General features: G+C 56.4%; 53 protein-coding genes and 8 pseudogenes. 26 read left to right on the top strand and 35 right to left on the bottom strand.

Annotated elements, in window-relative coordinates:
* Positions 1 to 25: 25 nt before the first annotated feature.
* Positions 26 to 712 (top strand): annotated as a pseudogene (locus ACR0AM_RS15425) (IS6 family transposase); the annotation flags it as partial.
* Positions 713 to 740: 28 nt separating this feature from the next.
* On the opposite strand, the gene ACR0AM_RS15420 reads toward ACR0AM_RS15425, so the two are convergent.
* The 14 genes from ACR0AM_RS15420 to ACR0AM_RS15355 all read right to left on the bottom strand — a co-directional run bounded on the left by ACR0AM_RS15420 (position 741) and on the right by ACR0AM_RS15355 (position 15,128).
* Entirely contained in the window at positions 741 to 1,757 is a 1,017-nt protein-coding gene (locus tag ACR0AM_RS15420) for a proline racemase family protein (protein WP_480477852.1), read from the bottom strand.
* Between the two features lie 20 nt (positions 1,758 to 1,777).
* Complete coding sequence (locus tag ACR0AM_RS15415; RefSeq protein ID WP_480477854.1) at positions 1,778 to 2,533, bottom strand: SDR family NAD(P)-dependent oxidoreductase; 756 nt, start codon at positions 2,531 to 2,533, stop codon at positions 1,778 to 1,780.
* On the bottom strand, positions 2,533 to 3,294 hold the full coding sequence (locus ACR0AM_RS15410; RefSeq protein ID WP_480623386.1) for an SDR family NAD(P)-dependent oxidoreductase: 762 nt from the start codon (positions 3,292 to 3,294) through the stop codon (positions 2,533 to 2,535). The genes ACR0AM_RS15415 and ACR0AM_RS15410 overlap by 1 nt, the downstream gene beginning before the upstream one ends.
* Positions 3,291 to 4,088, bottom strand: a complete 798-nt coding sequence (locus ACR0AM_RS15405; RefSeq protein WP_480623385.1) for a pyrroline-5-carboxylate reductase — start codon at positions 4,086 to 4,088, stop codon at positions 3,291 to 3,293. The genes ACR0AM_RS15410 and ACR0AM_RS15405 overlap by 4 nt, the downstream gene beginning before the upstream one ends.
* Before the next feature lie 2 nt (positions 4,089 to 4,090).
* On the bottom strand, positions 4,091 to 5,569 hold the full coding sequence (locus ACR0AM_RS15400; protein ID WP_480623384.1) for an aldehyde dehydrogenase family protein: 1,479 nt from the start codon (positions 5,567 to 5,569) through the stop codon (positions 4,091 to 4,093).
* A 10-nt stretch (positions 5,570 to 5,579) separates the two neighbouring features.
* Positions 5,580 to 6,281: an SDR family oxidoreductase gene (locus ACR0AM_RS15395; RefSeq protein ID WP_480623383.1), complete on the bottom strand. Its 702-nt coding sequence runs from the start codon at positions 6,279 to 6,281 to the stop codon at positions 5,580 to 5,582.
* 20 nt (positions 6,282 to 6,301) lie between these two features.
* Positions 6,302 to 7,555 carry an NAD(P)/FAD-dependent oxidoreductase gene (locus tag ACR0AM_RS15390; protein WP_480623382.1) on the bottom strand — a complete coding sequence of 418 codons (1,254 nt, stop codon included), beginning with the start codon at positions 7,553 to 7,555 and terminating at the stop codon, positions 6,302 to 6,304.
* A 67-nt stretch (positions 7,556 to 7,622) separates the two neighbouring features.
* Positions 7,623 to 8,513, bottom strand: coding sequence for a dihydrodipicolinate synthase family protein (locus tag ACR0AM_RS15385; RefSeq protein ID WP_480623381.1), 891 nt, complete (start codon positions 8,511 to 8,513; stop codon positions 7,623 to 7,625).
* Complete coding sequence (gene betC, locus ACR0AM_RS15380) at positions 8,510 to 10,054, bottom strand: choline-sulfatase (protein WP_480623380.1); 1,545 nt, start codon at positions 10,052 to 10,054, stop codon at positions 8,510 to 8,512. The genes ACR0AM_RS15385 and betC overlap by 4 nt, the downstream gene beginning before the upstream one ends.
* Positions 10,051 to 11,004, bottom strand: coding sequence for an aminotransferase class IV (locus tag ACR0AM_RS15375; RefSeq protein ID WP_480623431.1), 954 nt, complete (start codon positions 11,002 to 11,004; stop codon positions 10,051 to 10,053). Before ACR0AM_RS15375 ends, betC begins: the two co-directional genes overlap by 4 nt.
* Before the next feature lie 8 nt (positions 11,005 to 11,012).
* Entirely contained in the window at positions 11,013 to 11,753 is a 741-nt protein-coding gene (locus ACR0AM_RS15370) for an amino acid ABC transporter ATP-binding protein (RefSeq protein ID WP_480623379.1), read from the bottom strand.
* A 12-nt stretch (positions 11,754 to 11,765) separates the two neighbouring features.
* On the bottom strand, positions 11,766 to 12,839 hold the full coding sequence (locus tag ACR0AM_RS15365) for an amino acid ABC transporter permease (protein WP_480623378.1): 1,074 nt from the start codon (positions 12,837 to 12,839) through the stop codon (positions 11,766 to 11,768).
* A 3-nt stretch (positions 12,840 to 12,842) separates the two neighbouring features.
* The gene (locus ACR0AM_RS15360) at positions 12,843 to 14,009 is read right to left on the bottom strand and encodes an amino acid ABC transporter permease (RefSeq protein ID WP_480477874.1); all 1,167 of its coding nucleotides are present in this window, start codon (positions 14,007 to 14,009) and stop codon (positions 12,843 to 12,845) included.
* 75 nt (positions 14,010 to 14,084) lie between these two features.
* Positions 14,085 to 15,128: a transporter substrate-binding domain-containing protein gene (locus ACR0AM_RS15355; protein ID WP_480623377.1), complete on the bottom strand. Its 1,044-nt coding sequence runs from the start codon at positions 15,126 to 15,128 to the stop codon at positions 14,085 to 14,087.
* A gap of 124 nt (positions 15,129 to 15,252) precedes the next feature.
* On the opposite strand from ACR0AM_RS15355, the gene ACR0AM_RS15350 reads away from it, so the two are divergent.
* Positions 15,253 to 15,996, top strand: coding sequence for a GntR family transcriptional regulator (locus tag ACR0AM_RS15350; RefSeq protein WP_480623376.1), 744 nt, complete (start codon positions 15,253 to 15,255; stop codon positions 15,994 to 15,996).
* A 419-nt stretch (positions 15,997 to 16,415) separates the two neighbouring features.
* Here ACR0AM_RS15350 and ACR0AM_RS15345 read toward each other — a convergent pair whose 3' ends face one another.
* The 6 genes from ACR0AM_RS15345 to ACR0AM_RS15320 all read right to left on the bottom strand — a co-directional run bounded on the left by ACR0AM_RS15345 (position 16,416) and on the right by ACR0AM_RS15320 (position 21,751).
* Positions 16,416 to 17,093 carry an aspartate/glutamate racemase family protein gene (locus tag ACR0AM_RS15345; protein ID WP_480477880.1) on the bottom strand — a complete coding sequence of 226 codons (678 nt, stop codon included), beginning with the start codon at positions 17,091 to 17,093 and terminating at the stop codon, positions 16,416 to 16,418.
* Between the two features lie 7 nt (positions 17,094 to 17,100).
* Entirely contained in the window at positions 17,101 to 17,823 is a 723-nt protein-coding gene (locus ACR0AM_RS15340) for an ABC transporter ATP-binding protein (RefSeq protein ID WP_480623375.1), read from the bottom strand.
* A 3-nt stretch (positions 17,824 to 17,826) separates the two neighbouring features.
* Positions 17,827 to 18,609, bottom strand: a complete 783-nt coding sequence (locus ACR0AM_RS15335) for an ABC transporter ATP-binding protein (RefSeq protein WP_480623374.1) — start codon at positions 18,607 to 18,609, stop codon at positions 17,827 to 17,829.
* On the bottom strand, positions 18,606 to 19,577 hold the full coding sequence (locus ACR0AM_RS15330; RefSeq protein WP_480546035.1) for a branched-chain amino acid ABC transporter permease: 972 nt from the start codon (positions 19,575 to 19,577) through the stop codon (positions 18,606 to 18,608). Before ACR0AM_RS15330 ends, ACR0AM_RS15335 begins: the two co-directional genes overlap by 4 nt.
* 19 nt (positions 19,578 to 19,596) lie before the next feature.
* The gene (locus ACR0AM_RS15325; protein ID WP_480483595.1) at positions 19,597 to 20,466 is read right to left on the bottom strand and encodes a branched-chain amino acid ABC transporter permease; all 870 of its coding nucleotides are present in this window, start codon (positions 20,464 to 20,466) and stop codon (positions 19,597 to 19,599) included.
* 97 nt (positions 20,467 to 20,563) lie between these two features.
* Positions 20,564 to 21,751 carry an ABC transporter substrate-binding protein gene (locus ACR0AM_RS15320; protein WP_480623373.1) on the bottom strand — a complete coding sequence of 396 codons (1,188 nt, stop codon included), beginning with the start codon at positions 21,749 to 21,751 and terminating at the stop codon, positions 20,564 to 20,566.
* A gap of 229 nt (positions 21,752 to 21,980) precedes the next feature.
* Between ACR0AM_RS15320 and ACR0AM_RS15315 the strand changes: the two genes are divergently transcribed.
* Both ACR0AM_RS15315 and ACR0AM_RS15310 read left to right on the top strand, forming a co-directional pair.
* Complete coding sequence (locus ACR0AM_RS15315) at positions 21,981 to 22,691, top strand: GntR family transcriptional regulator (RefSeq protein ID WP_480623372.1); 711 nt, start codon at positions 21,981 to 21,983, stop codon at positions 22,689 to 22,691.
* Positions 22,692 to 22,770: 79 nt separating this feature from the next.
* A pseudogene (locus tag ACR0AM_RS15310) lies at positions 22,771 to 23,796 on the top strand (IS110 family RNA-guided transposase).
* Positions 23,797 to 24,288: 492 nt separating this feature from the next.
* On the opposite strand, the gene ACR0AM_RS15305 reads toward ACR0AM_RS15310, so the two are convergent.
* The gene (locus ACR0AM_RS15305) at positions 24,289 to 25,014 is read right to left on the bottom strand and encodes an SDR family NAD(P)-dependent oxidoreductase (RefSeq protein WP_480623371.1); all 726 of its coding nucleotides are present in this window, start codon (positions 25,012 to 25,014) and stop codon (positions 24,289 to 24,291) included.
* Positions 25,011 to 25,781, bottom strand: coding sequence for a DUF1365 domain-containing protein (locus tag ACR0AM_RS15300; RefSeq protein WP_480520755.1), 771 nt, complete (start codon positions 25,779 to 25,781; stop codon positions 25,011 to 25,013). Before ACR0AM_RS15300 ends, ACR0AM_RS15305 begins: the two co-directional genes overlap by 4 nt.
* A gap of 127 nt (positions 25,782 to 25,908) precedes the next feature.
* Here ACR0AM_RS15300 and ACR0AM_RS15295 point away from each other — a divergent pair, with 127 nt between their 5' ends.
* From ACR0AM_RS15295 to ACR0AM_RS15275, 5 genes and pseudogenes are all read left to right on the top strand, one after another.
* Entirely contained in the window at positions 25,909 to 27,252 is a 1,344-nt protein-coding gene (locus ACR0AM_RS15295) for an NAD(P)/FAD-dependent oxidoreductase (protein ID WP_480623370.1), read from the top strand.
* A gap of 28 nt (positions 27,253 to 27,280) precedes the next feature.
* Positions 27,281 to 27,697 (top strand): annotated as a pseudogene (locus tag ACR0AM_RS15290) (class I SAM-dependent methyltransferase); the annotation flags it as partial.
* On the top strand, positions 27,690 to 28,184 hold the full coding sequence (locus ACR0AM_RS15285) for a hypothetical protein (protein WP_480520759.1): 495 nt from the start codon (positions 27,690 to 27,692) through the stop codon (positions 28,182 to 28,184). The pseudogene ACR0AM_RS15290 and the gene ACR0AM_RS15285, both read left to right, overlap by 8 nt.
* Positions 28,184 to 29,410 carry an MFS transporter gene (locus ACR0AM_RS15280; RefSeq protein ID WP_480623369.1) on the top strand — a complete coding sequence of 409 codons (1,227 nt, stop codon included), beginning with the start codon at positions 28,184 to 28,186 and terminating at the stop codon, positions 29,408 to 29,410. Before ACR0AM_RS15285 ends, ACR0AM_RS15280 begins: the two co-directional genes overlap by 1 nt.
* Positions 29,407 to 29,967 (top strand): DUF3833 domain-containing protein, encoded by a 561-nt coding sequence (locus ACR0AM_RS15275; RefSeq protein WP_480623368.1) that lies wholly within the window; start codon positions 29,407 to 29,409, stop codon positions 29,965 to 29,967. Before ACR0AM_RS15280 ends, ACR0AM_RS15275 begins: the two co-directional genes overlap by 4 nt.
* A 441-nt stretch (positions 29,968 to 30,408) precedes the next feature.
* Here the strand turns inward: ACR0AM_RS15275 and ACR0AM_RS15270 are convergent, their stop codons facing one another.
* The 6 genes from ACR0AM_RS15270 to ACR0AM_RS15245 all read right to left on the bottom strand — a co-directional run bounded on the left by ACR0AM_RS15270 (position 30,409) and on the right by ACR0AM_RS15245 (position 34,876).
* On the bottom strand, positions 30,409 to 30,585 hold the full coding sequence (locus tag ACR0AM_RS15270) for a MerR family transcriptional regulator (protein ID WP_480555809.1): 177 nt from the start codon (positions 30,583 to 30,585) through the stop codon (positions 30,409 to 30,411).
* Between the two features lie 238 nt (positions 30,586 to 30,823).
* Positions 30,824 to 31,018 carry a hypothetical protein gene (locus tag ACR0AM_RS15265; RefSeq protein ID WP_480623367.1) on the bottom strand — a complete coding sequence of 65 codons (195 nt, stop codon included), beginning with the start codon at positions 31,016 to 31,018 and terminating at the stop codon, positions 30,824 to 30,826.
* Between the two features lie 668 nt (positions 31,019 to 31,686).
* Positions 31,687 to 31,887, bottom strand: a complete 201-nt coding sequence (locus ACR0AM_RS15260) for a YgaP family membrane protein (protein ID WP_480520765.1) — start codon at positions 31,885 to 31,887, stop codon at positions 31,687 to 31,689.
* 65 nt (positions 31,888 to 31,952) lie between these two features.
* The gene (locus tag ACR0AM_RS15255) at positions 31,953 to 32,594 is read right to left on the bottom strand and encodes a Crp/Fnr family transcriptional regulator (RefSeq protein WP_480520767.1); all 642 of its coding nucleotides are present in this window, start codon (positions 32,592 to 32,594) and stop codon (positions 31,953 to 31,955) included.
* A 399-nt stretch (positions 32,595 to 32,993) separates the two neighbouring features.
* Entirely contained in the window at positions 32,994 to 33,878 is an 885-nt protein-coding gene (locus ACR0AM_RS15250) for an amidohydrolase family protein (protein WP_480623366.1), read from the bottom strand.
* Positions 33,875 to 34,876 (bottom strand): nuclear transport factor 2 family protein, encoded by a 1,002-nt coding sequence (locus ACR0AM_RS15245; RefSeq protein WP_480623365.1) that lies wholly within the window; start codon positions 34,874 to 34,876, stop codon positions 33,875 to 33,877. Before ACR0AM_RS15245 ends, ACR0AM_RS15250 begins: the two co-directional genes overlap by 4 nt.
* A gap of 160 nt (positions 34,877 to 35,036) precedes the next feature.
* Between ACR0AM_RS15245 and ACR0AM_RS15240 the strand changes: the two genes are divergently transcribed.
* The 15 genes from ACR0AM_RS15240 (at position 35,037) to ACR0AM_RS15170 (ending at position 50,213) form a co-directional block, all read left to right on the top strand.
* Complete coding sequence (locus tag ACR0AM_RS15240) at positions 35,037 to 36,086, top strand: ABC transporter ATP-binding protein (protein ID WP_480484721.1); 1,050 nt, start codon at positions 35,037 to 35,039, stop codon at positions 36,084 to 36,086.
* Between the two features lie 83 nt (positions 36,087 to 36,169).
* Positions 36,170 to 37,396: an ABC transporter substrate-binding protein gene (locus ACR0AM_RS15235; protein WP_480520773.1), complete on the top strand. Its 1,227-nt coding sequence runs from the start codon at positions 36,170 to 36,172 to the stop codon at positions 37,394 to 37,396.
* Between the two features lie 65 nt (positions 37,397 to 37,461).
* Complete coding sequence (locus tag ACR0AM_RS15230; protein WP_480520775.1) at positions 37,462 to 38,490, top strand: carbohydrate ABC transporter permease; 1,029 nt, start codon at positions 37,462 to 37,464, stop codon at positions 38,488 to 38,490.
* A gap of 1 nt (position 38,491) precedes the next feature.
* Positions 38,492 to 39,373, top strand: coding sequence for a carbohydrate ABC transporter permease (locus tag ACR0AM_RS15225; protein WP_480477928.1), 882 nt, complete (start codon positions 38,492 to 38,494; stop codon positions 39,371 to 39,373).
* Between the two features lie 179 nt (positions 39,374 to 39,552).
* Positions 39,553 to 40,581 (top strand): ester cyclase, encoded by a 1,029-nt coding sequence (locus ACR0AM_RS15220; RefSeq protein WP_480623364.1) that lies wholly within the window; start codon positions 39,553 to 39,555, stop codon positions 40,579 to 40,581.
* A 132-nt stretch (positions 40,582 to 40,713) separates the two neighbouring features.
* Entirely contained in the window at positions 40,714 to 41,244 is a 531-nt protein-coding gene (locus ACR0AM_RS15215) for an ester cyclase (RefSeq protein ID WP_480623363.1), read from the top strand.
* Between the two features lie 11 nt (positions 41,245 to 41,255).
* Entirely contained in the window at positions 41,256 to 42,596 is a 1,341-nt protein-coding gene (gene hisD, locus ACR0AM_RS15210) for a histidinol dehydrogenase (RefSeq protein ID WP_480623362.1), read from the top strand.
* 83 nt (positions 42,597 to 42,679) lie between these two features.
* On the top strand, positions 42,680 to 43,729 hold the full coding sequence (locus tag ACR0AM_RS15205) for an ester cyclase (protein ID WP_480623361.1): 1,050 nt from the start codon (positions 42,680 to 42,682) through the stop codon (positions 43,727 to 43,729).
* Position 43,730: 1 nt separating this feature from the next.
* Positions 43,731 to 44,498, top strand: a complete 768-nt coding sequence (locus ACR0AM_RS15200; RefSeq protein ID WP_480623360.1) for an SDR family NAD(P)-dependent oxidoreductase — start codon at positions 43,731 to 43,733, stop codon at positions 44,496 to 44,498.
* Entirely contained in the window at positions 44,498 to 45,517 is a 1,020-nt protein-coding gene (locus tag ACR0AM_RS15195) for a LacI family DNA-binding transcriptional regulator (RefSeq protein ID WP_480623359.1), read from the top strand. Before ACR0AM_RS15200 ends, ACR0AM_RS15195 begins: the two co-directional genes overlap by 1 nt.
* The gene (locus ACR0AM_RS15190; protein WP_480623358.1) at positions 45,514 to 46,488 is read left to right on the top strand and encodes a nuclear transport factor 2 family protein; all 975 of its coding nucleotides are present in this window, start codon (positions 45,514 to 45,516) and stop codon (positions 46,486 to 46,488) included. The genes ACR0AM_RS15195 and ACR0AM_RS15190 overlap by 4 nt, the downstream gene beginning before the upstream one ends.
* Before the next feature lie 151 nt (positions 46,489 to 46,639).
* Positions 46,640 to 47,602, top strand: coding sequence for a cupin domain-containing protein (locus ACR0AM_RS15185; protein WP_480623357.1), 963 nt, complete (start codon positions 46,640 to 46,642; stop codon positions 47,600 to 47,602).
* A gap of 102 nt (positions 47,603 to 47,704) precedes the next feature.
* Positions 47,705 to 48,829, top strand: coding sequence for a cobalamin-independent methionine synthase II family protein (locus ACR0AM_RS15180; RefSeq protein WP_480623356.1), 1,125 nt, complete (start codon positions 47,705 to 47,707; stop codon positions 48,827 to 48,829).
* On the top strand, positions 48,826 to 49,521 hold the full coding sequence (locus ACR0AM_RS15175; RefSeq protein ID WP_480623355.1) for an alpha/beta fold hydrolase: 696 nt from the start codon (positions 48,826 to 48,828) through the stop codon (positions 49,519 to 49,521). Before ACR0AM_RS15180 ends, ACR0AM_RS15175 begins: the two co-directional genes overlap by 4 nt.
* Entirely contained in the window at positions 49,518 to 50,213 is a 696-nt protein-coding gene (locus ACR0AM_RS15170; RefSeq protein WP_480623354.1) for an RraA family protein, read from the top strand. The genes ACR0AM_RS15175 and ACR0AM_RS15170 overlap by 4 nt, the downstream gene beginning before the upstream one ends.
* Before the next feature lie 66 nt (positions 50,214 to 50,279).
* Here ACR0AM_RS15170 and ACR0AM_RS15165 read toward each other — a convergent pair.
* The 5 genes and pseudogenes from ACR0AM_RS15165 to ACR0AM_RS15145 all read right to left on the bottom strand — a co-directional run.
* Positions 50,280 to 50,354, bottom strand: a pseudogene (locus ACR0AM_RS15165) (IS6 family transposase); the annotation flags it as partial.
* A 52-nt stretch (positions 50,355 to 50,406) separates the two neighbouring features.
* A pseudogene (locus ACR0AM_RS15160) lies at positions 50,407 to 51,108 on the bottom strand (IS6 family transposase).
* 95 nt (positions 51,109 to 51,203) lie between these two features.
* Positions 51,204 to 51,827: a class I SAM-dependent methyltransferase gene (locus tag ACR0AM_RS15155; RefSeq protein ID WP_480623353.1), complete on the bottom strand. Its 624-nt coding sequence runs from the start codon at positions 51,825 to 51,827 to the stop codon at positions 51,204 to 51,206.
* 9 nt (positions 51,828 to 51,836) lie between these two features.
* On the bottom strand, positions 51,837 to 52,583 hold the full coding sequence (pssA, locus tag ACR0AM_RS15150) for a CDP-diacylglycerol--serine O-phosphatidyltransferase (protein WP_480623352.1): 747 nt from the start codon (positions 52,581 to 52,583) through the stop codon (positions 51,837 to 51,839).
* Between the two features lie 12 nt (positions 52,584 to 52,595).
* Positions 52,596 to 53,270, bottom strand: a complete 675-nt coding sequence (locus ACR0AM_RS15145; RefSeq protein ID WP_480623351.1) for a phosphatidylserine decarboxylase — start codon at positions 53,268 to 53,270, stop codon at positions 52,596 to 52,598.
* A gap of 321 nt (positions 53,271 to 53,591) precedes the next feature.
* Here ACR0AM_RS15145 and ACR0AM_RS15140 point away from each other — a divergent pair.
* Positions 53,592 to 53,911 (top strand): annotated as a pseudogene (locus ACR0AM_RS15140) (transposase); the annotation flags it as partial.
* Positions 53,912 to 54,143: 232 nt separating this feature from the next.
* Here the strand turns inward: ACR0AM_RS15140 and ACR0AM_RS15135 are convergent.
* The gene (locus ACR0AM_RS15135; protein WP_480623350.1) at positions 54,144 to 55,166 is read right to left on the bottom strand and encodes an IS110 family RNA-guided transposase; all 1,023 of its coding nucleotides are present in this window, start codon (positions 55,164 to 55,166) and stop codon (positions 54,144 to 54,146) included.
* Between the two features lie 78 nt (positions 55,167 to 55,244).
* Here ACR0AM_RS15135 and ACR0AM_RS15130 point away from each other — a divergent pair.
* Positions 55,245 to 55,605: pseudogene (locus ACR0AM_RS15130) on the top strand (IS3 family transposase); the annotation flags it as partial.
* A 75-nt stretch (positions 55,606 to 55,680) separates the two neighbouring features.
* Here ACR0AM_RS15130 and ACR0AM_RS15125 read toward each other — a convergent pair.
* Positions 55,681 to 56,129: pseudogene (locus tag ACR0AM_RS15125) on the bottom strand (IS6 family transposase); the annotation flags it as partial.
* Between the last annotated feature and the right edge of the window lie 89 nt (positions 56,130 to 56,218).

Raw genomic sequence — 56,218 nt, 5'->3', positions numbered from 1 at the left:
TAGGTGACGTCGATGAAGTCATCGTCGATCAGTTACAAGCGCCACCAGTTTCCACCTGATATTCGCGCACGCGGTATGGCTGTACGTTCGCTTCAACCTGAGCTTCCGGGAAGTTAAAGCGATGCTGCTGCAGAGCGGAATCAGTGCATCATACGAGACGGTCCTGCATTGGATCATCAAGTTTGGGCCGGCGGTAGCTCGAAACCTGCGGCAGAGACAGAAGCGTTCAGGTGAGATCTGGCATCTGGATGAAGTTGAGGTGAGAATCTCAGATCGCAAGTATCGGCTTTGGCGCGCAGTCGATCAGCATGGCCTCGTGTTGGACGAAGTCCTCCAGCCGAAATAGGGCAATCGGGCGGCCATTCGGATGTTGCGCCGCCTTATTAAGCGTCTTGGTTTCCTTCCCAAGCAGATAATCACTGACAAACTGCGTTCATATGGTACCGCCAAGCGCGAGCTGGCGCAGGAGTTGGATCACTGGTCGCTCAAAGGCTTGAACAATCGAGCCGAGAACAGCCACCTCCCTTTCCGAAAGAGGGAACGGACGATGCAAGCCCATCGCTCTTCAGGAGGTTTACCGAGGTTCATAGCAACCCATTCAGCCATTCGGGATTATTTCTGTATTCCCTCTCGCCGCCGCTCCGCCTTAACAATCCGATGTCACCGCCTCGAGGCACTTGACGTCTGGAATGCTGCCACTCAAGCTGCTTGAAGTCCGAAAGTTCCTTGCAACTTCCAATCTAACCGCCCCAAGTGTCTGATAGACGAAAACCCTGAGGGAAAGGGTCGGTCGGATCCAAGCCGATCTGGGTTAACCCGTAGATCCAGCACTGCCCCGACACTCGGTTCCGGATCGCCGCATATGATCCCACGTTGGTGATGTCCAAAAGCTCGGTGGTGAACTCGCCTCCGATGATCGAACGCGACACCACAATGTCGCCCGGTGATGCCAATCCTGCCGCATGACGCACCGCCATGTTGGCGTTCGATCCAGTGCCGCAAGGCGATCGGTCAGCGCGCCCAGGGCGCAGCGTTGTGCAGGTCCGCACCGCACCATCCGAGTCCGTTGACCGGAACATGACATAGGCCAGACCGTTCAGAGCCGGAGTGGTCGGATGCGGCGCATCTTCGGTTTCGGCGATCATATCACGTAGGGCGACTCCGCGCGTGGCAAGCTCGCGGGCGTTGCCCGGAGTGATCGACAACCCGATCTGGTCCACATCCACCAGTGCATAGAACACTCCTCCAAAACACAGATCATAGCGGATCTTCCCCCAGTCCGGGGTATCGATTTCACTGTCCTTCTTGGCAACAAATGAAGGCGGCATATCCAGCGACACTTTGGTCACCTTCCCGTTGGAACAACGGGCCACCGCGCGCACCAGACCAGCAGCGGTATCCAGCGTCACGGTTGTTTCGGGCTCGACCATAGGGATCATGCCCGTTTCAAGCAGGGCCGTGACCGCACACATTGCATTGGATCCCGACATCGCATGGGCCTGATCAGGTTGCAGCACGATGAACCCAATGTCTGCCGCAGGGTCGCAAGGCGGGACCAGCAAACAAAAAGACCCGGCCGGGGCCGAACGCGGTTCCGAGCACAAGAGCTGGCGCAGGCTGTCATCGACCTTGTTCAAATGATCCAGCTTATCGGCCATGGTTGCCCCGGGAATGTCCAGCACTCCTCCAGTCACGACACGGCCGATTTCGCCGGCGCAATGCACGTCGACCGTTTGTAGAATTCGGGACCAGCGCATGAGTTTGTCCTTTCCGTTTTCTAAGCCACAGCCTGCGCACCGGTGATTTCCACCACCGAGCCACAGAGATATTGCGCCTCGTCCGAGGCCAGAAAAGCGATGAGGGCGGCAATCTCATCTGGCTCTCCAATCCGGCCAAACGGCACAAGTGCATTCAGATCGGCAAGACTGCGTCCTGAGCGTGCCAGATTGCTTTCCAGCATCGGCGTCCGGACTTCGCCCGGGGCTACGCCATTCACGCGAATATTGTCCGGCGCATAGTCGCGAGCAAGGTTCTGGGTGAAAGCAACAACAGCCGCCTTGGCAGTGTTATAGGCGATGTGGCCTGGCGCCGGGTGAATCCCCCATTGCGATGCCGTATTGACGATAGCCCCACCACCCTGACCCTGCATCACCGGGATGACGGCCTGACACACATGAAATAGTGCATCGACATTGACGGCGAAGGTTTGTTGCCAGTCTTCAGCAGACAGTTCCATCAAAGCGCCCCGCCGCATCAGCCCGGCATTGTTGCACAACACGTCTATCCTGCGCCCTGCGCAAGTCCAGTCCCGGACAAAGCCCCGAATCTTTGCAGGATCGGTTAGGTCAAACGCTTGGGCTTCCGCCTGACCTCCAGCCGCCCGTATGTTCCCGGCGACGGTTTCCGCCCTGGTCAAATTTGCATCGGCGACACAAACCAAAGCCCCTTCATCTGCAAACCGCTGACAGATCGCGGTGCCAATACCCCCTGCTCCACCGGTGACGACAACAGATTTTCCTTCAAAACGCTGCATCATGACCTCATCTGACTTGCGCCATTAATATCCAGAACCGCACCTGTAAGCGAAGCCTGCGAGGGCCGAAGAACAAAGGCTACTAGTTCGGCAATTTCCTCCGGCTTGGCCATCTGACCCAGCGGGATGCCCGAAAGGGCAGCAGCTTCGCCATGCGTGTGGATGAAATCCTCGGACATCTCGGACCGCACCCATCCCGGCGCAATAGCCACCGCCGTAATCCCGTCGGCGCCGAAGCCTCGCGCGATGCTTTGGGTCAGGTTGATCAGGGCCGCTTTGGTCGCGCCATAAGACATCGCCTCGGCCCGATATCCGCCCTGCCCTGCGCGCGACGCCATGTTGATGATCCGCCCGCCGCCTTGCGCCCGGAAATGCCGAATGGCCGCGCGGCTCAGATCAGCAATGGCCATCAGATTGACCTGAAGATCACCATGCCAGACCCGATGCCAAGACTCTAAAGGATCATCCACGGAAGAAGCAGTTAGAATGCCCGCGTTATTGATTAGCGCATCTATCCGGCCTGCTTGGGTTTCGGCGGCTTCCCACAGCGCATTTGGCCCCAAAGGGTCGGACAGATCAGCGGCAAGTGCACTCGCCCCTTGCCCAATCTCTGTTGCCAACGCCTCGGCACGGGCCACGTTGCTGTGATAGTGCAGCAAAACACGTGCACCCACTGTTGCCAATTCGCGTGCGATAGCCTGGCCAATGGACCCGGTGGCCCCTGTCAACAGAACGGTTTTATCTTGCAGAGAACGAGTCAATCCGCCACTCCCTCGGTCGCTTGGCGCGCATTGCTCAGCCGTAGCAATACGATGTCGAGCCCCGCTTTCAAAGCCTCGGGGCCACCTGCATTTGCAAAAACCTCGAACAGTTGCGCATTCAGTCCTGCGGGCGTCGAGTGTTCGACCCGCAGCAATTCATAAGGTTTGTCGCGATCTTCCATTGCCGTATGCGCCAATCCGGAAAAAACTCCGCTCAGATAGTGTTGCGCATCCACCCGCCCAATCCCATTGGATTGCATCCAGTCTGAGACAGCACCCAGAAAACCAAAATACGTTCCCATCACAGCGCTTGCAGCGGCGAAGGCATCAAACTCTTCCACTGTTCGGGCGCTGACCACGGCCCCCAGCGGGCCAAACAGCGCTTCGCCAACCGGGTCATGCGGAAACAGAACCGTCACGCCACGATGATGGGCGACCGAGGGCAAAGGAATTGCACGGAACAGGCGCACAGACGTGCCGATCCAGTCTTGCAGAGCCTCGTGGGTCACCGTAGCGATCAGGCTGCAAACATGCTGCCCCTCGGCAAATCGAAAGGACGATAGCACCGCCTGCGCGTCCTGCGGGCGGATAGCTAGAAACACCAGATCGGACCCATCAACAACGGCCTGCGCGTCTGTGCAGACCTGCACCTTTTCACTCACCGCTGCCAACCGCGCCGAGATGGTGCGATTGCGTTCGGTGACGTAGATTGCAGTGACATCAACATCTGACGCCAGCAATCCGGTCACCACCGCTTCGGTTATGACGCCAGTTCCGATGAAGCCAAGTCGCATCCCTACTCCTTGATATACCAACCCCAGGGTTTAGAGCGGTCATAAGACGTGATTTGTTTGGTTTCGAGGTAGTTGTTCAGGCCCCAAACTCCCAGTTCCCGCCCGATGCCCGATTTTTTGTATCCGCCCCAAGGCGCTTCAGTGAAGGTCGGTTGCGAGCAGTTGATCCAGACAATGCCAGCCTGAAAGGCCCGGGCAACACGCTCAGCGCGGTCGGTATCGGCGGACATGACGGCTGCAGCCAGACCAAATTCCGATGCGTTGGCAAGCGCGACCGCTTCTGTTTCTGTGGTGAAGGAGCGGACACAGACCACTGGTCCAAATATCTCTTCGTTCCAGACAAAACCATCCAGCGGTGCATCGGCAAAGATAGTGGGTTCAACATAGCAGCCCTGCTCAAAGCCTTCTGGAACGCCACCGCCACAGACCAGCCGGGCACCCTCGGCCTTGCCCTTCTCGATCGCGGCCAGAATTTTCCCTTGCTGCACCTTGTTGACCTGCGGGCCTAGCAACACGCCATCCTCCAGCCCATGGCCAATCTTGATCTTGCCAGCCTCTTCAACCAGCCGGGACATCACCGCATCATAGATCGGAGCCTCGACCAGCACACGCGAGGTGGCCGAGCACACCTCACCCTGGTTCCAGAAGATACCAAACATGATCCACTCGACGGCTTCTTCGATGGGCGTATCTGCAAACACAACCAAAGGCGATTTGCCGCCCAGTTCCAATGAGATGGTTTTCACATTCTGCGCCGCTGCCGCCATGATGCGCGATCCGGTTGGCACCGATCCGGTAAAAGCAAGCTTGTCCACATCCGGGTGTTCAGCCAGCCGCGCGCCTGCATCCGGGCCGAAACCGGTGACGATGTTCAATGCTCCGGCAGGCAGACCTGCCTTAAGTGCAATATCCCCAAGCTCAAGCGCTGTCAGCGGTGTGATCTCCGAGGGTTTAAGCACAACCGTACACCCTGCGGCCAACGCTGGGGCCACTTTCCACGAGGCCATCAGCATCGGAAAATTCCACGGGATGATCGCACCCGCCACCCCAACAGGTTCCTTCACAGCCTTTGAGGTGAACCCCTCCATGCCCAAAGGAATTTGTTCTTCGGCATTATTGTCCAGACGTTCCGCCAGATCCGCATAGAAGTGAAAGACTCCGGCCGTGTCTTCGATATCCCACACCGCCTCGGGTAGGGGTTTGCCGTTATCCATCACCTCCATCCGGGCCAGCTCATCCGTGCGCGCAGAGATTTCGTCGCCCATCTTGCGCAAAACAGTGGCGCGCTCGGCACCGCAAAGTTTTGGCCAGGGGCCGGTGTCAAAAGCCGCACGGGCCGCTTTGACCGCCGCGTCGACATCGGCTGGATCACCTTTGGCGACTTTGTGCACGACCTCATTGTTCGATGGGTCCACCACGTCGAACACCTCGCCAGAGGCGGCAGCAACCCATTCGTTGTTGATAAACAGTTTGTCCCGCATGGGGTTTCCTTTACATATGCCGGGTGACGCCGCCGTCGACGCGCAGAGATTGACCGGTGATGTAGCTGCTGTCGTCACTCAGCAGAAACGCAGCCGCTTTGGCCTGTTCCTCGGCCCGAGCCAGACGGCCAAGGGCCGACATCTCGGCGAATTTATGCGGCAAGTCGAGGCTGTCGGTGAAACCGGGCAGCAGGCAGTTCATGCGGATATTGGCCGGGCCATACCGGTCCGAGAATTGCTTGGTAAAGCTGGAGACACCAACGCGGTAGACGCTGGAGGTCGGAAAGGTCAGAGATGGCTCAAATGCTGAAAAGGTTGTGATGTTGACGATTGAGCCACCACCCTGCGCCTCCATCACCGGCGCCAGCAGCTTCGCCATGCGGATGACCGGTTTCAGAACCATCTCATGGGCGCGATCCCAGTCCTCTTCCGGGATTTCAAGCAGATCTCCTTTAGGCGGGCCACCCACATGGATCAGGCAAGCGTCGATGCGCCCAAAGGTGGCCATGGCAAGGTCAAAGACCGCCTGCGTATCCTCTGCGTTTTCGGCCTTACCTCGGTGGGCAACGCTGCCCAGCTCCTGAGCCAGTAACTCGCAGGACTCCGATGGTGACATCAGCGCCAGATTGTATCCCCGCGCGTGCATTTCGCGCGCCGTGGCTGCGCCCATTCCGCGCCCACCGCCAATGATAAGACATATCTTTTCGGTCATGGTCCGCTCCTGTTTTCAAATTAAAATCGGTCGACCCTATAGGGGTGCAGATCGACATCGGGTATCTCTCCGGAAATGAGCTGCCCCATCAACCGGGCCGCAGTCGCAGCATAGGTCAGACCCAGATGTCCATGTCCCGTGGAATAGAACACCCCCGGCATCTTGCCTGAGGTTGACATCACCGGGATCGTATCCGGCAAGGCCGGCCGGTGTCCCATCCATTCGGATGTTTCATCAAGAGATAGCCCCGGTAGCGCCAGACGTGCCCGCGCGACAGTGATCCTGGCGCGGCTATAATTGGGCGCGGCCTCAAGACCCGCCATCTCGACGGTTCCGCCAATACGAATTCCACCGGCAGTCGGGCTCACCATGAACGCCTTGGCAGGCCAGATGATCGAATGGCCCAGTGTGACCCCCGGAGACATGATCTGCGTGTGATAGCCACGCTCTGTCTCCAATGGCAGCGGTTCACCCAGCATTTTGGACAGACGGGCCGAAAAAGCCCCAGCACAGATGACCACATGTTTCGCACGCAAACGAGCGCCGTCACCAAGACACACGGTCTTTTCTTCGCCCGTTGCCTCAAACCCGATGACATCGCCCCGAACGATCTGTCCGCCCCTGGCTGCAATAATCTCAGCAAGCCGGGACACGATGTCGAACGGATTTCGAACAGTCCGGTTATCCGGCAACAGGACCGCTTTTTGAATGACCGGAGCAATGTCTGGCTCCAGTTCGCGCAACCGATTGCCGCCGATCACTTCATAATCGAAGCCGTACCGGTCGAGCATGTCCAGCCGCTCGCGATCCGCCTCGAACTCCTGATCGTTGGCATAAAGCGACAAGCACCCCGTTTCGCTGACATCATCCGCAAGGCCTATCTCAGCCATCAGGGCCTGCATGTCCGGCAATGCACGTTCACACAGCGCCGCTCCGTTCGCCTCCAACTGCCGCAGCCGCGATGGCAAACCAGCCCTGAAGAACCGTAGGAACCACGGGACAAGACGTGGAGCATAAGCCGGAGCCACGCGTATGGGTCCTTCGGGGTCCAATAGCCAACGCGGCGTTTGCATCCAGACAGAAGGGCGCGACACCGGCATAAATTCGGTCACGGCGATCGAGGCCATATTGCCGAAAGACGCACCGTTTCCGGGCGTCCCACGATCAATGAGGGCCACCCTGAGTCCCCGTTTCTGAAGCTCATGGCCAAGCGCAGCACCGATGATACCGGCGCCGATTATGGCTGTGTCAAACTGATGTTCGGTCTGGGGCATCGCAGTTCGCAAACTTGAAGGACGACCGGGCGCGAACGGCATGTAGCCAAGCGTACCCTGGGTGGGACTACCAGTTCAGGATTGGCTCCATCGCCGCGCGCATGTCTGCCTTTTCTTCATCCGTCAGCGGCCCCCACGGTGCGCGACATTCGCCCAACGACAGGCCCTGAAGTTCGCAGCCGTATTTAATTTTTTGAACGAACTTGCCGGATTCCAGGATATTCATGGCGCGATAGAGTTTCTTCATCATCTCGCGCGCCTTGACCAAATCTCCTGCCCGATAGGCACGGTCCAGATCGCAGCAAGCACGGGCCATGCAGTTCGACGGTCCGCAGATCCAGCTGTCCGCGCCCCAGAACATGAAGTCTAGAGCAATGTCGTCCGAACCTGAGATCAGCTGAATTTTGCCCTCATACCGGCTGGCAATGTCGACGGCGCGTTGCAGCACGCCCGAACTCTCCTTGATGCCGATCACGCGTGGATTGTCGGCGAAATGATCCATGAGCTCGAAGCTGATATCAGCGCCATCCTTTGCCGGATAGCTGTAGAGAACCAGATTGACATCCACCTCCTCCAGTACGGTTTCATAATGCCGGATCAGTTCGTCCTGCGTCGGGCGTGTATAGAATGGCGGCGCAAGCAACACGGTGTCATAGCCGATTTCCTTGGCCATCGCCGTTTGCGCGATCACCTCACGCGTTGCAGGGGCATTTGTTCCTGCGATCAGGATTTCGCCGTCGTTGGCAAAGTCTTTGACGAATTGCAGGACGGCTCGGCGTTCTTCATTACTCTGCGAGAAGTACTCACCAGTTGAACCATTTGGGACCCAACCTGTGACGCCAGCCTCGCGGAGATGCGACAGCAGCTTTTCGAACGCGCCGAAATCGATCTTGCTATCGTCGCCAAACGGCGTCACCAGGGCTGGCATGATGCCAGAGAGTTTCACGTTGTAGCTCATTGGTCAGAGTCCTGTGATTTGTTGTAGTAGAGGTATCCACGCCGCTCGACGGTTGGAAACGCGTCGCCCCGACGGACATAGTTGGTGTTCTGGGTCAGGGGACGCGGTGTAAAATCCCAAATTTCCTCACGCCCTGTAGACAGTGCAGTGTCGATCAGCTTGCGGGCCACCTGGCTGGCCACGACGTCGTCCAGCAAAGTGTCCAGCGGCCAGGTCTCCTCGGCCAGTTGGGTTAGGCGTGCCTCGTCAGGATCGCCCTGCCCCGCGATGTTTGTCTGTTCCAGCGGGTCGTTGGACAGGTCATAGAATTGTGGCGGATAGGCGCGCGAGAGTATCAGTTTTTTCTCACTGTCGCGGATGCAGACACGCGGGGCTGACGTGCCGCCGTCGATATGTTCGGAAAAAACCGGACCACACTGGGGCTCTCCGCGCAGCGCTGGCAACAGGCTGCGCCCGTCAAGCGGTGTCCGTATATCCTTGGCGGGCACGCCACTGATATCGAGGAGGGTTGGAAAGATATCCAACAGCGATACCGGGGCAGAAACGCGACCCGGAGCGTGTTCGGGATGGGCAATGATCAACGGTACCTGAATCGCGGGGTTGAACAGGGTTTTCTTAAACCACATCCCGCGCTCGCCGATCATGTCGCCGTGATCCGAGGCGAACATTACAACTGTGTTGTCGGCGTAGCCACTGTCCTCCAGCGCCTGCATCAGCCGACCGAACAGATCATCCACATATGAGATCATGCCGTAATACCCGCGCCGGGCATTGCGATAATCGGCATCGCTCAGTTCGCACTTGTCCTGACCATAGTGGTAGTAGAGCGATTGGCTGTGCGCGTCGCGCTGATCGACTGGGATATGCGGCACGCGTGGCGCGTCGATGTGTGCGTCATCGTACCTGTCCCAATAGTCTCGGGTAATCACATAAGGATCGTGCGGATGAGTCAGTGAAACCGTCATCATGAACGGGCGGTCATCGTCGCTGCGGGCTCGGGTGTAAAGCTCTCGCACCGCGTGGTGAACAACATCCTCGTCATAGTCGATCTGCATCGAACGGGCGACCGGGCCTGCGTCGCGCACTGTGTCGATGGTCGAGACGCCAAAAGTATAGGCGCGTTCTTCATCCTTGTTGAAATCGCGGAAATCCGCATCCGGCGTCCAGGACATGTCGGCTGGGTAAATCTCGGTGGTCAACCGTTCCTCGAACCCGTGATACTGGTCCGGGCCCACGAAATGCATCTTGCCCGAGATGCAGGTATAGTAGCCGTTCAGCCGCAGATAGTGGGCGAAGGTCGGTGTGGACGCGGTGAATTCGGCCCCATTATCATAGGCCCCGATGCGCGACGGCAGCCGTCCGGCCATCATGCCGAAACGCGACGGTGCACATAAGGGATAGGGGCAATAAGCGTTCTCAAAAACCTTGCCGCGCGCGGCAAGCGCGTCGATATTCGGCGTTTTGCAGACCGTTCCCCCATAGGCATTCAGCACGAACGAGGTCAATTGGTCGACCATGAACAGGATGATGTTTGGTTTCATGACGATCGTCCGCGCTGGGATTTCTGGGTTGCCACGTTATTGGCGACTAGATCTTTGTAGAGTTCTCGGATTTGCCGAGTGACCGGACCTGCGCCGCCTTCATCACCAATCGTCTTGCCATCGATTGAGGCTACAGGCGTCTGCGCCCCGAACGTGCCGGTCAGAAACGCCTCATCCGCACCATAGGCCTCGTATAGCGAAAAATTCTTTTCAAAGACCGGAATGTCATTCTGGCGGCACAGCGAGATGACCTTGGCGCGGGTTACACCGTTCATGCAGTAGTCCCCGGTCGATGTCCAAACTTCGCCTCGCCGGACGATAAAGAAATTGCAGGCGTTGGTGGTGTTCACAAACCCATGCGGGTCCAGCATCAGACCCTCATCCGCGCCGGCCTGCTCCGCCTGAAGACAGGCGATCACGCAATTGAGCTTGGAATGGCTATTGAACTTCGGGTCCTGGCTGGTCGGCAACCCCCGGACCTGCGGCACGGTGACCAGCCGGATACCCTGCGATTGCAGACCCTCAGCGGGTCTGGAGTGTTCAATAATCGCAACAATCGTTGGGCCGAACCTGCTGAGGCCCGGGTGCTGAAACGGTTTCGCCTTGCGACCGCGTGTGATCATCAGACGGCAATGGGCGTCGGAGATCATGCCATTGGCCGCTGCCGTCTGATCCAGAATGCCCCGTATGTCCTCGGGGCCCACGCCGATATCGATCGAGACCGATTTGAGCGAATTGAAGAGGCGATCCATATGTTCGTCGAAAAAGGCCCATTCGCCATCATACAATCGCAAACCTTCCCACATACCGTCGCCCAGCATGAAGCCGCTGTCATAAACTGAGACACTGGCCTCTTCCTTGGGCACAAGCTCGCCATTTACGTAGATCAGAAGCGCATCATTGCGTGCGTCCACTTCGGCGTCGTGGGTGGATATGTCGTGAGAATCCATCGCCATGATCAGTGACCGAGGACCTGACCAAGAAAGGTTTTAGTGCGTTCGCTTTTTGGGTTCTCGAAAAACTCGCCAGGCGGGCCCTGTTCGATGATTTCGCCCTCCGCCATGAAGATCACCCGATCCGCCACCTGACGTGCGAATCCCATCTCATGCGTCACGCAGACCATGGTCATGCCCTCCTCGGCCAGTCCGACCATCACATCCAGCACCTCGGAAATCATCTCGGGATCCAGCGCCGAAGTCGGCTCGTCGAACAGCATGATCTCAGGCGCCATGCACAGGGCGCGGGCGATGGCCACGCGCTGCTGCTGGCCACCCGAAAGCTCGCCGGGATATTTGTGCGCCTGTTCTGGAATCTTGACCCGCTCCAGATAGGACATGGCAATTTGCTCGGCCTCTTCGCGGGACTTTTTGCGCACAAGCGTCGGAGCCAGCGTGCAGTTTTCAAGAATGGTCATGTGCGGGAACAGATTGAAGTTCTGAAATACCATTCCCGCCTCGCGCCGGATTTCGTCGATGTTGTCGACATTGTCATCCAACGGAATGCCGTTAACTTCTATGGTTCCAGCCTGATGTTCTTCAAGCCGGTTGATGCAGCGGATCAGGGTGGATTTTCCCGACCCCGACGGGCCGCAAATGACCACTTTCTCACCCCGACCAACGTCAAGATCGATGTCCTTCAGCGCGTGAAAGCCGCCATAGAACTTGTTCATGGCACGGATCGAGATGGCTTGCTCAGACATGTGATTTCCTCCTCAACGGCTGCCAACGCTCATGCGGCGTTCCAGATAGGCGCCATAGCGGGACAGTGAGAACACGAAGACAAAGAAGATGAGGCCGACAAACACGTACATTTCGATCGTCGCAAAGCTCCAGTCGGCGGTACCAGCGGCGGCACGGCCCGAGGCCAAGATATCGAAGAAGCCGATAATGGTGACCAGCGAGGTTTCCTTGAACGTGATGACGAACTGGTTGATCGTCGGCGGCAATGCGTTGCGAAAGGCCTGCGGCAGCACGATGTACCCGATCCGGTGCCAGTAGCCCATGCCAAGCGCCTTGGCGGCCTCTTCCTGACCAGCCGGAATAGCCTGCATGCCGCCACGTATGATCTCGGCTTGATAGCAAGCAAAGAATATCGCGTAGCCAACGATCACGCGGTACAGCTTGTCACCGATCGCCCAGCCCGGCAGCACGAATGGCAAGACGATGGCGAAGGTGAACATGATCGACAGCAGCGGCAAGGACCGGATGACGTCGATCACCAGCGCCATGGTTTTGGCGATCCAAGGCAGTTCAGACCTACGCAGCAGGGCAAAAACAATCGACAACGGCATGCCCATCAAGCAGACGGCGGAAAATATGAACACCGTCAGGGATAGCCCGCCCCAGTCACGCTCGACCACGGGTGTCAGGCCAAAGACACCACCGCGCATCAGAATGTAAAAGGCTCCGAACCCGACGACCCACAAAATCGGCAGGCGCATTGCATTCCAGAACACCGGAACACAGGACAGGATCGCGACTACCAGCATGACGATACAGGCAAGCGCCGAACGCCACTGTTCCTCGAACGGGTAGAGGCCGAACAGCACGATCCGCCAGCGCGTCGCAACAAAGGACCAGCAGGCCCCATGCTCGTGCGCGCGGCACTCCTCGTTCTTGCCATAGCCCCAGATCGCCTCGAGAACCGCCCAGTTGAAAAGGTTCCACAAAACCCAGGCGGTGAATGCTGCAAGAAGAACGGTGATCGCGCTATTCAGTGGGGTCGCAAAATAGTGTTTCTTGATCTTGCCGAACGCAGGCGTGTTTGGAATTGAAAGATCGGTCATCATTCAGATCCTCAGCTGCGTACCCTTGAGCTTGATCGCATCATTCACGCGATTCAAAACCCAGGCCATCGAATAGTTGATGATCAGAAAACCACCCATCAGTATCGCGATCAGTTCCAGCGTCTGCCCCGACTGATTGATCGCAGTGCTGATCACCATGAAGAAGTCGGTGAAGCTGATAGCGATACCAATCGTAGTCGCCTTGAACAGCCAGACATACTGGTTGATCAGCGTTGGCATCACGATGCGGATGGCCAACGGAAGGCGGATGCGGCTGAAAATGTACCACGAGGACAGACCTAGGGCGCGTCCAGCCTCAGACTGACCTTTCGGAATGGCATTGAAGCCGGCCCGAACGATTTCAGCAATGTAGGCTGCGCCGTAAATCGCGATGGCAATGAGACAGGCCATCAGTTCCGGTGAAACGCGGATTCCACCGCGGAAATTCAAACCGGCTGCTTCGGGAACACTTACCAAGGGCGTCTCGGGAATGCGCCCTAGCCACATCGCTGTAATGGCCGCAACCAGAGCCGCAGACCACAGCAGTTTTCTCTCCTTACTGGCTTTTCGCAAATGCAAATCCGGCCAGCGCTTGGCCCCCAGCCACAGCGCTGCCGCAAACGCGGCGACGATGACCAGAACGGAGACAAAAACAGAAGCACCAGTGACATTGAGCCCCGGAATATAGATGCCGCGCCCTGTCAGGGCGATACCGCCCAGCATCGGTTCTGCATTTCGGGGGCTGGGCAGAGACAAAAGCAGCGTGTACCAGAACAACAGCTGCAGGATTAGGGGCGCATTACGGAACAGCTCGACAAATGTGGTGCCGACCAGCTCGGCCATTCCGTTGCCCGATGTCCGCATGACCCCTACCGCGACACCCATGATCGTGGCGATCGGCAGGGCAATAGCGCCAAGGAACAGGGAATTGAGGATTCCGACCAGAATTGCCCGCGCATAGGTCGAGTTCGTGCTGTAGTCGATCAGAGAAAAGCTGATACGCCAGCCTGTGGCCCGTTCAAGAAACCCGAACCCCGAAGTCATTCCCTGCGCCTCGAGATTGGCGCGGCCAACCAGCACCATGACAATCAGCATTGACGCAATTCCGCCTACAAATGCGAATTGCAGTCCGGTATCCCGGAACTTTCTGCTTTTGATGAGTGATTGCATCGGCTTATCCCCCAAGCGGCAACCTGACCTGAGCCGGGCGCAATCCAAAGGCTGCGCCCGGTAGGCATCGACGTATTAGTCGATGATCATCGGATAGAAGACACCGCCCGCGTTATAGAGATTGTTGATCCCACGCGGCAGGTTATAGGGAGAGCCAGATCCGATGTTGCGGTCGTAGATTTCGGCAAAGTTGCCGACCTCTTTGATCATGTTGTACGCCCAGTCATCCGACAGACCCAGGCGCGCACCATATCCCGGGTTTACTCCCAGAAATGTACCAACCGTCGCTGAAGGCGGGTTGGCGCGCATGTCGTCGATGTTCTCCGACGTGATTCCTTCCATTTCGGCGAACCACAGCGAGGACAGCATCCAGTTCTGGACGTCCAGCCAATCCGGGTCGCCTTCCGGGACAATGATGCCTTCCGCCTCCAGTGCGATCACATCCGGCAGGATGACATGAGCATCCGCGCCGTCCGGCGCATCGACACGCCCTGCGGCAAGGCTGGGCGCCCATTCGATAATACTGTCGCAGCGGCCCTCATAATAGGAATTGCGTAGTTCGTCGCCATTCTCGAAAGTCAGCAATTCGGCGTCGATCTGATGCGTGTCGAGATAAGTTGCAGTGGCGCGCTCGGTCGAAGTACCGGCAGCAACACAAATGGACCCTCCGGCCAGATCCGCCATCGTCTTGGCGCCGAGATCCGTGCGCGTCATTGCCTGAAACGCACCAATGAAATACGGGCGGCTATAGGCCAGGTTGAGCTCCGTGTCCCGGCTTTGGGTCCAACCGGACACCTTGATGACAACGTCAATGTCACCGGATTGCAGAGACGGCCAACGCTGGGCCCAGCTTATCGGAACAATCTCAAGGTTACCTTCGGACGTTCCAAACAGACCTGCCGCAAGTGCCTTGCACAAATCGATGTCCACACCGCGCCAGTTCCCCTGATCGTCAACCTCGGCAAATCCAAGAAACGAACCGTTGTGGCCGCTACACAGAAGCGAACCGCGTTCGAGGACTGTGTTCAGACGGCTGTCTTCAGCGACCTGCGCATGCGCCATCTGAGACGCAGCAACAACCGCCACCGCTGATGATGCAATAGCCTTGGCAAATTTCATTTTCACCTCCCTGTGTCGACATTTTGTCTGCATGATTTCTGTCGACACGATGGCGACATGTCAATAAAAACTTAGTCGAAGCCGAACTACTTGACCCAGGCACTTCATTAGGGACTAAGAAAAAATGGTTGATTCACAGCAACTTCCTCAACGGCACGCAAAGGGTCGTGGATCGAAGTTTGTCTATGGCGAACTCAAGAGGGAGATTCTGACACTCGAGCTAAAGCCGGGATCGCCACTGGATGAAACCAGCTTGTCGGAACGATTCGCCATGTCGCGCTCACCCGTGCGCGAAGCGCTGGTTCGGTTGTCCGCCGAAGGTTTGGTAGTGATGCTGTCGAACCGCTCAACCCTGGTTGCACCAATCGACTTTGAAGGCTTTCCCCGCTATGTCGAAGCCCTGGATTTTCTACAGCGGATCAACACGCGTCTGGCGGCGCAAAACCGGACCGAGGACGAAATCCAGAATATGACGAAAAAGGCCCAGGCCTTTGATCGCGCCTGCGCCGAAAACAACTATCTAGAGATGTCGGCGACGAACTACGACTTTCACATGGTGATCGCCACAGCAGGTAGAAACCCTTACCTCGGACGTGCCTATGGTCAGCTTCTTTCGGAAGGACGGCGCATATTGCACATGCATTTTGATTATCTAGCGGAATCGGCGACCGAACATCTTCTGAGCCCGGATCACTACGACATGATTGACGCTATTCGCGACAGGGATGTGCCGGAGGCTGATAGACTGGCTCACGTCCACACGAGGCATTTCCACGACCGGTTTGTTATGTTCATGAGCGCCAATTATAGCGAAGACTTTGACTTTGATCTTTCCACGCGCAAAGGATCGATGGGTTCCGGCACCTAAATTGGGCACTGTCGCAAAGTATTGAGCAAGCCGAACTTTTTCAGCGATCTTACAAGGATTGGTTTGGTGCTTAGTCACGGCATCTTGTGGAGCGGATTCTGCAAATGTGGGCGAAGCTGATCGGGGGTGTTATCCAAAGGCAAGAGTGGTTGCCATTGGAAGACAACGACAATCGCATACTCCCTCAAGATAAAATTGGTTGATGGCATCTTGTCGCTACCGTCTGCCGCTTACTCTAAATCGCGACAGCCTTTGGTTTAAACTCAAGCTCCGAGTTCAGTATTGTGCTGAAAGCCTGCGACCACCGTATTTCTGCTTCGACGGCATGCATGACAAGTCGCTCCAGCGACGACGTGGTCCCAAAGCTCCTATCCGATTCCAAAGAATTTATCACACCATCAAACTCTGGGAACAAGCACCTAGGAATAGGAACAAAGTTTCGAAGTCGTGAGCTTGGCTTTGACCAAAGCTTCGGCAAAGGTAACGGCACAGGCAACGCCATCGACAACGGGTAGTTTGAATTCTTCCGATAGGTGCGCCATGAGGTCGGTCATTCCCGCACAGCCCAAAACAATTGCTTCCGCTCTATCCTCCTCAATTGCGGCGCGAATTTCGACCCTTATTTTGTCGATGGTCGCCGGATCGTTTTCCTCAAGCTTCAGAACCGGTACATCCGATGCCCGAACCCGAACACATCTGCGATCCAAACCGTAGCGCAGCAAATTTGCTTCCAATCCTGCGAGAGACCGGGACAAGGTTGTAATTACACTGAATTTTGGGCTTATCATGGAGGCCGCGTGGTAGGCCGCTTCCCCGACGCCGATGACCGGCGCCGAAGTTATACAGCGCACAGCGTCGACTCCGGTGTCGTCGAAACACGCCACAACAATGGCGTCCACGTCCGGGTGTGCCTTCACCACATCCAGCAGACCCGGAACGCAGGTCGAAACATCCAGATACCCCTGAATACTGGCCGGGCCATCTTGCGAGTTCACTGCTATGATCTCGGTCTCGGGATGTGCACAAGCGTGCGCCGCTTTCGCAATCTTACGGGTCATGGAACTTGTAGTGTTGGGATTGACGACCAGCAGTTTCACAACATACTCACACTTCCCCGCCCAGATAGGCGGCTTTGATACGTGGATCGGTCAAAAGCTCTTTGGAATTGCCGGAGATCACCACACTTCCTGTGGTTAGTGCATAGGCACGGTGCGATATCGACAGCGCCATGCGCGAGTTCTGTTCCACCAGCAGTACAGACACACCTTCGTCCCGGTTGATAGCCACAATAGACCGCGCAATGTCCTGCACCAGTTTGGGCGCAATTCCCAACGACGGTTCATCCAGCAACAGCAGGCGTGGCTTAGCCATCAGAGCGCGCCCGATCACCATCATCTGCTGCTCGCCACCCGACAAGGTTCCTGCCGACTGGCTGTAGCGCTCTTTCAGACGCGGAAACCGTTCCAGAACCGAATCCAGAGTGCGTTGAACATCCGCTTTGTCTGAGCGGGTAAACGCCCCCATCAGAAGATTGTCTTTTACCGACATGTACGGGAAGACGCGCCGCCCTTCTGGAACCATTGCGATGCCTTTCGAGACAATCTCGGCCGGGTTGGTTCCGGCGATATCTTCACCTTCAAACGCCACCGATCCGGATTTGATTTTCGCCAGCCCGGTAATCGCCCGCAGGATCGAGCTTTTGCCTGCCCCATTGGCGCCGATCAGAGCAACTGTTTCGCCTTGCTCAAGATCAATTGATACCCCTTTAAGGGCATAGACGTGATCGTAGTAAAGCTCGACATCCTTGAAATCTAACATCTTGGTCATGGCTCAGATCCCAATCTCGTCGTCGGCGCTGCCCAGATAGGCTTCGATAACTTTTTCGTTGTTCTGGATTTCTACCGGTGTGCCCTCGGCGATCATCTCACCGAAGTTCAGCACGACAATCCGGTCCGAGATATTCATCACCGCCGGCATGTCATGTTCCACCAGCAGAACGGTCACCCCCCGGTCATCGCGCACCTTGCGCACCAGATTGACCATTTTCATGGTCTCGTCGTGGTTCATCCCGGCGAAGGGTTCATCCAGCAGCAACACCTTGGGATCGGTTGCAAGACCAATCGCGATCCCCAACGCCCGCAAGTTTCCCTGCGGCAGGTTTGAGGCCTGTTCGTTGGCGATCTCGGTCATTCCGAGGAAATCGATTAGATCGTCGGCATATTGCCCGAAACTGTCGACATCCTCATGCGCCGTTTTTGTGCCCCAGAAATACCCGGCCAGCGAGGCACGGGCCCGTAAGTGCTGCGCGACGATGATGCTTTCGCGCACTGTCATGGATTTGAAGATCGTCGTTTCTTGAAACGTACGGACAACGCCTTTGCGCGCCACTGCGTGTGGTTTCAGGTTTGAAATCCTCTCACCCTTGAACAGCACCTCTCCGGTCGTGGTCGGCAGAAAGGACGAAATCATCTTGAACAGCGTGCTTTTACCCGCACCGTTCGGTCCGATCACCGACAGGATCTCGTTCTCATTGACGTTGAACGAAATGTTGCTGTTCGCGGTTAGGCCACCAAATTTCTTGGTGACGTGGCGGATTTCCAGAAGATGGCTCATTTGTCCTCTCCTTTCTTGCCGGGCAGACGCAGGCTGAGCAGCCCGTTGGGCAGGAACAGCATCAGGATGATCAGCAAGCTGGAATAGGCCAGCAGTTGGAAGCGACCCAATTCGAACAACAGGTCCCAGCCAAAATACAGAACCAGCGTGCCCAGCATTGGGCCAAACACATATCCCAGACCACCGAGGAAGCAGTTCAGCATGAAGTTCACACTGTCGGCGACCTGAAAGCTGGACGGATAAACCGATTGCGCAATCGATCCGAACATCGCGCCGCCAATGCCGCCCAGAAAGGACGAGATGGCAAAGACGATGACCCGGATATACGAGATGTTCACACCGATGGAGCTGGCCAGTTCCTCATTCTGCTGCATCGAGCGACAAAGGTGGCCAAGGCGCGAATTCACCAGCCGGTACATGGCGGCAAAGGTCAGGACCATCAGAACGCAGGCCGTGTAGTAGAAGGCCAGCCTTGGGTTCTCCAGCGTTCCGAAATCGGGTATCAGAGGGATACCAAGGATCGACACCCCACCCGGAAGAGGGATCGAGGTGATGCCCTTGGCACCATTGGTGACGGGCAGGGCCAGCGCAGTCAAGGTGACGACCTGTGTCAGCACCAGTGAGATCATTGCAAAATACACACCCCGCAGCCGCAGGATCGGCAGACCGATCAGAACCGCCACACCAGCTGCAAAGAGGCCCGCAAGCGGCAGGGACAGCCAGAACGAAATGCCAGCCTTGGTCACCAGAATGGCCGAGACATAAGCTCCGATCAGGGCAAAAGCGCCCTGCCCGATGTTAATGCGGCCGATATAGAAAGTAAGCCAGACACCGGCACTGGCGATCGACAGCAGTGCCACCGATGTCAGCGTGTAGTACAGGTCAGACCGTCCGGACGCGGCGACAAAGCCGGGAACCGCGATGAAGATGGCCAGCAGGAAGACCGCCACACCGGCCCATTGAATCATTGATAGTTTTGGCACTGCGTTATCCCCACGGTTTGCCCATCAGGCCCTGCGGGCGGATGGCCAGGAAAATCATCAGTGAGACGAAGATCAACAGGTAAGTGATATCGCCATATTGAGACAGGACAGCCAGACCGATGGCTTCCATGAAACCAAGGATAATTCCGCCCGCGATTGCACCGGAAATCACGCCTGCACCGCCGATCATCACCATCATGAATGCTTTGATCGAGGTTGGCCCGCCCATGCCTAGATTGACGCCTGTGATGGTCACCAGCAATCCTCCGACCAATCCGGCCAGCATCGCGCCCAAGGCAAACCCAATCATGGAGTACCGGGCAACATTGACGCCCATCAGTTGGGCAGCGGTTCTGTCCTGCGCCAGCGCACGCAGGGCGCGGCCAGTTTTGGAATATTGCATAAACAGGATGAAAGTGACGATCGACAGGATAGCCAGCACGCAGATCAAAATACGGTCATATGGCATGATCAACTTGAAATCCCAGTTGAAGACTCCGTTGACGATCTTGGGCACACCGCGCTGTTTTTCTCCAAAGACCAGCAGAATGACCGCGTCAAACAGAAACGCCAGTCCCGCTGCCAACAGCATTGTGCTTTCTTCGCGCGACGATCGTCGTATGACTGGGGCGAACAGAAACCGTTCTATCAGCGCCCCAAGCACGGCCAGAGTGATACAGGACGCCAGCAGCGCAAGGATGAAAGGCCAGCCAAGTTGTCCGTAGAAGGTGTAGGTCACAAAGCCGCCGAGAACGTACATCTGTCCATGAGCAAAATTCAGTACGTTCATCAGGGCAAAGATCAGCGTCAAACCTAAGGCGATCATCGCATATTGCGCGCCCAGGTAGATGCCGTTTGCTAGTATCTGTTCCATGATAGTCCCGCGTTGGGTTCGGGTTTCCCGGGCCGATCATCAGCCCGGGAGTTTGAGTGGCTCGTTAGGCTTTCGCCTTGTCTTGGGGAGTTCCGCCTCAGTCTACTTCAGCGACAAAGAGTGTTTCAAACTCTCCGTCTTGGTAGACATTCACTACCAGCGGGACCGCAATCTGACGTTTTTGTCCGAAGGAGGTTGTTCCGACATAGCGCATCACGGCGTCACCCTTCATGAAGGGGTTCGGTGCTTCGAACGTGTCCATCGTGGTCTGAAACGCCTTGACGTCGTCAATACCCGCCGGGTTGGCGTTCAAAGTCGCCAGAATATACTCCAGCGCATAGACCTTGGTATTCGATTCATCGTTATATTCGCCGAACATATCGGTGTAACGCTTGACGAATTCCTTCATGTCGTCCGATGCGATTTCAGGTGTAGATGCACCGCCGACCGAGATGAACCCGTTGGCCAGATCGCCCGCACCTTCGCGCAGAACCGTCGCATCCTGCGCAGTCTCGGTCGAGATGATGCCCTGATACCCCAGTTCGCGCGCAGACCGGATCAACTGAGGTGCATTGGCCGGGGAGACGCCGGACAGAACCAGAAGATCAGGCTGCGTGCGCATTACAGGCGTCAGAACCGGGGTAAAATCAGTCGTGTCCACCTGATAGGTTACGTTGTCAGAAACAACTTCCAGACCCAGCGCATTTGCTGCCGCGATACCGCCGTCGCGCTGGCTTAGCGGGTCGGACTCGTTTGCCGCAACAAAGGCCACGGTCTTCACGCCTTTTTCGTCGCGCAGGTATTCGTAAATCGCCGGGTCGGACTGATAGTTCGCGACCATGCCCAGAACCGCGTTTGACGCGGGCGCTGTATAAAGCTCTTTCGGAAAGGCATATGGGAAATACATGATCCCTTGAGCCTCGGCCACAGGGCGCACGGCGGCAGCGCCGTCATCCACATTCGGACCAACCACATAGTGGATGCCTTCCTGTGCCATCTTCTCCATGCCCGCGATTGCGCGCTTGGGGTCTTTCTGGTCATCGAACGAGACGATTTCGATATCGTAAGTGGTATCACCGATCTTGTAGCCGCCGGATTCATTGATCCAGTCAGCGCGTGCTTCCATCGAGCGCTGGTTCGAGATGCCCCAGGCCGCTGCCGGACCTGAAGTCACACCAACAAAGCCAATCTTGAGAACCGGGTTTTCCGCCCAGGCGGTGGAGCCCAGAACGGATATGGCCAGCGCCAGGGCCGCCGATGATTTCATCAGATTTCTGCGTTTCATTTTTTCCTCCCTATTGAGGTTCGGGCGCCTCTTTCGGGCGCTTGCAAAGGTCATTGAGTCACAGGTCGAATCCCGGTGATGCTGCCAAACTCAACATTGTTAACAATCTATGTCAAAATTTTTTAATGAATGGCAGTGTTGATATTGTGAACAAATACTCAATATATTGTCAGTCAGAAGCCGTGCGTCTAAGAAAAACGCACAAGAATTCCAGTCGAATTGAAACCAGATGACAGACGCACAACAAATACTCGACACCGTCCAATCTGATCCGGATGAGCAATTGATCGTTGATCGAATTTATTCCGCCGTAATGAAACAAAAGCTGGCTCCACGAACCAAATTGAGTGAACAAACCTTATGTGAGACCTTTGGCGTTGGTCGCATGCGCGTCCGCCGCGCATTGTTGTTGTTAAGTAGCCAAGGCATTGTTGAACTTCATTCCAACCGCGGTGCATTCATTGCTTGCCCAAGCCCCGAAGAAGCCCGAGACGTGTTTGAGGCCCGCTTGATGATCGAAACCGGTATCGTTCGGGATTTGACGCGAGAAATTAGCAACGCGGGGGTCAAAGCGTTGCGGCTTCATATCAAAAAGGAAGATGAGGCTAGGGCAAGGAACGACCAAACAGAAATTATCAGGCTCTCTGGTGAATTTCATGTCGAGTTAGCTAAATGCCACAACAACGCAGTTCTCACTCGCGTCGTCAGGGAACTGGTGACCCGGTCTTCTCTGATCGTGGCGCTGTTTGGAACCAACAAGGACTCATCTTGCCCCGATGATGAGCACGCGTCGATCATCAATGCGATCGCGAGTGGTGACCCGCAATCTGCGGTAGACAGCATCCAACACCACCTTCTTCACGTTAAAAACAGCCTGGATCTGAAAAAAACCCAAAAGGTTGAACCTGATCTGGCTAAGATACTCACCGGACGCATGTAATTGGTTCTGAAGGTGTAGACGCCCCCGCTGGCCTCGATGTGCAATTGTGGGTTTGCAAACAACCTGAATGGAGGCGTCTATGGGAGAGATTAGCATGATTGGCCTGGATTTGGCGAAGAACGTTTTCCAGGTGCACGGAGCGGATGGATCAGGTTATCCTGTTCTTCGGAAGAAATTGCTCAGGGGTCAGGTCCTTGAGTTCTTCGCAAAGCTGCCGCGTTGCGTGGTTGTAATGGAGGCCTGTGCCAGTGCGCATTATTGGGCGCGCAAGATCAGTCGCTTGAGTCACGAAGTCAAGCTGATCCATCCGGCCTACGTGAATCCATTCGTCAAATGTCAAAAGAACGATACGGCCGATGCGGAAGCGATCTGTGAAGCTGCAAGCCGACCAACGATGCGCTTTGTTGCCGTGAAGAGTGAAGAGACCCAGGCGTCCGCGATGGTTCTTCGGGCTCGCTAGCTGTTGGTTCGGCAGCGCACGCAATTGATCAATGCTGTGCGAGGTCACCTTGGAGAGCTCGGTCAGGTGGCCCTGCAGGGTGCCTGCAACATTCGCAAGCTGATTGCTTTGGTGGATGCTGGTGATAGCGCGATCCCGAATGTGGCCCGGGAGTGCCTTGAAAGGCTGATCAGCATGCTGGGCCAACTGGACGGTCAGATCAAAGAACTGGATGCCGAGATTGCCCGCCGCGCGCGGTCAAACGAGATGGCACGCCGCTTGATGACGGTGCCTGGAATTGGCCCGCTCATCGCAACTGCGCTGGTTGCCTTGGCCCCGCCGCCGGAAACGTTCCGCCGTGGTCGGGATTTCGCCGCCTGGCTCGGGCTGGTTCCAAGACAGCATTCAACAGGGGGAAAACAGCGCCTCGGGACGACAACAAAAATGGGAGAACGTTCGCTCAGGCGATTATTAATCATCGGCGCTAACAGCGTTGTCATGTGGCGTGCTCGAACCAGAATGGGAACGGATCCCTGGCTTGCCCGCATGATCGAACGCAAGCCGCCACTGCTGGTTCGGGTGGCCCTTGCGAACAAGATGGCGAGGATCGTTTGGGCCTTGATGAGCACAGGGGAAGTCTACCGGGCTCCGGCCGCCAACGCGTAAAGCGTCTGCGGCTGCGAGGCGGCGGAAACGGAAGAGGACAATGGACGGTATGGCATAAGGATCGTGAGACCGGGTCGGGAAAACCAGCTTGCGACAGAGTGCTTCGAGCACGTGGTTTTGAATTGGACCGGATCCGCTAACACCATAGGGGCCAGCGGCATGTGCAAAGGCCGCGTAACAGGCCGAACACATGTCAGTACCCGAACCGATGCTAAAGACCGATCAAATTACCTCTTGCGTTTTGGGCGTCTACACGTGTCACAAACTCCGTCCGAACAGGATCGTTGAACTAAAAGGGCATTCTGGCCGGGCCTTTCTGAAAACGTGCCGCCGAAGGAATCCGAGCGATCCGTGCAACACGGTCGCTTCCCGGCACGCGACCAGCCCGTAACTAAGGACAATAACCTGTTCGTCGTGGCAGGGCACCGCCAACAATCTGGGGCTGCTGAAAACTCGGCAGCCCCATCGTTTCGGAACAAGTTGGAAACGGCGTTACTTCCCGCGATAAACCAGCCAGTCCGGCAGAATTGCGAGCGCGCGGATCACCCAGGAAAACGGCGCCGGGAAATCCGTGCGGAAACGGCGCCTTGTCATGGCCTTCAACACACGGGTCGCGGCATCTTCGGGCGTCATCAACATGGGCATGCGGAATTTGTTTTTCAGGGTCAGGCGGGTCTTGATGAAACCGGGATTGACCAGTCGCACCAAAACTCCACTGTTTCTAAGATCAAATCGCATGGTTTCGGCAAGGCTGACCAATGCAGCCTTGCTGGCGCCATATCCGATCGCGGCGGGAAGACCGCGATACCCCGCCAGCGATCCGATCAGGGTAATGTCGCCCCGATCCTGCGCAACCATCCTTGGCACCACTTCGCCCAGGACACGCATCGCCCCGGTGAAATTGACATCCACCATGGTCAACGCGGTTTCGCTGTCCCACTCTGTTGTGCCCATGGGTTCGTAGGCGCCGACATTATAAATCACACCGTCCACATCACCCGCCGCCTGCGCCGCGCGACGCACGGAGTCGCCATCGGTCACGTCCAGCGCAAGCACGGTTGCACTGGTCAACTCGGCATTCAGGGTATTAAGTCGCTCGCGATTACGCGCCGACAAGATCAGGTGCGCACCTTCTGCGTCCAGTCGCTTCGCCAGGGCTCGCCCCAATCCTTCGCTAGCTCCGATGAGCCAATATGTCTTGTTTAGGAAATCGGTCATTTGCCGACGTCACCTAACGGCTGGCTTTCGCTTATAAGAGCCGCGGGCGCAGGGCGTTTCCGAAGAAACGGCGCGCGTTTCAGATACAGGATCGCCGCCTGCCAATGTATCAGCGCCAAAACCCGCACCGCACCCAAGGGTCGGCGGACGGCGGCCCAAAGGAGCGACCTGTTTGTTGCCGCACGCCGCTCTCCGGATAGCGTAGCCAGAACGCCCTGGTCTTCATTTTCAAAGGAAATGCGAATGTCGATCCGTGTGTCACTGAAGCCGAAATTGAACCGGTAGTGACCTGCAATTCTCTGAAACGGAGACACGTGCATGAGTTTCTCGGCAACCAGAGTGTCACTACGTGCGATCGGGCGAAATCCTTCGTGTGCGCAAAAATAGCAATGTCGCTGGCCGAAGGTGCTGTTAACCTCGGCAACAAAGGCCCTCGGGGTGCCATCAACCAGCGCAATCCAAAAGCTGACCGGGTTGAAATGAAACCAAAGGAAGCTTGGCTGGGTCAGAAGCAAAAGTTGTGCGTCCTTGGTTCGAAACCCACGCTCTTGCAGAACCTGCTTGAACCACGCCAACCCGCGCCCGTCACCCCGTGTTCCGCCATGCTGACGATCCCACAGCGACCATAGATTGAACCGGTTTCGCGACAACAGCCAAGGCGCCTTAACACCAAGATCGGTCAACACAAAATCGACGCCGTAGCTGAAGGTGTTCTTCAGCTTTCCGCGTCGGGCATGCAGGGTTTGGGCCTGAATATGTTCCAGCATCATGTGTTCTATACGCGGCCGCGCGGCTCATGGATCAGAACGCGTTGAAAACTATTCTCGTGCTTTTCTGATCCAATTTGACCGGCGCCGCGTAACAGCCTCATAACGTTGTAAAGATGAGGACGGCATGTTCGATCAGATTCACGGCCCAAGAAAGAAAATCGCAATTGTCGGCGGTGGTATATCGGGCCTCTCGTCCGCCTATTATCTGGCGCCCTACCATGACGTCACCCTGTTTGAAGCATCCCCGCGTCTAGGCGGGCATGCCCGAACCGTGATGGCGGGCAAGAACGGCGACCAACCGGTCGACACCGGTTTCATCGTGTTCAACTACGTAACCTATCCCTACCTGACGCGGCTGTTCCGTGATCTCGACGTTCCGGTGATCAAGAGCGTGATGAGTTTCGGCGCCAGCATCAATGATGGCTGGCTGGAATACGGTCTGAACAACGTGGGATCGATCACTGCGCAAAAACGCAACCTGCTGCGACCGCAGTTTTACAAGATGATTGCGGACATCATTCGCTTTGGAAAGCGTGCCGAGGCTGCCGCTACGGATGACAACAAGACCATTGGTGAACTGGTCGAGGAGCTGGGCCTCGGCAATTGGTTCCGCAACAACTACCTGATGCCGATGTGCGGAGCGATCTGGTCAACCCCGGTTGAAGATATAGACCAATTCCCGGCGAAATCGCTGGTACAATTTTTCCGCAACCACGCACTTTTAGCCGGCTCTGGCGAACATCAGTGGTGGACGGTGAAAGGTGGCAGCATCGAATATGTCCGCCGGCTGGAATCCGCGCTTCTGGCTCGCGGCTGCGTCATTCGCACCGATGCACCGGTTCGGCATGTCCAGCGCGACGCGCATGAAGTGCGCATCTTTGCTGACAAGGGCCTATCGGCTTCTTTTGACGAGATCATCATGGCTTGCCATTCGGACCAGGCCCTCCAGATCTTGGGGCAAGACGCGACACACGCCGAAGCCGCCGCTCTTGGCAACATCCGTTATCAACCCAATATGGCTGTTCTGCATTGTGATGAAAATCAGATGCCCCGGCGGCGCGCCTGCTGGTCGAGCTGGGCGTACCGGTCGCAGGATGGCGACATCGGCCTCACTTATTGGATGAACAGGCTGCAGAATATCCCTGAATCCGATCCCCTGTTCGTCACCCTGAACCCGTCGACCGAGATCCCTCAGGACAAAGTTTATGACGTAGCGAACTTCGCCCACCCGATGTTTGACAAGGCAGCGCTCAAGGCACAGCGCGACATTCGGGAAATGCAGGGACGCAACCGGACATGGTTTGCCGGAGCATGGAACCGGCACGGGTTTCACGAGGACGGTATCGCCAGTGCAATGCGCGTCGTGCGCGCCCTGAATGAACGTCACCTAATCACAGGAATGGAAAATGCGCTTAATCAACAAGGCTCTGAAATCGAATTTTCTATCGACCTGCGAGCGACTGCATGACGGGCAGCTGATCCTGCGCACCCCCGAGGGCGAGCGCTACTGGCCCAGCTACTTTGCAACGCTCAAGCGCAGCTTGGCCGAGGGTGGGCGCGTGTTGTTGCAAGCGATCACCGTCAAAGACAGCTTTTTTGACACATACAAGTCCTCGTCCGATTACATCCGCCAATACGTTTTCCCTGGCGGCATGCTGCTGTCGGACCGTGTTATCGAGGCCCAAGCCAGTAACGCTGGATTCACAGCTTGCGACAGCTTTGCTTTCGGGCAGGATTATGCCCGAACCTGTCGGAACTGGGCCAATAACCTTACCGCGCAAAAGCGTCGCGTTTCGGAACTGGGATATGGCGAGAGCTTCTTCCGCAACTGGCAGTACTATCTCGAGATCTGTGCCGCGTCCTTTGCCGTGGGGCATACCAATGTCGTTCAAGTGGAGATGGCCCATGCGTAGTTTTGTCTTTGCTTTTGCCTTGCTCGCGTCGCCCACGGGTACGCAGGCGTCCGCAATCAAATCTGTGCTGCCCGATGCCGAAACGCGCGGCACGGCAACTTTTCGTTATATAGGCCTCCCGCTCTACGAAGCTCAGCTCTTCACCAAGTCCGGAGCACCTCTGGACTGGAGCAAGGATTTCGGGCTCGAGCTGAAATACCTCCGCAACCTGACAGAACTTGATCTGGTCGAAGCCACCATGCGCGAACTGAGCCGTACCGGGGCCACCCTGCCGGCGCGCGGCCAGTTGGAAATGTGTTTCAACGATGTACGCAAGGGTGACCGCTATGTCGCCATCTCCAAGGGGCCAAACCAAATCGGGTTCTGGCACAATGGAAAACGGGTTTGCACGCTAAGCCATCCTAGGATCAAGAACAGGTTCATGTCGATCTTTCTTGGCGAAAACACACGTTCGGAATCCTTCACCCGGAAACTGAAGGGCGAGTGATGCTTTACCCGCGTGTCAGCCTCTATGCGCTGATGCTGGCCGCGGCTGGCATTCCGCTTTACATCCACTTGCCGAGGTTTGCTTCGGTCGAGCTTGGCATCGGGCTGGGGGCAATTGGCACGATCCTGTTGGTCATCCGGCTGGTCGATCTTGTTCAGGACCCACTGATTGGCTGGGCAATCGACCGCTGGCCACGGGCACAAATCCTGTTTGCCAGCGCCGCGGCGCTTGGGCTGGCCATCGGCTTTCCATTGCTATTCACCGCTCAACCGGGGCCAAACGCGATGCCACGTCTGGTGGCAGTCCTTGTTCTGCTCTTCTCGGCCTACAGCCTTGGCATGATCCTGCTCTATGGACGCAGCGCCACTTTGGCAGCCAAACCGACGCCACGCTCTCTGATGACGCTGGCGGCGTTTCGTGAGGGTGGCATGCTGGCTGGCGTGGTGATTGCTGCCATTGCACCGGCTTTCCTTGTCACCCTTGGGGCCACCGGTCAGGGATACGAAGCGTTTGGCCTGTTTCTTGGAGCGCTGGCCCTTGTCGTTGCCGTGATCACCCTGCCGATCTGGCGTCGCGAACCCATCGAAGGCGACCGTATGTCCCTTGGTGGGCTACGCCAAACTGGCGCTCTGAGACTTCTCGTGTTGGCACTGGTCAACAGCCTACCTGTTGCCATTACCTCGACATTGTTTCTTTTTTTCGTGGAAGACCGCTTACAACTGCCGGGCAAAGCCGGCCCCTTGTTGATCCTGTTCTTTCTCAGCGCAGGTTTCAGCGTGCCGCTATGGGCCCGTCTGAGCCAAAGAATGGGCTCGAAAGCCACGCTGTTGGTCGCCATGCCCTTGGCAATCCTCGGCTTTGTCGGGGCCGCGTTCCTAGCACCCGGCAGTCAGGTTGGCTTTGCCGTGATCTGCCTGGCATCCGGCGCCGCCCTGGGGGCCGATATGGTTATCCTTCCGGCTATGTTTTCGGTGGCGCTGACCCGGGCGGGTCTAAAGGCATCGTTAGCTTTTGGCATCTGGTCCTTTGCGGGCAAACTTGGCCTTGCTGTGGCCGCTTTCGCTGTTCTGCCCGTGCTGGAAAGCAGTGGCTTTAGACCCGGCGCGTCAAACAGCACTGAGGCCCTGAATACATTGAACATCTCTTATGCCGTCCTTCCCTGCATCCTGAAACTTGGCGCCTTGGCGCTTGTCCTGGCGCTTCCTACGGAGAACCCAACCCAATGAAACTCCTTACTGCCCTGCTCATTCTTGCCGCTCTGGTCATGGCGGCAAAGTCCATGTTTCTCAGTTTTCGCGCACAAACCCCGTCAGACTATGCCGATACAAGCCCTGCCTTTTCGCTCAAAACCCACCTGAGCGGTGAAATCCTCTCCGAAGGTCTGATTTATGGCCCAACCGGAAAGATGACGAACAGCTTCGTTGCCAGAATGGTCGGTGAATGGGACGGCGACACTGGTACGCTGAGCGAAGAGTTCACCTATTCAAACGGCAAAAAGCAAAGTCGCAAATGGTTCCTGAAGCTCAGCGACGGCAACACGTTCACCGCCACCGCCGACGACATCGTCGGCGAGGCACGTGGCGTCGTTTCTGGGTCAACAATCAAGATGGAGTACCAGATCATTCTGCCGGAAGACGCGGGCGGTCACACGCTGACATCAACCGACTGGCTTTACCTAACTGAAAACGGAGTCATCATGAACAAGTCCGAGATGCGCAAATTCGGCATCAAGGTGGCCGAGTTGATCGCGACCATGCGCCCGGACCACGAAGCACGACGCTGAACCGGGATGGGACCCGAACAGAAGGACCTGCCCTGATGAACAATATCTACCCATTCTTGCGATGACAGTTGCACTGGCGTCTGTTGTGTTTGCGCCGTCTCCGTTGATGACAAGTGAATTCGCAGGCTACCGACCCGAACAGTTTCCTGTCACCATGGACTTCTGGCCGGATCAACCCTCGGGGTGGGGCTTTGGCATCTGGGGTGTGATCTGTATTGTCTGACGTTAGCGCTAATGGGACAGTTTAGGTTGATTTGATAAGAGAGGGTTTCTGGCACATCGTAACCACCAAGGAGTGGAGATGAGACAGACACCCGGAATCAAGCAGAGCCATGGCGAGATGGTCGTCAAGTCGCCGCCTATGCGCCAACAGGACAGCTTTGCGCTCAGGGACCTTGCCGTCGCCAGATGCGTAGAGCTCTGCAAAAGATCGCATTTCCGTCAAAGGCACTCCTGTCGAGCGAAGTGACGCCAATAACTCCAACCAATCGACATCTGTCTTCTTGAACCTGCGTTTGCCATCCGAGCCGCGTTGGATGAAGGGCATAGCCCCGATTTCTCATGGAAGCGAATTGTCGAGATGCTGAGCCCGGTGAGTCCGGCAACTTCTGAAATCATCATACTATCAGACCCTTTCGCCCAGGCTCCTACAGTCCTGAAGCTACTTCAGGTCAAGCGTCTTTTATAGAGCTTCTCAGCAATCGGCTTTCGACGACAGTGCAGCATAGGATAAATAGGACTCTCAACTTCCATTAGATTGGTCGCCGCATGCCCTACTGCCAGATGGTAGCGCTCAGGCAAAAAGGCCAGTTGCAAACAAATCAGGCGTTCGCCAACTGCCCGCAATGGGTTTCTTTCAACGTGCCCTGTCCGGCGTGTCTTCCGGTTCACGTGCAATCAGGGCTTCGATCTGCCGCATGACAGGTTCCGGCAACGCACCGTGCGAGAGAGCTTCCACAAGTCCTTCGATCTGTTCGACGGTGCGAGCGCCTGGAAGCCAGATCGTTTTCATCGGCACGAAGGGCGAATTGGACGGCGAATGGCTGTCCATCACGGCAGTTGGAGCATCATGGCTACCCTTGCCGCGTTTGGTGTGGCGCTGTTCAGCGCGCGCGATTTGCTGGTGGCCACCACGTCACCGTCCTGACCCGCAACCTGCAAAAGGCCGACGCATTGCCCCATCCGGTACGCCTGATCACCTCACTCGAGCAAATTGACAACACAGAGCGCTTTGACGCCATCGTCAATCTGGCAGGTGAGCTGGTGGCAAACGCGCATTGGACGCGTCGGAAACGCGCGCATCCTGCAGTCTCGGGTCGTGATGACGAAAGATTTCGTCGCACTGATCCGCAGGCTGGATCAAAAACCATCTTGCCTAATCACCGGTTCCGCCGTGGGCTGGTATGGGCCGCGGCAAGACGAGATCCTCACCGAAGACGACACCTACCACCCCGTCTTCATCCATGAGGTGTGCGACACATGGGAGCGCGCCGCTGCGCCAATCGTGGGTATGGGCATCCGGGTTGTGCAACTGCGTAGCGGTCTGGTGCTAGGGGTAGAAGGCGACATGCTGGCCCGAATGCTGACACCTTTCGAATTTGGTGCCGGTTGTCAGCTGGGGGATGGACAACAGTGGATGCCCCGAGGAACGCCGCGCCCGCCGCACAACGCCGGAACCCAGACGAATCCCAGTGTTGCGCGAGGCAAGGGTAGGACGTGTTACGGCTTGGCTTGCTTGTTGGTGCACAGACCCAGAAGCGCATAAATCGGGCAGAATTTCATGAAGGCCGTCAGCACAAACACAGCTCCAAGCCAACCCCAGGGGCCGATGGTGCCGGTCAGTGCCAGAAGGATCAGCACGCCACCGAGGATCAGGCGCAGAACCCGGTCGACAGAACCAACATTAGACGTGAATTGCATGGTCGAATCTCCTTGATTATCTGGTCCAAGATTCGCTGTTTTCCAAACCGTGTTATGTGACGAGGTCACACAACTCCCGTTCTGGCATGGTGGTGCAGGGCTGGGCGATCCTGCAGATAAATCACACCTCGCTCAAGCCTGACCCATCCCCGATGTTCAAAATCCTTGAGGATACGGGACATGACTTCGCGTGCGCTGCCCAGTTCGGCCGCAATGCGCTGGTGCGTGGTGCGGATATCGCCCGAATGTGCGCCTTGATCCAAAAGCCACTGCGCCAATTTCAGGTCCATCCGGTTAAGTAGAAGATCATCGATAACCTCGGACAGTTCAACAATGCGTTGTGAAAACGCCATGAAGACCGCACCTCGAAATTCTGCATCTGTGGCCAGCAACGTGTTGAACTTGTCCCGCCCGATGGCCAGCGCCGTCACCGGCCCCTCGGCATAACCGAACCCTGAATAGGGGATGTCCGACAACATGCACGAGGTCGTCATAACGCAACTGTCGTACGGGCCAACCCGATAAAGAACAACGGTCCGCCCTGACGGGCTGGTTTGTTCCACTCGGACGATGCCCGAACGAATGATCAAAAACACCTCACCGTAAGCGCCCGGTGCAAACAGTTGGTATCCGTCTGGTATGGCCAGACGACTTCCTTCGGACTTGAGCCGGTCGAGAATTGCCTGGCTCCAGTTCTGTTGGGTCACTGCTTTACCTCCGTATCACGCTCTCTTCCGGGTTTTTTGCCTTGGGACCCTCGCGGGCAAACCCAATTAATCTGTGACGAACCCATCTGCACAGGATCAATGTTGAAGATTCTGTCAATTCAAGCCTTGAATACCAACACCTCATGGGTCCGAAACGAGCTCCATTATCTTTTGGAAGGCTTCCCCATTCCTACGGGTTCCCCGGAACGACTGTCCCCGTTGCGTTTGAGTGCCGGAACGTCAAAGTCATCGCTGTCAGATGGGCGGAAGTCGAGATGACTCCTGAGAGCCGATTACCGGCCTAACAACTGGCGGGAAAATCGCCTCTCCAGCTCCGTCTGTGCAGTTCTCAAAGAAATCTGCGACAGAACCTTATTGTTTCAAGGATGAATAGCATTCTCAGGGCATCTTGAGATCATAGAAGTGTGCGGCGGTTTCTCTGAACACAGCCGATTGGGCCTCAGCCGGAACCAGATCACGGTAAGCCTGTACCAGCGATGTGTAATTGCCATAGAGTTTGTCGACCGGGAAATTCGAGCCAAACATGACCCTCTTTGGTCCGAATTGTTCAAGGCAAATCTCCACGATCGGGCGAATACTCTCAGGCGCCCAGTTGTGATCGAACATGCCCAGACCTGAGAGCTTGCATGAGACGTGCGGCAGATCGGACAGAGCGCGCAATCTTTGAGCCCAGCTTTTCAGGCCCGCCGGAGTGCGGTCATATGGTGATCCGGCATGGCATAGAGCGACTCGTGTATTCGAGGCTTGCGCGAGAACTCGGGTGGTTTTTCCGATCAAATCAGGAATGAGCTGCAGATCAAAGCTGAGGTCACGCCGTCCAGCCTCATTCAGTCCGTCCAGAAACCGCGGATCGTCCAACAGGAAATTGGTTCCCGTCTGCGCGTCCTCTCCGGGTGCGCGCCCGACGATCTGGCGCACACCGCGTACAGTTGGAAGGGCCTGAAACGTATCAAGCTGGGCGTGTAGGTCAGCCGAGGTCAGGTCACAGAACACAACCTGCGCCATTGGCCAGTCTGGATTGGTTTCGGCGACAGCTTGAACCCACCGGGCTTCGTCCAGACCGTTTTTGGCCCCCACCTGGATATGGATCGAGGCACCGACTCCGCAGGGCGCGGCTTCGGACCGGAACTCGCGCAGTAGATAATTCCGTTGAATCGGCGTCGGGTCGCCAAAGAACCTTTCCACCCCGCGCGCCATCAGCCAGGGGTAGTTTACAGCTTCAAGGTCCCAAAGGTGGTGATGGGCATCGATCCAGCCGGTCATGTTCGCGGTACTTTCGACATGCGCCCCAAAATATCGACACCCTGTTGTTTCCAGAAGTGCAGCAGGTCAATGAAAACCCAGTTCTCGGCCAGCTTGTCACCCGCGCGACGATAGATGTCGATCACACGGAATTCACCGGCCTTGCCTGTGGCGGGCATACCCATGAACCCGCCGGTGGGCCGCGCCGTGAAATTCGGCCAGCCGAAAAAGCCGCCATAGTGACCCTCAGCCAAGCGGCAAATGTGCTTGGTCTTCGAGCGGTCCGTTAAGGATGCGCGGAACGGGCCTGAGTGCTGCTTTGCATAACGCTCAATCGTATAGGTCGCACCGATCCCGGCGGGCCCCCACCAAATCATGTCTTCGCTCCATGTCTGGCGCAATTCTTCCTCAAGGCTCAAGCCGCTGTTCCATTGGCCGAGATCGGAAATCATGGCATTGATCGTGTCGAGAGTTTTCTCGCCTTCTTCGGCAGGCTGCGGGCTGAACATCAACCCGTCATGCGTCATCGGTCCGGGTTGAACCAGATGGGCTGCAGTTTGAGGCGGGAAGGGCTGCAACCCGACCTGCATCATGAAATGCGGGATGTCGAAATACATCGCCGTTTCGGCGATCTTGCCATTCTCGATCTTGTTGAACTCACAATAGCGCAAAAACGCCATCTTGACCGTGGGGGCGATGCCCAGCCACGCATTGTCGAACAGGCCCATCAGATGCCCCATTGAAACAACCCAGACCGAGGTGAATCCGTCCATCTCGTTTTTTCCGGCCATGAACACGTCCATCCGGCGCTGCATTTTCCTTAGACTTTGCTTCAGGGGACGCCAGAATGCCTGTGCTACGTCATGGGTGCCCCGAAGCTCATCAAACGGGTGGAAACCGCGCCACAGGTAGTCTTCTGTGCAGAACTCAGACAACGTGTTGGCGATATCCGATTCTTTTACGCTGCTGAGCGCCGTGTAGTAATCCAAGATGATCGATTTTTGGATTTCATAGGACATTATTATTTTCTTTCAGTTCTTTAGTCGCTGCCAAGGGGCGAATTGCGAGGAAGATGAAGTCGGCTTTTGCACACGCATGCAAAAAAAGCTTGCCAGATGTTTCTTTTGTTGTCTATGGTTTTGCAAGCGTATGCACTACGAGTGCAACAGGGAGGACAGAATGGCCGAAATTCAACTTCGCAATGTTGGAAAGCGTTGGGGATCGTTTGTCGGAGTTGACAATTTCGACCTGACAATAGCCGACAAGGAATTTCTGGTACTTCTTGGGCCGTCAGGTTGCGGAAAGACCACGACAATGCGCATGATTGCTGGCCTCGAGGACGCATCTGAGGGCGATATCCTGATCGATGGTGCCCGAGTAAATGACATGGAGCCCAAAGACCGCGATGTTGCGATGGTGTTCCAGTCATACGCGCTCTATCCGAATATGAATGTATATGAGAACATTCGCTTCCCGCTGAAAGTTCGCGGTATTGACCCTGCTACCCATGACGAAAAAGTGCGGCGCGCTTCGGCCATGGTTGAGTTGGATGACTTCCTGCACCGCAAGCCAGCGGAATTGTCTGGTGGTCAGCGTCAGAGGGTTGCCTTGGCTCGTGCCATAGTGCGCGAGCCGAACGTGTTCCTTATGGACGAGCCACTATCCAACCTTGACGCAAAACTGCGCGTTTCCACCCGCGCACAGATCAAGAACCTCAGCCACGAATTGGCGGTCACCACGATCTATGTCACCCACGACCAGATCGAGGCTATGACACTGGCTGATCGGGTGGTGATCATGAAACAGGGTGTCGTGCAACAGGTCGGTACTCCGGTCGATATATATGACACCCCCGCCAACACCTTTGTCGCCAGCTTTATCGGCAACCCGGCAATGAACCTTGTCGATGGCGAGGTTCAGGGTGGCGTGTTTCGCGCCAAAAGCACTGAGGTACACGGGTTGAACGCGCCCGACGGTCCTATCACGCTGGGGTTTCGCGCCGAGGACGCCAATGTTGTGGAAAGCGGCGGCGAGATCAATGCACCGATCTATACACAAGAGCTGTTGGGCGACAGCACCATGGTCTCGGTTCGGATCGGTGGTGCGCTGGTCTCGGTCAAGGCCGACAAAACCTATCGGGCCGAAATCGACGATCAGGTCTCGATTCATATCCATACCGACCACTGCCATCTGTTTGATGCGCAAACTGGGGCTCGCCTGGAAGGCTGAGAACCGCAAACGACACCCGTTGGGACGGGGTAACCAGGGTGCAGACTTCGAAGATGCACCCATCCATCTAGGGAGGAATATTGATGTTTCTGAAGAATATTGCATTGGCCGGCTCGGTAGCCGCCTTTGCCGCAAGCGCAGGATATGCCTGCGAAATCGGCGCACGTGTCAACATAGTCGGTAATGAATTTGCGGCCATCCAGGCCGTCGCAGCCGGAGCAAAGGAATGCACCGGAGCGCCGGTAGAATCCAACCTGACATCCGAGCACCAGACCATCAACGTGGCTGGCCTGTCAGGCAATCCGTCGGAATACACAACCGCAATCATCGCCAATAGTTCGGTTGTGGCACTGATGAACGAAGACGTTATTCGTCCGCTCAATGATCTGGTGGAAAAATATGGCCAGGACCTGCAGCCTGGGCAGCTGATCAAGATTGGCGACAACATCATGGCCGTCGCCTTTATGGCGAACGCGCAGCATCTGATGTATCGCAAGGATGTTCTGGAACAGGCTGGCGTCGAAGTGCCGACCACCTATGAGGAAATGCTCGAGGTGGCCGAGGCCATTCGTGCGCAGGGCATCATGCAAAACCCGGTTGGTGGAGCCTATGCATCGGGTTGGAACCTGGCGCAGGAATTCAACAATATGTTCCTTGGCTATGGCGGCAGCCATTTTAAACCCGGTACGGCGGAACCCAACGTGAATTCTGAGGCCGGTGTCAACGCCCTGAACATGATGAAGGCTTTGTCGGAATACATGAATCCCGACTTCCTGACGCATGACTCTAATGCCACCAATGCCGAATACCGCGCTGGCAACGTTGCGATCATGAATATGTGGGGCTCGCGCGCATCGCAGCAAACCACTACCGAAGGTGTGCTACAGGAGGTGATCGATGGCCATGCGATTGGCGCTCCGCTGACGGTTGGCGGCGGCACCACACCAGCGACGACCCTGTGGTGGGACGGTTGGACTGTCGGAAAAAACATTCCGGATGAAGAAGCTGAGGCCACGTTCATTGCTATGAAGCACGGCATCCGCCCGGACATGCTGAATGATGAAACTACGCCTCTGGCAGTCTGGCTTATCGAAGGTTACCAGCCTGGTAAAGATGCCCAAGGTGTGTTTGCGGCAGCCAAGATGGGTACACTGCCCTATCCGATGTTGCCTTACATGGGCTTGATGCACACGGCGCTCGGCAACGAACTTGCGGACTTCATGCAAGGTAAGGAATCAGCCGAGCAGGCATTGGCCGATGTCGAGGCTGCTTATCGGGCTGCCGCCATCGAGCAAGGTTACCTTCAATAAGATGTGCCTTGTGCGGGCGTTCTTGAACGGCGTCCGCACAAACACACCGATGAGAGGATTGCAACGTGCGCCATAAGACATTCCTTTGGTTCTTCTTGCCCACAGGTCTTGCGATGTTGTTGTTCATCGCCATGCCTATTGTCTCGGTGGTGACCCAATCGATTTTCGCCCCGCACCCGGCCGTTCTGTTGGAGGTTGAGAACTGCACCCCGCTTATCGGATGCACAACCGAGACCACTGTTGATCAAGCGGCCACTGCGGCCCTTCGCGCCGAGCAACCTCTGGGCCGGTTTGTGGGATTGGACATTTACTTTAATCGAGGCCATCTGGCGACACAGGAGTTTGGTCAAATCTGGGCCTCGAGTGACAATTGGGGCGAGTTTTTCTCGGAGCTTGGGAATTTGCCCTTTTATCGGGCAATGGCGTTTACGCTGACCTTCGTAGCTGTCGTGACACCGCTCACAATTGTATTGGGGCTGTTGATTGCGTTGGCGGTCAACTCCTTGCACCGGCAACTCAAGGGTCTGATGATCTTTTTCTCTCTTCTGCCCATGATTGTGACCCCGCTGATCGGCTCGCTCATCCTGTTTTGGATGATTGACAGTCGCGGGGTGATCGGAAACGCCCTCGTATATCTGGCCGGAGATCCGAATTTCAGCCTAAAAGCCTCAACAGGGCTGATGTGGGTAGCACTGATGGTCTATGGTGTTTGGCACGCCGCTCCTTTTGCCTTTGTCGTGTTCTATGCTGGTCTGCAAACCTTGCCCCAAGACCAGATCGAGGCTGCCCAGATCGACGGGGCTACGCGCTGGCAACAGGTCAAATTTGTGGTTGTTCCCCACCTCATGCCTCTGGTCACATTTGTTGCGCTGATCCAGTTGATGGATAACTTCAAGGTGTTTGAACCTATCATCGGCTTCAGCGCACAAGCGCATGCGCAATCACTCAGCACCTTCATCTTTTACGATCTCGGTGGCGAGACTCGGCAACTGTCTTCCGCTGCCGCTACCTCTGTGATGACGATAATCGGGGTCGCCATTCTTCTGTCGCCCGTGCTTGTCCGCACCTGGCGCGATTTCAAAGGAGCGAGATAATATGGCCAGCCGCGCACAAAGAATGCCTACAAGCCTTCGGATCGCCTCGTCCCTGTTTGTGCTCCTTTGGTTTATCCTGGCCGCCTTTCCGTTCCTTTGGACGGTTTGGGGATCGTTCAAGGTCGAGCTGGATTTCTTCTCGATCGCTGACTGGACCAACGCCCTGACCGGCGCCCGAACCGAAGCGGTTTATGGCTCGCCGTTCACCACCACCGGATATGAGGGCGCATGGATTCAGGAAGAGTTCTGGCGCAATGTTCTGAACACTGGGATCGTGTGTTTCTTTGTAGTTACCATCTCGCTGACCATCGGAACGTTAGGGGGTTACGCCCTTTCGCGGTCAACCTATAACTACACATTTTGGCTTTTGATCACGGCGTTGATTTTCCGTGCAATGCCGCCAATCACTCTGGTCTCAGGATATCTTCTGCCCTTCTTTGAATGGAATGTTTGGGGGATTCTTCCGACCACCATTATCGTGCTGGTGGCAATCAACCAGCCGTTCACCCTGTGGATGCTGCATTCCTTCTTCAAGAACATCCCAAGCGAGTTGGATGAAAGTGCTAAGGTCGACGGATGCAACCAGTTTCAGGCTTTCCGACGCGTGATCATTCCGGTGATGTGGCCGGGTGTCATTACCACCGGGCTGTTCTCCTTCCTGTTGGCCTATAACGATTTTGCTGTGGGCGCGATGCTGCTGTCCGAAAGCAACCGCACAATGGTGCCTGCCATCGCCGCCTTCCTCGGTACAACACAGACTGAGGGCAACGTGATGTTTGCTGTTGCGGCGGTGGTTTCAGCCACAGTTCCACTGTTCCTCCTGGTGATGTTCTTCCAGCGTCAGATCGTGGGCGGCCTGACCGCCGGGGCTGTGAAAGGCTGACACAAATGGGGCGCACTCATCCTCAGTCCGTATCTGCCCACGCGCACGCAGCCAGCCTGAACTTGGCTGCGCGCGGGGCCCGTCGGCCGGGACGAATTCCATTTGCTTTGATGCGCGCAGGTCCTCGTGCCAGCACACCGTCACAGCGAATAGGAACACGTTCTAAAAAGGAAAGCGCCATGAACAATCGCGCAAATCGCCCAGCGATGGGTATTGCTACCGGAACCACGTTTGAAAACAAACAGCTTTATCGTCAGTTTCTCGAAAGCTTTGATAAGGGCCTCGGCGAGACCATGGAGACGGCCGCCAGCGAGATTTTCGCCGCAACGGCCACTACCGAAGCGAGCCATCCGATCAATGCAGCCCCCGATGGCAACGGCTACGTCAGCTCTGTCATCTTTGCGATATCAGAGGCGTTCGAGGGGCTCACCCGTCGGAACTATGTGGTCACGGGTGGCGAATACCTGGGAAGCGAGTGGGTCACCTCAACCGGGTATTTCCATGGTCATTTCACGCGACCGCTTTGTGGTATTCCACCCAGTGGCAAACTGGCATTTCTGCGGTTTGGTGAATTCCACCGAATGGAAGATGGCAAGATCGTCGAATCCTATGTCTTCCTCGGCTTTGCAGAACTGATCATCGCACTCGGCCTCTGGCCTTTGAACCTACAGGGCTATGAAGGTGTCGTGCCGGGTCCGGCAACTCATGACGGCATCGTCATTGGGCCATCAGACCCAGCACAGTCACGCGCCACAGCAGATCTGGTCGAGGACATGCTAATACAGCTGACGACCGAAGACCAAAGCTGGCGACCTTATTGGGATGACCGAATGGTGTGGTACGGTCCCGGCGGGCTAGGCTCTTATGCGACAGTGGATGCGTTTGCCGGCTTCCAGTCCCCTTTCGAAAACACGTTCGAGGGCTGGGGCGACGGCACGGATGCAGGCGTCACCGGCGTTGGTTCGAATTGCAAGGCCGGGGATGGCGACTATGCGTTCCTGTGCGGCTGGCCGCAGATCACCGGCGTCCACGTCAAACCCTTCCTGGACCTGGAGCCAACGGGAAAGCGTGTTTTTATGCGTGACTGCGACTGGTGGCGCTGCGCAGACGGCAAGATCATCGAGAACTGGTGCATGCTCGATATTCCACATCTGCTGTTGCAACTGGGTTACGACCTTTTTGCCGAAATTTCTGAACAGACCCAATGAGCTGTTCTGCCAGACATAACGCCATTGCGCGCCACCCGGCGCTCAACCGGATGCCAAGGGATTTTCTGACAGCAGGCTGACCTTCCCAGTCGACACAGAAAACCCCTTGGTAACCATAAAAGGAAAAAACACATGAAGGGCTCCCGCCCCGAACAGGCCGTGCTGACCAAAGACACGGACATGAGCAAGACAACCGAAACCCGCGCCGTGATCGAGGGCATGGTCGATGGTTTGAATGATCACCGCATCGACGATATCGGCGAATTCTTCGCCGAAGGGTTCCGCTGGATCGGCAACCAGGGCTGCGGCACCAAAACTGGGCTCAAGGAGTTTCAGAACAACTGGCAGCGCCCGTTCCAGGCAGCATTTTCTGATAAGACCTGCATCGACGAGGCCCGACTTTACATGGGCGAGTGGGCTGCCGCTTTTGGCCGACAGGAGGCGACTCATTCGGGCGAGTTCTTGGGCATCGCGCCCACCGGCAAGCGGGTCGAGATCCGATATATGGATTTCTGGAAAGTCGTCGACGGCAAGATCGTTGACAACTGGGTGAACGTCGATTTCGCCCATGTCGCCGCGCAGCTTGGCGTTGATCTGTTCAATGGCGAAGGCTGGGAAGCATTTGACCGGGGAGAAAAAACTCCACCCCGGCCCGAAAACTGAGGATAGAGACAATGGCTATTGAATACCTGAAACGCGGCAAACCAGAAGCTGACCGAGCAGAAGACGATGCCAAAACCCGAGCTGTTGTCGAGGCAACGCTGGCGGATATCGAAACCCGCGGCGATACCGCTGTGCGTGAGCTGTCAGAGAAGTTCGACAATTACTCGCCGGAATGCTTCCGTCTAAGCCAGGATCAGATCGACGAATTGATCAACTCGCTGACTGAACGCGAACTGGCCGATATCAAATTCGCGCAGAAGCAGGTGACGAACTTTGCGCAGGCACAACGCGACTCGATGCTGGATATCGAGGTTGAAACTCTGCCAGGAGTGATTTTGGGTCACAAGAACATCCCTGTGCAGTCGGTTGGCTGCTACGTGCCGGGCGGCAAGTTCCCGATGGTGGCATCGGCGCATATGTCGGTCGCAACAGCAAAGGTTGCGGGTGTTCCGCGCATCATAGCGTGTACCCCGCCGTTTCAGGGCAAACCCAATGCGGCCGTAATCGCAGCGATGCATCTGGGCGGTGCCCACGAGATCTACGTGATGGGTGGGATCCAGGCCATCGGCGCCATGGCGATCGGGACTGAGACCATTGATCCGGTTCACATGCTGGTTGGCCCCGGCAACGCCTTTGTGGCCGAAGCCAAGCGCCAGCTGTTTGGCCGCGTCGGTATCGATCTTTTCGCGGGTCCGACCGAGACGATGGTCATCGCCGATGAAACTGCTGCAGATGCCGAGCTTTGTGCGACCGATTTGCTGGGACAGGCCGAGCATGGCTATAACAGCCCCTGCATTCTCGTCACCAACTCGCACAAGCTGGCCCAAGAAACACTGAGCGAGATCGACCGTATCCTCGGAATCCTGCCCACCGCAGGTACCGCCAAAGTCAGCTGGGAAGAATATGGCGAGGTCATCGTCTGCGACAACTATGACGAGATGCTGCAAATGGCCGAAGACATTGCCTCCGAGCACGTTCAGGTCATGACCGACCGCGACGACTGGTTTCTGGAAAACATGACCTGTTATGGCGCGCTGTTCCTGGGGCCGCGCACCAACGTGGCCAACGGCGACAAGGTGATCGGAACCAATCATACACTGCCGACCAAGAAGGCCGGGCGCTATACTGGCGGGCTCTGGGTCGGCAAATTCATGAAAACCCACAGCTATCAGAAAGTTGTCACTGATGAGGCCGCGGCGATGATCGGCGAATACGGCTCGCGCCTGTGCATGCTGGAAGGCTTTGTCGGCCATGCCGAACAATGCAACATCCGCCTCCGGCGTTACGGGGGCATCAACGTGCCCTATGGTGAAGGCGCACCATATCGCGAGACGGCCGAGGCGTCCTCGTAAGCGGGACGAATCTTGCGCCCGGAATCGACCGTGGCGCTACAGAATTTTTTGGATAAGAAGTTAACACGATGCGAGATTTCGCAATGGATACTCACTCTACCCACAAGGCCCTGATCGCGCCCCTGCGCGAGGCTATGTATAAATTCGACGAAGCTGGGGCACGAGCTGCGCTAGAGGCAGTAATCGCGCCCGATGCTGCCATCCACATGATGTATCCATTCGGAGATCTGACCGGCCCGCAGGAACTCTATGACACCTGTTATACGCCGATACTAAAATCCATACCCGATCTTGAGCGTCGCGACTGGATCGTCATGGGTGGTCGGACAGAACAGGGCAGCGACTGGGTCGGCTGCGGCGGCCACTACTTCGGCACCTTTGTCGCCCCCTGGCTGGACATCCCGCCGACCGGGCATTTGGTCCATATGCGGTTCCACGAATTCTACCGTTTCGAAGAAGGCAAGGTTGTCGAGATCCAGACACTCTGGGATATTCCCGAAGTCATGATGCAGGCGAATGCCTGGCCAATGGCCCCGTCTTTGGGGCTGGAGTTCTGCATCCCCGGCCCGGCGTCTCTGGATGGCGTTGTATCCGGACCGTGGGATGAGGTGAAATCTCTGGCCTCGTGCAATCATATCGTCGACATGCTGAAACATCTTGAGAAACACCCCAGCCAGGGTGGGCCCGAAGTGATGGAGATGGAGCGGTTCTGGCATCCGCGCATGAACTGGTACGGCCCCGCCGGGATCGGGACAGCGCGCGGTATCGCGGGATTCCGCAACTGGCACCAGATTCCCTTCCTCAACGGAATGCCCGATCGTGGCCAGCACGCTGACGAGATTACCTTTCATTTTTTTGGTGATGGCGACTACGCCGCTGTGACCGGCTGGCCGAACATGATCCAGACCGTCACCCATGACGGCTGGATGGGGATTGCGTCTTCGGGCAAACGGATCACTTTGAAGTCACTTGATTTCTGGCGTCTGGAAGGTGGGCTGATCCGCGAGAATTGGGTGTTGGTCGATCTGCTGGACGCGTATCGGCAATTGGGCGTAGATGTTTTTGCCCGACTGCGTGAATTCAATAAGGCGCGTGTACCGGGCACCATCCCATTCCCGGTCGGCGAGGTCTGATATGCCACATTTTCCCAGCACCCCCAGTTTCGACCTGAGCGGCAAGCGAGCTTTGGTCGCCGGAGCCTCGTCGGGCATAGGCATGGCCTGCGCTGTGGCGCTGGCGGAACATGGTGCTGAGGTCACTTTGGCGGCGCGCCGTGCTGGTGCGCTGCAGGATATTGCAAAAGATATGTCGGCGCAGGGATGGTCTGCCGGGGCTCTGGAACTGGATGTTTCGGACGTGGCGGCAACCGCTGAAGCTGTAGCGCAAAATGGGCCGTTCGATATTCTGCTGAACTCAGCCGGGCTTGCCCGACATGGCAAGGCCGTGGAAACACAGCCTGAAGATTTCGATGCGGTGATAGGCGTCAATGTCAAAGGTGCATATTTTCTGACCCAGGCTGTTGCCAAAGGCCTGCTCGACGTCGGTCGTCCCGGCTCACTGATCAATATCTCTAGCCAGATGGGCCATGTTGGTGGTCGCGAACGCGCGGTTTATTGTGCGTCGAAATTCGCGGTTGAAGGCTTCACCAAGGCGATGGCGCTTGAGTTCGGACCGTCAAAGATCCGGGTTAACACGATTTGCCCCACCTTCATTCTGACGGATCTGACAAAGTCGACTTTCGACGATCCGGATAAGCGGACCTGGATTCTGGACAAGATAAAACTGGGTCGCCCGGGAGAGATTGAGGACATCATGGGGGCGGTGGTTTATCTGGCCTCGGACGCGTCGGCGCTGGTGACGGGCACGGCATTGATAGTTGACGGAGGTTGGACGGCAGACTGATGGCGACACAAAAAGTTACATCACTGGAAGTTGCCCGTCTCGCCGGGGTCAGCCAATCTGCGGTCAGCCGTGTGTTCACCCCCGGCGCGTCGGCGTCGAAAAAAACCGTTGAAAAGGTGCGCAAGGCGGCCAAGGAACTGGGCTATCGCCCGAACGTTCTGGCCCGCGCTGTGGTGTCCGGGAAAAGCCGGATCATCGGGCTTGTCGTGGCCTATCTGAACAACCAGTTCTATCCCGAGGCGCTGGAGAAGCTGACAAACACGTTACAGGAACGTGGATACCACGTGCTGATATTCATGGCTTCGCATGAGTCTGGAAACATCGACAATGTGGTCGAAGAAATACTCGACTTTCAGGTCGAAGGGATCATCGCCGCTTCGGTGGCTTTGTCCTCGGATTTGTCCGATCGCTGCCGAACGGCCGGTATACCGATGGTGTTGTTCAATCGGGCACAAGATGACACGGCAATGTCGTCAGTTACATCCGACAACGTTGCCGGTGGTCGAAAGGCGGCTGAGTTCCTGTTGGCAGCTGGGCACCAAAAGATTGGATATATCGCCGGGTGGGAAGGAGCTTCGACCCAGCGTGACCGCGAAACAGGGTTTGTTGCCGCCTTGCAGAAAGCCGGGGTTACGCTGCACGCCCGTGAGGTAGGAAATTTTTCGACGGAAGAAGCCCGGCAAGCCACGCTGAGGATGTTCGAAGCCGATCCGCCTGATGCTGTGTTTGTCGCCAACGATCACATGGCCATTTCCGTGATGGACACGCTGCGGTTCGAATTAGGGCTGAATGTTCCGGGCGACGTTTCGGTCATCGGGTACGACGATGTCACTGTCGCCTCATGGCCAGCCTACAACCTGACCACCATTCGACAGCCTGCCAATCGCATGGTCACCGAAACTGTCGATATTCTGCTTGGCAAGATTGCAGACCCCGATGCCGGCCCGCGTCGGGTCGAGATTGACGGACCGCTGATTGTTCGAGGCTCCGCCCGCATACCTGAAGGATGGAAGACATGAAGGGATTTAATCCTAAATTCAAAGACTTTCCCGATTACATAATAGGAATCACCAAAGAAATCTGGGAAGATCGCGGCATTGCGACGCTGCACGACTACTATGCCCCGGACATCGTCGTGCGTTCGCCTGGGTCGGTGGTTATCGGAAATCAGAATGTCATTGCTGCCACTATGGCGACCCTTGCAGAGTTCCCTGATCGTACACTGTTGGGCGAGGATGTGATCTGGTCGGGAACGCCGGAAGAGGGCATGCTGTCGTCGCATCGCCTTTTGTCCACCGCGAGCCATCTCGGTGACGGTGTTTATGGCAAGGCGACTGGCAAGAAACTGATCTACCGCATTCTTGCCGACTGCCACGCAATAAACAACCAGATCAACGATGAATGGCTCATCCGCGACCAGAGCGCGATCGTGCAGCAGATGGGCTGGGATCCCAAGGAATACGCCCGCGATCTGATCGCGCGCGAGGGTGGGCCAGACGCCTGCGTGCAGCCCCTCACGCCCGCGAACGATAGGCCCGGCCCCTATAAAGGCCGTGGCAATGACAGTGAATGGGGCCAGAAATACGCGGATATCCTGACCCGGATCATGAATGCCGATATGAGGGTGATCGAGGCTGAATACGATCGCGCTGTTCTGTCAGAATATCCCGGCGGCACGACCGGCCACAGTTGGGGGCCGGTTGATAGGCTCTGGATGGGTCTGCGCGCAGCGTTCCCACGTGCCGAATTCAAGATCCACCATCAGATCGGCCGTGACGACCCGATGATGCCGCCGCGCGCCGCGATCCGCTGGTCTTTGCACGGCAAGCATGACGGCTGGGGCGTGTTCGGCGTGCCCACAGGGGCCGAGGTCTTTGTGCTGGGCATCAGCCAGGCCGAGTTCGGTCCGTGGGGTCTGCGCAAAGAATACACCTTGTTTGACGAAACCTCGATCTGGAAACAGATTCTGCTGAAGACCGGTGATCTCTAGAATGTCGAACCGTATCTCAAATCTGGATGCCGGGCAGGCGTTGCGGCGGTACCACGCCCATCGCGCCAGCCTGCGCGCCCGGCGGCTGAACAATCGCCCGCCGGGTGGTTTGGATTGATTTCATCAAACCCAAATCAAAAGGAGAAAAGATATGAGTACCATCGAAAGCCGCATCGTCCGTTATGGCGAACTGAAGCCTTGTAAAACCGCGTTCATCGACGCCCACACGCCAGGTTCAGACCAGAAAGAGAACTTTACAATCATTGGCGGCGGCGTCAGCGAAAGCCCGGATCAGCACGTCCACATCACCGACAAGATCGGGTTCAACATCGGCGCAGCGGGGCAACCGCCGAAATGCCGCAACTCACTGCACAGTCACACTACCGCCGAGGTGTTCTTTGTTGCTAAAGGTCGATGGCGGTTCTTCTGGGGTCGTTATGGCACGGCGGGCGAGTTCATCGCTGAAGAAGGTGACATCTTCAACATCCCGACCGGCATCTTCCGCGGGTTCGAGAATGTCGGCCAGGACTATGGCATGATCATGTCGATGTTGGGGGGCGACGATGCCGGTGGCGGCGTGACCTGGGCGCCTCAGGTGATCGAGGGCGCGCAGGCCCATGGCCTGGTGCTGGGCAACAATGGCGTTCTCTATGACAGCAAGAAGGGCGAGGAACTGCCGCACAATGTGCAGCCCATGCCATTGCTGACCGAGGAAGAACTGAAAGCCTATCCCGAGGTTCCCGTTGAGGCGGTGATCGGCAAATATGTCGCCCGCTACTGGGACCTGATGGCGCTGGCGGCGGACAAGCCTGCGGTTGTGATCGGTGAAAACGGCCTGATCAAGGACAAGCCAGGGTTCGAGGTTGATTTCCTGACCCGTGGCTCGGCCGTGGCCGAACAGATCAAGGCGGACAAACCCGTGGTTCTGATGCCGGCCAGCGGCCATTGGCGCATCAGGATCAATGAGGTCGAGACCACCCTGTCCAACGGCGACACCGCACTGGTTCTGCCCGGCGAAAGCTACAGCGCCGAGCCGTCGATGACCGGAGAAGCGGGGCTGTATCGTATCACCGCAACCGACGATCCGGCAGGCGCGACCTGGACGGGTGCATAAAGCCAAAATTGCGTGTCCCGGTTTCATTCGGGGCGCGCTTAGCGCATCCAGCGCCGGGTTTCCAGCCCGGTGCTGGATCAAGATTTGGAAGGAGATGAGGACATGACCCGCGTATCAACCACCCATGTGGGAAGTCTGCCACGAAATCAGAAGGTTGTTGATTTCATCTTTGCTCGCGAGCGAGAGGAACCGTTCGATCAGGCTGCATTTGACGCCTGCATGACCGCTGCCGTCTCCGAGACCGTGCGGAAACAAGCCAAGGCTGGGGTAGATATCGTCTCGGACGGTGAGACCTCAAAGATTTCTTACGCCACTTACGTCAAGGACCGGTATACCGGTTTTGCAGGTGACAGCCCGCGCAATGCGCCTGCGGACCTCAAAATGTTTCCCGGATATCTGCAACGTCTGGCGGATGATGGCGGCACGCCCCAATATGCGCGGCCCATGTGCGTGGGCGAGGTGCGCTCAATAGGGCAAGTTGAGCTGCAGAAGGACATAGACAATCTCAAGGCGGCGATGACCGAACACGGGGTCGCGCGCGGTTTTATGAACGCCGCCAGCCCAGGGGTAATTTCCCTTTTTCTGCAGAATGACTTCTACCCAACGCGCGAGGCCTATCTGGCCGCGCTGGCCGACGCGATGAAAGAAGAATATGAGACCATCATTGGTGCGGGTCTGGATTTGCAGCTGGATTGCCCGGATCTGGCCCTGTCGCGGCATATGCTGTTCACCGATCTGTCCGACGACGAGTTCGTGAAAATCGCCAACATGCATGTTGAGGCATTGAACCACGCATTGCAAAATGTCCCAGCCCACAAGGTGCGCGTCCATATCTGCTGGGGCAATTACGAGGGGCCACATTGCTGCGACATCGGCATGGACAAGGTGTTTTCGACGCTGATGTCCACCAAATCTCGCTATGTGCTGTTCGAAACCTCGAACCCGCGCCACGCGCATGAATGGACGGTATTCCGTGACCGCAAGGGTGAAATTCCGGATGACAAGGTTCTTGTGCCCGGTGTGGTGGACACCACGACCAATTTTGTCGAACACCCGGAACTGATTGCTCAGCGTATCGAGCGGTTTACGAAAATCGTGGGACTTGAGCGTGTAATCGCCGGATCGGACTGCGGCTTTGGCACCTTTGCCGGCTTTGGTGCGGTAGATCCGGATATCGCCTATGCCAAGTTGGGCGCACTTGCCGAAGGGGCTGCCCTGGTCAAATGACGCCACTTGTCCTCCTGCCCGGAATGATGTGCGATGCGCGGTTGTTCGCTCCGCAGATTGACGCTTTATCAGGCAAATACCCGATCCTGTGCGCACCAATCGGAGGCCATGAAACGATGCAGGCGCTGGCCGCCAATGTGTTGGCCTATGCGCCCGAACGTTTTGCTCTGGCGGGGCTCTCGATGGGCGGCATCGTGGGAATGGAAATCCTGCGTCAGGCACCGGACCGTGTGGCTGGTCTGGCATTGATGGACACGAACCCACTTGCTGAATTGGACGAGGTCAAAGCCACGCGCAGCCCTCAGATTGAGGCCGTCGGACGTGGCAACCTGCGCAAGGTTATGGCCGAAGAGATGAAACCGAACTACCTGACGGACGGTCCGCGCCGCGCCGCCATTCTGGATTTGTGCATGGACATGGCCATGGATCTTGGCCCGGACGTTTTCGTCAATCAATCCAAAGCCCTGCGTGATCGCCCTGACCAGAGCAACACTCTGCGCAACTTCACCGACACAGCACTCATTCTCTGCGGGCGCGACGATGGCCTGTGCCCCGTCTCAAGGCATGAGTTGATGCACGAGCTGATGCCACAAAGCCGGTTGGAGATCATCGAAAACGCCGGCCACCTGCCGACATTGGAACAACCGCAACAAACAACGGCGGCCCTGATCCGCTGGCTGGAGATGATATGAACCAATCCTTGCTGGACCTGCTGAAAAAGGTCGACACTCCGACTGTTTGTAACGCAATCGAAGTGGCGCAGGGCAAGCGCGGATTCAATGAATTCACCCGGGGCACGATGTTATGTTCTGATCCCGATGCGGGCGCGATGGTGGGATATGCCCGTACCGCGAAGATTGCCGCCGTGAACCCGCCGTCAGAACCGCCTGAGGAGATCCGCCAACGTCGGATGAACTATTACAGGCATATGGCAACTGGGAGCGGCCCGGCTGTCACCGTGGTTGAAGATTTGGATTATCCAGATTGCCTCGGCGCCTTTTGGGGTGAGATCAATACGACGGTCCACAAAGGTTTTGGCATAAGTGGTGCGCTGACCAACGGCGTGATGCGGGACCTCGGCGACCTGCCGGATGGATTCCCGGTGGTTGCCGGGTCTGTCGGGCCAAGCCACGGGTTTGTGCACGTAAAAGAGATTGGCACACCGGTGACAGTCTTCGGCCTTGTAGTCAAGGATGGCGATCTCGTGCACGCGGACCGGCATGGCGCGCTGGTGATCCCGCCCGAAGTCGTGGGCAAGCTTGAACGGGCGATCATCAAGTTGCTTGAAACCGAAAAACTGATTCTGGATCCCGCCCGCGCAACCGGGTTCGATTTCGATGCCTTCGAAAAAGCATGGGCGGCGTTTGAAGCCTCTCGGACTTAAACTTGGGACCGTCTGGGTCTTCCGCAAGTTTCTTCGAGAACTGAAAGGATGGAACTAGAGAGGCGATTATCCTACCAGTTGGATAAACTGCTGAAACGGGCGGAGCCCAGGCGTGAATTGACCTTTGTGGATTATGTTGACCGGCATTGCCAAGTCATCAGAAGTGGATTGGAATAAGCGTGAGACCGCGCAATCAAGCCGATAGCCCGGTAGCATAACCTTGCCACAGCTTGAACGCGTCGGCTCTGACATGGCGGTAGGAGAGAGTGGAAAGGCGATAGCGGCGGGGACAAAAGATCGTATTGATTTGGTTATGGGCGACGAGAAATCGTTGCTCTTAGGTTAGTGATTTGAACCGACCCATCATCTTTTCCCGCTTTCGCGTCGGCCGGTGTGACCCATCGATCCGGTTGTTGAGCCCCTTGTGCGCCCGATGGTCGGCGCCCGGCGCGATGACCTTGAACGGCTTGGTATATAGCTACGCAGCTTGTCCGTGATAACGACACGTGGTTCGCCATAGGCAGCAACCAATCGACCGAAAAAACGCTTTGCGGCTTTGGCATTGCGGCGAGGCTGGATCAGAATGTCGAGTACATCTCCATTGCCATCGATTGCACGCCACAGCCAATGTTTCACGCCGTTGATCGGGACGACCACTTCATTTGTCGTGCGGCTGGGGCCGGTCTCGTCGGATACAATCGGCAAACTGAGACCCTAAACGGTTCACCCAAAGGCGAATGGCTTCGCGGCTGACGATCACGCCGCGCTCCCCCAACAAACCCTCCACATCTGCCTAGCTGAGCGCAAACCGATGATATGCCCACGCCGCATAAGCGATGATTTCGCGAGGAAAACGGAAGCCTTTCAGCCGCAGCAATGAAGTCGGTATGGTCATGTTACGCGCTATCCGAAAAGGACAGCGCGATCAACTTGGCAATGCCTGTTGCTCAATTCCTAGTTTGTGGGCCACGAGAATTGTTGACAAGGCCGTTATGAAAATGCTGTTTTCGTCAAAACCAAAAAGGTCATCATCCCCAGCGGTGGCAGGGTTCTTTGCTCTCCGACGGTCAGTGCGTCCTCTTGCAGTACTTTGTCGATTTCGAAATCAGAATGCCAACCAATTGTGTTTGCGAGCGGGGCAAAAAACCGTTCAAGGGACGCAATCAATCCCCGCTTTCGTTGGAAATGGTTGGTGATTACCACTCTGCCGCCTGGTTTGCAGACCCTCGCTATTTCTGCCATCACTTTTTCCGGTTCGGGAACGACGGACAGCACATGCATCGCCGCAACCGTATCGAAGTGGTTGTCCGGAAAATCAAGCGAGCGGGCATCCATTTGCCGCAGCTCCTCGACGTGACTCAGTGATTGGGCTTCCACTTTGTCGCGGGCCTTTTTCAGCATCTCCTCGCTGAAATCGATCCCTGTCACCTGCATCTCGGGCTTGTAGTGTTCCAGTGACAGACCAGTGCCCACGCCGACCTCCAGTACTTTGCCCGGGTGTCTATTGATATAGTCAACCGCGTGCTGCCGCCCGACACAGGTTATGGCTCCAAACGTCTTGTCATAGACAGGTGCCCATCGAGCATAGGAGTTTTGAACGGCTTTGATGTCCATATCAGGTCCTTAACGGTTAGAAGAGACTTCCTTGCCACGCCAGGCCCAGGCAACCGTTCCCACATATCCAATGCAAAGCGCGATCAGCGTGACCCAGGGATAGGTCAGCAGCGCCGCGCCAACAACAGCGACCCCGATGAGAAAGTATTTTGCATTCTCGCGCGAGATCCGCGTCGTCTTGAAAGACCAGGTTGGTATCCGGCTGATGAGCAGCAGACCGATGACCACCATGTAAAGACAAATCAATATGCCGGGCAGCAGCGGGGCATCTGCAAAAGCGAAGGAAACATACATTGGCAGCATCACCAACAGCGCCCCCGCAGGGGCCGGGACCCCTTTGAAATAGGCATCGTTCTGATCACAGGCTTCGGATTTGCTACCCACGTTGAAACGGGCAAGGCGCATCACGCAGCATACCGCATAAAACAGGACGGCAAGCCACGCTGCGTTTTGAATATCCTGCAAGGCCCAAAAATGAAGAACGAGCGGCGGGGCCACTCCGAAGTTCAGAAAATCTGCGAGTGAATCAAGTTCCGCTCCGATTTTGCTGTCACTGCTGAGCAGGCGCGCAATACGCCCGTCCAACCCATCCAGCACGCAAGCAGCAATAATGAGCTGCACCGCAAGCACGTAATTGCCCTGTACACCAAATCTGATCGCCGTCAGGCCCGCGCATATAGCTGTTATGGTCAGCGCGTTGGGCAACAAATGGATCAGCGCGAACCCGGTCTCTTCCTGCTTAGATGGTTTTGCCACAGATCCCACCACCTATTTTTGTTCAGGTGTGCGCAAACTAGCTAGGACGGTTTCGCCCGCAATCATCGTTTGCCCAACACGCACCTGTGGCTCGACACCGTCAGGAAGATAAACATCCAACCGAGATCCGAACCGGATCAATCCAAACCGTTCTCCGGTTTGCAGTTTGTCACCGGGTTTTACGAAGCAGACGATCCGTCTTGCAACTAGGCCCGCAATTTGAACAACAGCCAGATCCCGACCGTTTGCCATACGAATACGCAAGCTGTTGCGTTCGTTGTCGGCACTGGCCTTGTCCAGGGATGCGTTGAAAAACTTGCCGGGGCGATAGGCAACAGCGGCAATCTCACCTTCAACCGGCGTTCGGTTTACATGGCAGTTGAAGACGCTCATGAACACGCTGACACGGGTAAGCGGCGCGTCGGGCATCCCAAGTTCGCTCGGAGGTACCGCCGCTTCGATCAGCGAAACCACCCCGTCCGCCGGGCTGACGATCAAACCCTCTTCCGTCGGCGGCACCCGTTCCGGGTCGCGAAAGAAATAGTAACACCAGATCGTGAGACCGACGCCAATCCAACCCAGAATGTCAGAAAGCAAAAACAGGCCGACAGCTATTGCGGCAAAGATTGCGACAAACCGAATACCTTCAGGGTGCATCGGTTTGATGAACGTATCGCGCATGCGCATCGCAAGCTTTCCCCCGATCAATTTATTGCACTTTCATAGGAGGATTGGTGAGGAACGCAAGTGTGACGAGCGCAGTCAGTTCATCCTTTGACGATATCTGATGCACAAACCTGTTTCGGCCAGTGCCGTCGCTTCTGGCCGACGATGCGTCCCTTATTCCAGGTTGGTCGAAATATGCGGACGGCTGGTAAGTTTGGGGTCGTTTACTCTGATCCACCAATCCGCCATCCTGTTCCAAGTGGCAATCCAATTTTACTGAACGCAGTGAGCCTCCCCTACTGAACTGGTCCACCGTTATGCTTAGGAAACGGAGGACCACGAATGGCAAACAAGCGACCGAAGCCCGAAGAGATTGTCTCGAAGTTACGGCAGGTTGAAGTTCTGATGGGGCAAGGCATGTCCCGTCTCGATGCGATCAGACAGATTGGCGTTGTTGAACAAACCTATTACCGCTGGCGAAAGAAATGAGCCGTTGAACGCGCCATAGGTTCGAGCCCAACGGCGAATGCGGAATGGGTGTAGATCAGTTGAAAGAACTGAAGCGGCTTCAGAAAGTGAACGAGCGGCTGAGACGCGCAGTTTCAGATCTGACGCTGGACAAATTGATCCTGACGGAAGCCGCAAAGGGAAATGTATGGTCCGCCCACGACATGCAATCTCAGATTTCGATGCGCTGAACAGTTGCGTCAATGTATCCGGCCTCCGTGTGGAGCGTTCAGCTCCGGGCCTTGATGGGTATCCGCTGCCGCATATTGCTTGATACTAGCTCGGCCGAAACTGGCCAGTTTCCCTCTTCAGCATCTATGGGTGGCGGATCGTTGCAGCGCCATCTCCTCTCACATCGCACATCATTCTTGGGCCTCAGGCTTACGTTTAAGCCGGAAGCGGTCTGTATTCCGTTTCATTGGCCAGTACAGACCAGGCAATTCTCGCCAGCTTGTTTGCCAATGCTACAGTGGCAACATTCTTGTGGGTTCGTTGTTCGAGGTCATCGAGCCAAGTCCCAATCTGATGCGTCGAACGGTTCCCGTTCATTTTGAAGCTTCGAGCGCCATGGATGAACATTCGGCGCAGGTATGTGTTCCCGCGCTTTGTGATACCGCCCAATCTGGTCTTGCCGCCGGTCGACATCTGCCTGGGCACCAACCCGAGCCAAGCAGCAAAGTCCCGCCCTCTTCCAAAGGCTGATCCGTCTGCGACGGCTGCGACCGTGGCCGTAGCGACCAACGGCCCGACACCCGGTACTGTCATCAGGCGTTGGCACGCCGGATCTTTCTTGGCGAGAGCCTCTAGTTCTTGCGTGAGGTTCCGAACGGCTGCATCTGTTGACTGCCATTCTGCCCAAAGACCCGAGATTAGGGTTCGCATGGCTGGCGACACGGCTGTGTTCTCTTCTTCTAGAAGGTTCTGAACCACACCTCGCAATCCGCCACGCCCTTGGCGCATCGTAATCCCATGTTCGACCAAAAGGCCTCGGATTTGGTTGCTGACAGCAGTGCGACGGCCGACCAGGCGATCCCGCACGCGATGAACGGCCTGCAATTCTAACTGCTCTCGTGTCTTGATCGGAACGAACCGCATTGTTGGTCGTTGGACCGCCTCGCAAATTGCTTCGGCATCAAGGAAGTCATTCTTCTGAGTTCTGAGATATGGCTTCACATACTGCGCTGGCATCAAACGCGCATCATGGCCCATTTCTGTCAGGGTACGACCGATGTAGTGAGCACTGGCACAAGCTTCCATACCAACCAAACACGGTGGCAGGGATCGAAACAGTGCGAACAGCTGTGGCCTTGTATACTTTCGCCGTTTCACGACGCGCCCTTGGACGTCCATCGCCACAACGTGAAACACATTCTTGCCGAGATCGACTCCGACGACTGCAAACTCTGACATGATCCTTTCCTCCTCGTTTGATCTATGGAGAGGATGACTTATCCGGTCGCTCCCCGGAAAGGGCGGACCATCCCAATACTACTGAGCCCCTCTCGTCGTCGTACATGCATCGATCATGTCCGCTGCCAGCTCAAAGTATCTGAGCGACGCGCCTGCCGCGTGCTTGGACAAAACCAGTCTGCGAAACGGTGTGTCCCATTAGGTCGCGCAGACGAAGACCGACTGGTGGCCGACATTATCGAGCTGACCCGTCAATACGGGCGATATGGCTATCGCCGGATCGCTGCGCTGCAGAGAGAGGCTGGATGGTCTATCAGCGATGGGTGGATTGAACGGAGAGCCATTGATGCGCCATTGTTTCGAGCACAACGGCGAGCGGCGACGAGAGGGGCTGAAAGTGCCAGTGAAACAACCGAAGAAAGGGCGGCTCTGGCTGAACCCTCTCGGGACATTGCTGCGCAAGGTTCTGTCGCAAGTTCCTTGGCAGGCTGAGGAGATGGCGCAGGTGGATCTATTATCCCGCCAATTTAACAAACTGCTGAAACGGAGAGAGTCCGGGCGTGAACTGACCTTTGCGGATCATGTTAACCAGTTCGATACCAGCTAGGGCAGACGCAGCTGACGAGAAAGACTTGAAACCCAATATGGGCCTGATCCGACATTTGATGAAGCAATGGTCTTGTTCAATGATGTTGTTGAGTTACTTCCGTCTGACCGTCTCAATAGGTACCGAGCAACCAAAGCCTTTCAGCATCTTGTTTTTTGCTTTGACGCCAGCAGTGTTGGCCCGCTTTAGTCGATGACAATCTTCCGTGGCAATCCGTTTACCTCAAGCGCACGAGCGAAGAACTTTGTTGCAGCAGCTTTGTTCCGGCGTTTGGATAGCATGAAGTCCAGGGTCTTGCCGTATTTATCGATGGCCCGATAGAGATAAACCCACTCACCCTTCACTTTCACATAGGTTCTTTAATTGAGCAGCAGCTCTCGGTGATTTTATTCTGGTATCGACCACCTGCAAGGTTCTTTCCGAAGTCATCCAACTGGCGCTTCAT

It is taken from the genome of Ruegeria sp. AD9 (assembly GCF_056542305.1).
This window is presented reverse-complemented; position numbering and strand designations above follow the sequence as displayed.

What these genes read in the sequence shown, in the direction of transcription:
- ACR0AM_RS15390 (WP_480623382.1), bottom strand. Translation starts at nt 7,555, where the DNA reads ATGCCCCAGACCGAACATCAGTTTGACACAGCCATAATCGGCGCCGGT.
- ACR0AM_RS15395 (WP_480623383.1), bottom strand. Translation starts at nt 6,281, where the DNA reads ATGACCGAAAAGATATGTCTTATCATTGGCGGTGGGCGCGGAATGGGC.
- ACR0AM_RS15305 (WP_480623371.1), bottom strand. Translation starts at nt 25,014, where the DNA reads ATGACCGATTTCCTAAACAAGACATATTGGCTCATCGGAGCTAGCGAA.
- ACR0AM_RS15370 (WP_480623379.1), bottom strand. Translation starts at nt 11,753, where the DNA reads ATGTCTGAGCAAGCCATCTCGATCCGTGCCATGAACAAGTTCTATGGC.
- ACR0AM_RS15350 (WP_480623376.1), top strand. Translation starts at nt 15,253, where the DNA reads ATGGTTGATTCACAGCAACTTCCTCAACGGCACGCAAAGGGTCGTGGA.
- ACR0AM_RS15155 (WP_480623353.1), bottom strand. Translation starts at nt 51,827, where the DNA reads ATGGACATCAAAGCCGTTCAAAACTCCTATGCTCGATGGGCACCTGTC.
- ACR0AM_RS15375 (WP_480623431.1), bottom strand. Translation starts at nt 11,004, where the DNA reads ATGGATTCTCACGACATATCCACCCACGACGCCGAAGTGGACGCACGC.
- ACR0AM_RS15300 (WP_480520755.1), bottom strand. Translation starts at nt 25,781, where the DNA reads ATGCTGGAACATATTCAGGCCCAAACCCTGCATGCCCGACGCGGAAAG.
- ACR0AM_RS15355 (WP_480623377.1), bottom strand. Translation starts at nt 15,128, where the DNA reads ATGAAATTTGCCAAGGCTATTGCATCATCAGCGGTGGCGGTTGTTGCT.
- ACR0AM_RS15420 (WP_480477852.1), bottom strand. Translation starts at nt 1,757, where the DNA reads ATGCGCTGGTCCCGAATTCTACAAACGGTCGACGTGCATTGCGCCGGC.
- ACR0AM_RS15265 (WP_480623367.1), bottom strand. Translation starts at nt 31,018, where the DNA reads ATGGACAGCCATTCGCCGTCCAATTCGCCCTTCGTGCCGATGAAAACG.
- ACR0AM_RS15240 (WP_480484721.1), top strand. Translation starts at nt 35,037, where the DNA reads ATGGCCGAAATTCAACTTCGCAATGTTGGAAAGCGTTGGGGATCGTTT.
- ACR0AM_RS15270 (WP_480555809.1), bottom strand. Translation starts at nt 30,585, where the DNA reads ATGATTTCAGAAGTTGCCGGACTCACCGGGCTCAGCATCTCGACAATT.
- ACR0AM_RS15180 (WP_480623356.1), top strand. Translation starts at nt 47,705, where the DNA reads ATGACCCGCGTATCAACCACCCATGTGGGAAGTCTGCCACGAAATCAG.
- betC (WP_480623380.1), bottom strand. Translation starts at nt 10,054, where the DNA reads ATGAAACCAAACATCATCCTGTTCATGGTCGACCAATTGACCTCGTTC.
- ACR0AM_RS15330 (WP_480546035.1), bottom strand. Translation starts at nt 19,577, where the DNA reads ATGATTCAATGGGCCGGTGTGGCGGTCTTCCTGCTGGCCATCTTCATC.
- ACR0AM_RS15170 (WP_480623354.1), top strand. Translation starts at nt 49,518, where the DNA reads ATGAACCAATCCTTGCTGGACCTGCTGAAAAAGGTCGACACTCCGACT.
- ACR0AM_RS15365 (WP_480623378.1), bottom strand. Translation starts at nt 12,839, where the DNA reads ATGACCGATCTTTCAATTCCAAACACGCCTGCGTTCGGCAAGATCAAG.
- ACR0AM_RS15145 (WP_480623351.1), bottom strand. Translation starts at nt 53,270, where the DNA reads ATGCGCATGCGCGATACGTTCATCAAACCGATGCACCCTGAAGGTATT.
- ACR0AM_RS15185 (WP_480623357.1), top strand. Translation starts at nt 46,640, where the DNA reads ATGAGTACCATCGAAAGCCGCATCGTCCGTTATGGCGAACTGAAGCCT.
- ACR0AM_RS15415 (WP_480477854.1), bottom strand. Translation starts at nt 2,533, where the DNA reads ATGCAGCGTTTTGAAGGAAAATCTGTTGTCGTCACCGGTGGAGCAGGG.
- ACR0AM_RS15220 (WP_480623364.1), top strand. Translation starts at nt 39,553, where the DNA reads ATGAACAATCGCGCAAATCGCCCAGCGATGGGTATTGCTACCGGAACC.
- ACR0AM_RS15400 (WP_480623384.1), bottom strand. Translation starts at nt 5,569, where the DNA reads ATGCGGGACAAACTGTTTATCAACAACGAATGGGTTGCTGCCGCCTCT.
- ACR0AM_RS15360 (WP_480477874.1), bottom strand. Translation starts at nt 14,009, where the DNA reads ATGCAATCACTCATCAAAAGCAGAAAGTTCCGGGATACCGGACTGCAA.
- ACR0AM_RS15205 (WP_480623361.1), top strand. Translation starts at nt 42,680, where the DNA reads ATGGATACTCACTCTACCCACAAGGCCCTGATCGCGCCCCTGCGCGAG.
- ACR0AM_RS15195 (WP_480623359.1), top strand. Translation starts at nt 44,498, where the DNA reads ATGGCGACACAAAAAGTTACATCACTGGAAGTTGCCCGTCTCGCCGGG.
- ACR0AM_RS15250 (WP_480623366.1), bottom strand. Translation starts at nt 33,878, where the DNA reads ATGACCGGCTGGATCGATGCCCATCACCACCTTTGGGACCTTGAAGCT.
- ACR0AM_RS15225 (WP_480477928.1), top strand. Translation starts at nt 38,492, where the DNA reads ATGGCCAGCCGCGCACAAAGAATGCCTACAAGCCTTCGGATCGCCTCG.
- ACR0AM_RS15340 (WP_480623375.1), bottom strand. Translation starts at nt 17,823, where the DNA reads ATGACCAAGATGTTAGATTTCAAGGATGTCGAGCTTTACTACGATCAC.
- ACR0AM_RS15315 (WP_480623372.1), top strand. Translation starts at nt 21,981, where the DNA reads ATGACAGACGCACAACAAATACTCGACACCGTCCAATCTGATCCGGAT.
- ACR0AM_RS15175 (WP_480623355.1), top strand. Translation starts at nt 48,826, where the DNA reads ATGACGCCACTTGTCCTCCTGCCCGGAATGATGTGCGATGCGCGGTTG.
- ACR0AM_RS15235 (WP_480520773.1), top strand. Translation starts at nt 36,170, where the DNA reads ATGTTTCTGAAGAATATTGCATTGGCCGGCTCGGTAGCCGCCTTTGCC.
- ACR0AM_RS15190 (WP_480623358.1), top strand. Translation starts at nt 45,514, where the DNA reads ATGAAGGGATTTAATCCTAAATTCAAAGACTTTCCCGATTACATAATA.
- ACR0AM_RS15260 (WP_480520765.1), bottom strand. Translation starts at nt 31,887, where the DNA reads ATGCAATTCACGTCTAATGTTGGTTCTGTCGACCGGGTTCTGCGCCTG.
- ACR0AM_RS15215 (WP_480623363.1), top strand. Translation starts at nt 40,714, where the DNA reads ATGAAGGGCTCCCGCCCCGAACAGGCCGTGCTGACCAAAGACACGGAC.
- ACR0AM_RS15200 (WP_480623360.1), top strand. Translation starts at nt 43,731, where the DNA reads ATGCCACATTTTCCCAGCACCCCCAGTTTCGACCTGAGCGGCAAGCGA.
- ACR0AM_RS15295 (WP_480623370.1), top strand. Translation starts at nt 25,909, where the DNA reads ATGTTCGATCAGATTCACGGCCCAAGAAAGAAAATCGCAATTGTCGGC.
- hisD (WP_480623362.1), top strand. Translation starts at nt 41,256, where the DNA reads ATGGCTATTGAATACCTGAAACGCGGCAAACCAGAAGCTGACCGAGCA.
- ACR0AM_RS15405 (WP_480623385.1), bottom strand. Translation starts at nt 4,088, where the DNA reads ATGCGACTTGGCTTCATCGGAACTGGCGTCATAACCGAAGCGGTGGTG.
- ACR0AM_RS15280 (WP_480623369.1), top strand. Translation starts at nt 28,184, where the DNA reads ATGCTTTACCCGCGTGTCAGCCTCTATGCGCTGATGCTGGCCGCGGCT.
- ACR0AM_RS15385 (WP_480623381.1), bottom strand. Translation starts at nt 8,513, where the DNA reads ATGAGCTACAACGTGAAACTCTCTGGCATCATGCCAGCCCTGGTGACG.
- ACR0AM_RS15135 (WP_480623350.1), bottom strand. Translation starts at nt 55,166, where the DNA reads ATGTCAGAGTTTGCAGTCGTCGGAGTCGATCTCGGCAAGAATGTGTTT.
- ACR0AM_RS15285 (WP_480520759.1), top strand. Translation starts at nt 27,690, where the DNA reads ATGCGTAGTTTTGTCTTTGCTTTTGCCTTGCTCGCGTCGCCCACGGGT.
- ACR0AM_RS15245 (WP_480623365.1), bottom strand. Translation starts at nt 34,876, where the DNA reads ATGTCCTATGAAATCCAAAAATCGATCATCTTGGATTACTACACGGCG.
- ACR0AM_RS15275 (WP_480623368.1), top strand. Translation starts at nt 29,407, where the DNA reads ATGAAACTCCTTACTGCCCTGCTCATTCTTGCCGCTCTGGTCATGGCG.
- ACR0AM_RS15320 (WP_480623373.1), bottom strand. Translation starts at nt 21,751, where the DNA reads ATGAAACGCAGAAATCTGATGAAATCATCGGCGGCCCTGGCGCTGGCC.
- ACR0AM_RS15335 (WP_480623374.1), bottom strand. Translation starts at nt 18,609, where the DNA reads ATGAGCCATCTTCTGGAAATCCGCCACGTCACCAAGAAATTTGGTGGC.
- ACR0AM_RS15325 (WP_480483595.1), bottom strand. Translation starts at nt 20,466, where the DNA reads ATGGAACAGATACTAGCAAACGGCATCTACCTGGGCGCGCAATATGCG.